This window comes from Micromonospora sp. NPDC049175, from assembly GCF_043197345.1.
Taxonomy (GTDB): Bacteria; Actinomycetota; Actinomycetes; order Mycobacteriales; family Micromonosporaceae; genus Micromonospora.
Map to the genome: position 1 here is coordinate 836099 of NZ_JBICSY010000002.1, position 55834 is coordinate 891932.

Below are 55834 nucleotides of genomic sequence, written 5' to 3' on the forward strand. Positions count from 1 at the left end.
AGCTGGCCCGCCTGGGCCTGCGGCACCCGGAGCTGGCCCGCCTGGGCCTGCGGCACCCGAAGTCGGCCCGCCTGGGCCCGCGGCACCCGAAGTCGGCCACGCCCGGCCCGCCTGGGCCGGCCGAACCCGAAACCGGCCCCGCCGGCCCCGCCGGCCCTGGTCGATCGGGGTCACCACCGAACCGCAGCGCGCCCGGATCGCGCCCGCTCCAGCCCGAGACTCTGACCTCGCTGGATCAGGCCGAACCGCCCGGTCCTCAGCCGTCAGCCGCGCCGGATCAAACCCGGGCCGGCGGCGATGTCGATGTCGCCGTCCGTCATCTCGTGGCCCGCCGCGCAGCGGAGCACCGCGCGGACCGGTTGGCCGCAGTCGTGGTGGGTGGCGACGATGGACGGGCCGGCGTCGTCGGCGGCCCAGGTGTCGCCCCAGTTGCGGAGGGCGGTGATGACGGGCAGGAGTTCGCGGCCCTTGCGGGTGAGTTGGTACTCGTGGCGGGTGCGCTGCCCTGGCTCCCGGTAGGGGATCCGTTCGAGCAGGCCGGCGGCGACCATTTCCTTGAGTCGGGCGGCCATGGCGGGTTCGCCGACGCCGACCCGGCGGACGAAGTCGTCGAAGCGGCGGGTGCCGAGCAGGGCCTCGCGCATGATCAGGACCGTTGACCTGCTGCCCACGATGTCCATCGCCCGGGCCACCGAGCAGTTCTCACTCGACCAGGAGTCGCGGTCGTCCCGTAGGTCCTCCATGCCGTCAAGCCTACCTGACTTGCATGGTGGTTAGTCAGGTGCTTCACTGGGATGCGCTGACTTCAGCATATGCAAGCCAGCCCACTCGGCCCCTGAGGTAAACCCCGTGACCAGCAACACCACAGCCCCACCCGCGCCCGGACCGGCCGCGGCCGGCCGTTCCGCGCTGCGCGGCTCCCGCCCGGTGACCCTGATCGCCATGTGTCTGGGCGCGATGATCACGTTTCTCCAGATCACCGCTACCGTCTCCGCGCTGACCACGATCCAGCGGGACCTGCGGGTCGACCCGACCACCCTGATCTGGGTTCCGAGCGCCTACACGCTGATGGTGGCGAGCGTCGTGCTGTCCGCCGCCACCCTCGGCAACCGCTACGGGCGCAAGCGCGTGTTCGGCGCCGGAGTCATCGCGATGATCGTTGGTGCCGCCGTCGTGGCCGGCGCCCCGACCGTGGCCTGGGTGATCGTCGGGCAGTTGGTAGCCGGCCTGGGCGGGGCCCTGATCCTGCCGAACAGCCTGGCGATCCTCGGCGCGACCTTCACCGACCCGCACCGACGTACCGAGGTCATCACCGCGTGGTCGGCGGCCTCCGGCATCGGGCTCGCGATCGGCCCACTCATCGCCGGCGCGCTGCTTCAGCACCACCGGTGGCACAGCGTCTACCTGTCCACGATCGTGCTCGGCGTGATCACCCTCGTCGTGGCCGCCGTCGGGGTGGCCGAGTCTCGGCCGAGCGCCGCCCGACTCGACGTACGGGGCCTGCTGCTGGGCACCGTCGCCATCGCCGCTGCCGTCTACGCGATGATCCAGGGCGGGAAGGACGGCTACACCAGCCCGGTGGTGCTGGTGGCCTGGATCGCCGCGCTTGTCTCACTTGTCGGGTTCGTCCTTGTCGAGTTGCGGGCCAGCGCGCCGATGCTCGACGTACGGCTGTTCCGGTCCGCGTCGTTCAGCGCCGTCATGGTCGTTGCCGCCGTGTCGCTGTTCGGCTTCACCGGCGTGGCGATCCTGCTGGTCCTCTTCCACGAACGTGCCCAGGCGCTCAGCCCGCTGGACACCGGCTGGCGGATGCTCGTGCTCTTCGGCGCCTACGTGCTCGCCGCCTTCGGCGCCGGGCGGGCGATCCGTCGTACCGGCTTCAAGGCGCCGATCGCCCTCGGCCTGGTCCTGGGTTCGGTGGCCAGCTTCGCTCTGGCGACCCAGGGGCCCACCGCGTCGTTCGGCGGTCGCTGGGCGCTGTTCGCGTTGTTCGGCGCCGCCAGCGGTCTGGTGGTGGCCCCGGCGACGGCGGCGGCCCTGGCCAGCGTCGTACCCGCGCAGGCCGGCATGGCCGCCGGGGCCGTGAACGCCGCCCGCCAGGTCGGCTCCGTACTCGGCTCGTCGCTGTTGGGCACGCTGCTGACCACCACGATGCTTGCTGACCTGCCCGACCGGCTGGCCGCGCACCAGGTCGGCGAACCCACCGCGGCCGCCGTGCGGACGGCGGTGGCCGCCGGCGTCACCGGCGACCAACCGCTGCCCGATCCGGTACGGGCGGCGCTGGCCGAGGCGCTGACCTCAGGCGTCCAGGCCGGGTTGCGGGTCAACGGCATCGTCTTCCTCGTCACCGCGGTGTTGACGCTCGCCCTCGTCCGCAACCGCCCGCACCAGCACTAGGGCGGGTGTCAAAGACCCTGGCCGGACCGCCGCCCGGACTCCGCCTCGGGAGGGCCTTGACTCACGTCCTAGGCACCGATGGCGTCCAACTCCTCGATCGCGTCGGCCGGCAGCTTCAGGTCGGCCGCCGCGAGGTTCTCCCGTAGGTGCGCCAGCGTCGAGGTGCCCGGGATCAACACGGTGGTGGGGGAGCGCTGGAGCAGCCAGGCGAGGGCGACCTGCTGCGGCGAGGCGCCCACCCGCGCGGCCACGTCGTTGAGCGTGTCGGACTGCAGCGGCGTGAACCCGCCGAGTGGGAAGAACGCGGCGAACGCGATGTTCTCCGCCGCGCACCTGTCCACCAGGGCGTCGTCCTGGCGGTTGGCGACGTTGTAGAGGTTCTGGACGGTGACCACCGGGGCGATGGCCTGGGCCTCGGTGAGCTGGGCGAGCGTGACGTTGCTGAGCCCGAGGTGCCGGATCAGCCCCTCCTGCCGCAGGTCGGCGAGGGCGCCGAACTGCTCGGAGAGGGGATCGTCGCCGGTGCCCTCCGCCACGCCGACCCGCAGGTTGACCACGTCGAGGACGTCCAGGCCGAGGTGCTGGAGGTTGTCCCGGACCTGGGCCTTCAGCTCGTCCGGCGACAGCGCCGGGATCCAGGAGCGGTCGGCGCCGCGTCGCGCGCCGACCTTGGTGACCAGGTGCAGATCCTCGGGGTACGGGTGCAGCGCCTCGCGGATCAGTTCGTTCACCACCACGGGCCCGTAGAAGTCGCTCGTGTCGATGTGCCGGACCCCGAGGTCGACGGCCTCGCGGAGCACGGCGAGCGCCTGCTCGTGGTCGCGGGGCGGGCCGAAGACACCCGGGCCGGCCAGCTGCATCGCGCCGTAGCCCATCCGGCTCAGGGTGAGGCCGTCAGCCGGGGTCAGGGACCCGCCGGGAAGGTTCTCGCTCATGTCGTCATCTCTATCCGTAATCGAAGTGGATATGCGTCGACTGTGCGCCGGCGGCCGACCGGGCGGCAGGGCGAGCTGTTCCTGGTAGTGACACAGCCAGTCACCGGGCGGCCGGGCGATCTACCGTCGGTGGCATGGACGCGACGAACCCGCTCGGCGACTTTCTGCGTGCCCGTCGGGAGCAGACCCGGCCCGAGGACGTCGGGCTCGGTCCGGGCGTGGGCCTGCGCCGGGTGCCGGGACTGCGGCGCGAGGAGGTGGCGATGCTGGCCGGCATCAGCGCCGACTACTACCTGCGGTTGGAGCAGGGTCGCGAACGGCATCCCTCGGTGCAGGTCCTCGATGCCCTCGCCGGGGTGCTGCGGTTGGATCCGGAGGCGACCGCGTACCTGATCGGGCTGAGCCGCGCGCGGTCGCGACGGGCGGTCCGACCGGCCGCCGAGCGGGTGCCGGCCAGCATCCTGCACCTGCTGCGGCAGCTCGACATGCCGGCCTTCGTGCAGAACCGATACCTCGACATCCTGGCCTCGAACCCGATGGCGAGGGCACTGTCGCCGAATCTCGCCCCTGGGGCGAACCGGCTCCGGGCGGTGTTCCTCGACCCGGCCGAGCGGGAGCTGTTCCGCGACTGGCGGCAGGCGATGCAGAGTGTGGTGGGGCAGATGCGCGCCGACTCGGGCGGGGCCACCGACGATCCCCGGTTGACGGCGCTGGTGGGGGAGCTGTCGCTCAAGAGCGACTGTTTCCGCCAGTTGTGGGCGCGCCACGAGGTGCGTCGGCGGGAGGGCGTGGTCAGTCGGCTGCGTCACCCGGAGGTGGGTGACCTCGACCTGTACTGCGACAAGCTCGCGGTCGCGGGCGCCGACGGGCAACTGCTGGTGATCTACCACGCCGAGCCGGGTACGGAGTCCGCGCGCTCCCTGGCGCTGCTCGGCTCGATCGCCGCCAGCACCTCAGACGACATCCCGGACAGCCTCCGACCCGGTGACCCGGCCCGGCTCTACCCGCTGGAGTGAGGGAGGGCGGGCCGGGACTCGTCCCGGCCGGCGGCGATGGCCACCTGCGACACCGCGGTGGCGAACGCGGCGGCGTCGACGGTAGACGGCGACCGGCTTGACGTTCCTTGTTTGTGAGTGCACACTTACAAGCATGCGATCGACTGCCGAAGCCCGCCGGGTCACCGTGCTGAACGCCGCGGTGTCGGCGTTCGCGCGCACCGGCTTCCACGCCACCCCGGTCACCGCCGTCGCCGCCGCCGCCGGCATCTCCGAGGCGTACGTCTTCCGGCTCTTCACCGGCAAGCTCGGGTTGTTCGTGGCGGCGGCCGACACGTGCTTCGAGCGGATCGCCGTGGCGATCGAGGCGGGAGCCGAGCAGGCCACGGGCGGCGGTCCCGAGGAGATCCTGGACGCCATGGGCGGCGCGTACGCGGAGCTGATCGCCGACCGTGACCTGCTCCTCTTCCAGGTGCAGGCGCAGGCCGTCACGGACATCCCGGAGATCGCCGAGGCGGTGCGGGCCGGCTACCGGCGGATCGCGACCTTCGTGCGGGACCGTTCCGGCGCCGACGACGCGCAGGTGCAGCGGTTCTTCGCGTACGGGCAGCTCTGCCACCTGATCGTCACCGCCGGCCTGGAGCAGGTTCCCGAGTCGTGGGCCCGCGCGCTGACCGCCGGCATCCGTCACCCCTGACCTGACCACCGACCCCTGGGCCGCGACAGCGGCCCACCTTTTCACCCGAACATGTGTGTGAGTGCACACTTACAAATCAGGAGGAGTCCCGATGACCACCGATGCGATGATCACCGAAGTCGTACTGCCCGGCGTGGTGGAGCCCGACGGACTGCAACTGCGCCGCCGCGCCATGCCCGTCCCCGCCCGAGGTCAGGCCCTCGTCCAGGTCGAGGCCACCGGCATCTCCTTCGCCGAGCAGCAGATGCGTCACGACCGCTACCCCGGCCAGCCGAAGTTCCCGTTCGTGCCCGGCTACGACCTCGTCGGCACGGTCCGGGCGGTCGGCCCCGACGCGGACGACTCGCTCGTCGGCACCCGGGTCGCGGCGGTCACCAAGACCGGCGGCTGGGCCTCGCACGCGCTCGTCGACATCGACGCCCTGACCCCCGTACCCGCCGAGGTGGACCCCGCCGCCGCCGAGACCGTCGTCGTCAACGGTGTGACCGCCTGGCAGATGCTGCGGAGCGCCGGCCTGCGGGCCGGGCAGACAATCCTCGTACACGGCGCGAACGGTGGCGTCGGCACCGTGCTCGTCCAACTCGGACGTCACCTCGGCCTGCGGGTCATCGGCACCGCCGCCGCACGGCATCACGCCGCGCTGCGCGACCTCGGCGTCGAACCGCTCGACTACCGTGACCCGGACGTGGCCACGCGCGTGCGCGAGCTGTCGCCGGGCGGTGTCGACGCCGTCTTCGACCCGGTGGGCGGCCCGGGCGTCCGCACCTCGTACGGCCTGCTCGCCCCCGGCGGCACGCTCGTCGTCTACGGCAACGCCGGCGCCGTGGACTCCGGCCAGTCGGTCGCGTGGGTCTTCGTGAAGCTGCTGTCCCGCCTCTACACCTGGCACGCGCTGCCGAACGGCCACCGGGCCGGCTTCTACAACTTCTGGGCCGGACACCTCACCCGCCGTGCCGCGTTCCGCCGTCGCCTGAATACCGACCTGGGCATCGTGCTCGACCTCCTGCGGCAAGGGGTGATCGTGCCGCAGATCGCCGCCCGCTACCCGCTCAGCGAAGTCTCCACCGCGCTGGTGTTCGCCGAGACGCGCAGCCGGGCGGGCAAGGTGGTGCTGGAGCCCTGACCGCATGGGTGATTCGAGCAGTCGAGACGGCGAGACGTGCAGCCCAGAAGGCCGGGTGCGACGGCCGGGGTTTGTCGCTCCGGCGGCGGTGCGTGTGCAGCCGCACGTCACGGGGCGTACGGTTGACACGTCGCCCGGGATCCCGGTGGCCGCCAGACGCCGTCGCCACCAGCCCGCCAGGGGCGTTATCGATCGTCATCCCCATCACCGCGACTCGCCGGTCGTGTCGGCCGATCGCCGACCAAGGCCCGAGGCTTCGGGTTTCGCCCGTTCTCGCGGTCGGAACAGTTGGTGGTCCGGATCCGACGCACGCATGCACACGACTGTCCGTGCGAATGATCGTTTTGAACACCTCAACCAGGGGAGCACCAGATGAGGATCGCCAGGGACAGGATCGTCACCGCACTTCGCGACCGGGGCCAGCAGGCTCGGGCCGACTGGGTCGAGCGTGAGCTGCCGGAGCGCGTGGACCCGGCGAAGCACTCCGGGTTGCTCGCCACCCTGCACCTCAACGCGGCTGACCTCGTCGACGCGTCCTCCCCTTGAGGGTTGCTCTGCTCGGACCGGTCGCCTGGCGTACGCCTCCGCACCACTACGGCCCGTGGGAGCAGGTGACCGGCCTGCTCGCCGAGGGTCTGGTTAGCCGCGGCGTGGACGTGACGCTCTTCGCGACACTGGACTCCGTCACGTCCGCCCAGCTCGACGGAGTCTGCCCACGGGGGTACGCCGACGACCCGGACATGGACGGTCGGGTGTGGGAGGCGATGCACGTCTCCCACGCGCTGGCCCGCTCGGCTCAGTTCGACGTGGTGCACAGCCACCTGGACTGGCTCCCGTTGGCGTTCGCGGAGCACTGCCGCGCTCCGCTGCTGACCACGGTGCACGGCTTCTCCGGCGCGGGCATCCTGCCCGCCTACGGCCGAGCCCGCTCGTCGTACGTGTCGATCTCCGACGCCGACCGGGCGCCGGAGCTCGACTACGTGGCCACGATCTACCACGGCGTCGACGTCGGCGGACTGCCGTTCACCAACGAGGCCGGTCCCGGGCTGGCCGCCTTCGGCCGGATCCACCCGGACAAGGGCACGCACACCGCGATCGAGATCGCCCGCCGCGCCGGCCGGCCCCTGACCATCTGCGGAATTGTGCAGGACGAGCGGTACTTCGCCGAAGAGGTGGCCCCGCACATCGACGGCGATCAGGTCGTCTTCCTCGGGTCGGTGGGCCCGCGGCGGCGTGCCGAGGTGCTGGGCGACAGCACCGCACTGCTGCACCCGATCGCCTTCGACGAGCCGTTCGGGCTGTCAGTCGTGGAATCGATGGTGTGTGGCACTCCGGTCGTCGCCTACAAGCGGGGGTCCATGCCCGAGGTTGTCGACGAAGGGGTGACAGGACTCCTCGTCCACACCGTCGACCAGGCCGTCGAGGCGGTCACCCAGGCTGCCGACCTCGATCGGGTCGAGTGTCGGGCGCAGGCGCTGAAGCGCTTCAGCGCGGACCGGATGGTCGCCGACTATCTCGCCGTCTACGACAAGCTCCTCCGCAACTGACTGAACTGCACCGCTCTCCGTTCCGCCGGTCACACACGCTGACCGGCGTGCGCCGTCCCCGCGTGAGGCTCACCCTCGTACTCCGGCGGTGGCCGACAACCGGAAGGCCCGACGTTCATGCTCAGCTACGGATTCCTCAGCACCCACCCACCGACCCGGTGCGGACTGGCCACGTTCAACGCCGCCCTTGCCGCCCAGTTGACCGCCGACGGCACCCGCGGCGGCATCGTCCGGGTCACCGACCACGGCGACGACCAGCGGCCCGTGCCCGGGGTGGTGCACACCTGGTCGGCGCGTAACCCGGCCGGCTGGCGGGAGGCGGCGGCCGCTCTGGACGCGTACGACGTGGCGATCGTCCAGCACGAGTACGGCATCTACCCCGGCACCGACGGCGAGGAGGTCCTGCCGTTGCTGCGGCGGCTCAGCGTGCCAAGCATCGTGGTGCTGCACACCGTGCTCCGCCAGCCCTCGGCCCGACAGAAATCCCTGTTGGAGCAGATCGTGGCGACGGCCGGGGCGGTGGTCACGATGACCGACACGGCCCGCGACCGGCTGCTCGTCGGGTACGCCGTGCCAGCGGGCAAGGTGACGGTGATCCCGCACGGCGCGGCCGAGCTTGCCGGTGTACCCGCCGACCGGCGTACCCGCCCGCACCTGCTGACGTGGGGGCTGCTCGGGCCTGGCAAGGGCATCGAGTGGTCGTTGCGGGCCCTCGCGCGGTTGCAGGATCTGGAACCGACTCCGACCTACACGGTGGCGGGGCGGACCCACCCGAAGGTGATCGAGCACCACGGTGAGGCGTACCGGGCGGGACTGCACCAGCTCGGTGCCCAGCTGGGCGTCGGGCACGCCGTCGACTATCAGGACGTCTACCACGACCAGGAGGCGCTGGGCCGGTTGATCCGCTCCGCCGACGTGGTGGTCCTGCCCTACGACTCGCGCGAACAGGTCACCTCCGGCGTACTCATCGAGGCGGTGGCCGCCGGAGTACCCGTCGTCGCCACGGCGTTCCCCCACGCCGTGGAGCTGCTGACCGGTGGGCCGGGTCTGGTCGTACCCCATCAGAACCCGGCGGCGCTGGCCAAGGCGATCCGGCGGATCCTGACCGAGCCGGGCCTGACCGCGCGGCTCGCCGGCCGGGTCCGGCCGCTGGCCGCGCACCTGCGCTGGCCGGCGGTGGCGGCCCGCTACGAAACGCTCGCGGAGCAGCTCAGCGAGGCCCGCCCACCGGCGGTCAGCGCGGTACCGGCATGACCACGACCACCGGTCGGCCCCGGACCTCCCCCCGGGGACGCTGGGCGACGGCGCCCGCGCCGAGCTTCGCGCACCTGATCCGGATGAGCGACGACACCGGTCTCTTCGAGCACGCCCGGCACGCCATCGTCCGTCGCGAACACGGCTACTGCACCGATGACGTGGCCCGTGGGCTGGTCGTCGTCTGTCGCGAGCCGGACCCGAGCGAGGAGGTGCTGCGGCTCGCGGAGCGTTACCTGGCGTTCCTGACGCACGCGCAGGGCGCCGACGGCGCCTTCCACAACCGGCTCGGGCACGATCGGCGCTGGGCCGACGAACCGGGGCTCGGCGACTGGTGGGGTCGGGCGCTGTGGGGTCTGGGCACGGCCGTCGCCCGCAGCCCCGCACCCTGGGTACGGGAGGAGGCGCTCGTCGCCTTCAGCCGGGGTGCCCATCTGCGCACCAAGTTCCCACACGCGATGGCGTTCGCCGGGCTGGGCGCGGCCGAGGTGCTCCGCCGCCACCCGGGCCACGTCGCCGCCGCATCCCTGCTGGCGGACGCGGCCAGCACTGTCGGCCCGGCGGGCACCGACCCGCGCTGGCCGTGGCCACGGCCAGCGTTGACCTACGCCAACGCGGCCCTCGCCGAGGTGGTCATCACCGCGAGCCAACTGCGCGAGGGTGGTCCACAGCTGGACGACGGCCTGCGGATGTTGGCCTGGTTGCGCGCCGTCCAGCTACGCGACGGACGGCTGTCGGTCGTGCCGGCCGGCGGCTGGCGGCACGGCGCCGTGCGGCTGCACCACGACCAGCAGCCGATCGAGGTCGCCGCGCTCGCCGACGCCTGTGCCACGGCGGCCACGGTCACCGGTGACCCCGAGTGGGACACCGGGGTACGACAGGCGATCGGGTGGTTCCTCGGCGACAACGACCTCGGCACGCCGATGTGGGATCCGGCGACCGGCGGCGGCTACGACGGGCTGACCGCGCACGGACCCAACCTCAACCAGGGCGCCGAATCGACTCTCGCGCTCCTCTCCACCCTGCAGCACGCCCGGCGGTGGTCGTGATCCGGAGTCTGGCCGTCCGACACGACGCCACTCTCGCTCCGGATCCACGGCGGGTCATCGTCAAGCTCTTCGTCCCCGGGGAGGACGCGGCGGTGGTGCGTACCCGCGCGCGGGCGCTCATCGACCGGGTCGCGCGCCTCGACGAGGCCGAGACCGGCCGGCTGTTGCGGGACACCTTCGATCGCTTCGGTGCCCGGCACCGCGACCTGGCCGGCACGTTCCACCACCACTACGACCTCGTCCGGCACCGCGCCGCCCGGGCCCGGGATCTCTCGCCGACCAGCCGGCTGCTCGTCGGCGCGTACTTCAGCCACGAGTACGCCGTGGAGGCCGCCGCCCTCTGCAACCCGTCGATGGTGGCCCACCCGGACCAGACCGGTCTGGGCGTCGGGCAGTTGCGTGTCGCGGTCAGCCTGCGGCAGATCGGCGAGGGTCATCTGTCGTCCATCGGATTCGCCACCGCGGTCCTCGGACCCGGGCGTCAGCTCACCGTCGCCGATCGGCCCGGCCCGCTGGCCGTCGGGCAGCGGATGGGCGTACGGCACCGCCGGGACCTGCTCGTCGCCGGCCTCGCCGAGGAGGACTGCGACAACGAGGTCACCGCCACGGTGCTGGACGCCCTGCCCGAGCGGTACGACGAGGCCACCTTCGAGCGGCTGCTCGCCAACCTGCCACCCGAGTTGCTCTCCCGCAGCACCGGGTTGGGCACCCTGGAACAACTGCGTCGCACAAACGCCGGAAGTTACGCCACGGCCTTCCCCGCCGACACGGCTCTGCACCAACGGGTGCTCTGGCCGGCCACCCCCGCCGAGAGCAACGGCATGGAGGACGCGCGGTTCGTCCGGTTCGTCGACAAGTCCGGGCCGGTGTACCGGGCCACCTACACCGCCTACGACGGCCGGAGCATCGCCACCCGTGCGCTGGTCAGCAGTGACCTGCGCCGCTTCGAGACGACCCCGATGCGCGGGCCGGGCGCGCGCAACAAGGGGGTCGCGCTGTTTCCGCGTACCGTCGGCGGCCGGCACCTGGCGCTGTGTCGCGCCGACGGCGAGACCATCGGCCTGACCGTCCTGGACGGCGAGAACCGTTGGCAGGCCCCGATCCCGCTGCACGGCCCGCGGGACAGCTGGGAGTTGATCCAGGTCGGCAACTGCGGATCCCCGATCGAGACCGACGGCGGTTGGCTCGTGCTCACCCACGGCGTCGGACCGATGCGCCGGTACGCGATCGGCGCGCTCCTGCTGGACCTGGACCGACCGGAGCGGGTCGTCGCGCACCTTCCCGGTGCGCTCCTGTCGCCGGAGGAGGACGACCGGGACGGGTACGTACCCAACGTCGTCTACTCCTGCGGGGCGCTCATCCACGACGGTGAGGTGTGGCTGCCGTACGGGGCGAGTGACTCCCGGGTGGGTTTCGCCACCGTGTCGTTGGCCGCCCTGCGCGCCGCGATGGTGGAGTCTCCGCCAGCGGGTGAGCGGGACGGGTGACAGTCGGTGGTGCCGCCCCGGCGGCCGGTTGGTTACCGGCCGCCGGGGCGCCTCAGTCAGGAGTTGGTCGTCCGACGTCGGTAGAGGAGTAGCAGGGCCGCGCCGCTGGCGACGGCGACACCGCCGATCCCGCTCAGCACGGGCACCAGAGCACTGCCGCCGCTGCCGCCCGTGACGGGCAGCCTCGTGCGGGTGGGCACGGCCGTGGGCTGCCCGGTGGGCGTACCCGTGGGCTGACCGGTCGGGGTTCCGGTCGGTGTCCCGGTCGGTGTCCCGGTCGGGGTTCCCGTCGGCGTGCTCGTCGGTGTACCCGTGGGCGTGCCGGTGGGCTGGGTGGGCGTGCCCGTCGGCTGGAGGCAGACGGGGGCGTTGATGGTGTTGGTGTCCAGGGTGACCGCGGCGGTCCGGGCCATTGCGCGGCCCTGGAGGGTGGCGCCGGTGGTCATGGTGACCGATTCCTGGGCCAGGATGTTGCCCACGAACTGGCTGCCCGTGCCGATGGTGGCCGAGCTGCCCACCTGCCAGTAGACGTTGCAGGGCGAGGAGCCGTTGATGAAGACGACGCTGCTGCCCGACGCGGTGACGAGGGTGGAGTCGATCTGGAAGATGAACACGGCACCCGGGTCGGCCTGACTGTTGAGGGTCAGGGCGCCGGTCAGTTGGGCGGCGCCGATCCGGTACACCCCGGGGACCAGCGTGGTGCCACCCAGTTCCGCGGGCAGGACGGTGAACGGGGTCCGGCCGGCCGCGTCGTTGTAGGCGGTGGTCAGGTCGTTCTTGGCTTGCAGTGCGACGGCGTCTGCGAGGTGCGTCTCGCCGCCCACGAGGCCGGGCGGGAAGCCGGTCGCGGCGCTGCCGGGGCTGACGCCGAGGTCCTGGGCGAGGAAGGTCGGCCCGGTGTTGGTGACCATGGAGCCGGCCAGCACGGAGAAGTTCGCCGCCGTACCGAGGTCGACGGGCGCCTCGGCGGCGCTCGCGCCGGTGCCGCTGAAGATCAGCACGGCGACGGCTGTGCCGCTGGCGGCAACGGCCGCCAGTGCGGACAGTGTCGCGCGGCGCGGATGGCTGAATAGTTTGGTTGTCACGACGTGCCCTTTCGCGAAGGCATCTCACCAGACGCCGGTTGTGCAGCGGTCGGAACCACACCGCACCAGGATTGCTCAAACGGACTTTTGCACATCTAATACGCAATAGTTGCGAAACGACTGAGATGCTTGTGACGGTTGGGACGAAAGGGCAACCGACCGGCCGGGAGGGGGTGATCGGCGAGCGAGGAACGCGGCCGGGCAAGGTAGCGTCACCGCACGTCCTGCCGTGGCCGTACGGTTCGGAGTGGACCGGGGGAGGTGCAGCGTGGGCGACGTCGGCGAGATGGTGCGGTGGCTCCAGCTCAACGCACCCCGAAGTGGCCCGGACGAGCTGGCTCAGCTCGTCGCCGGGGCGGCGCCCGGCATCGACGCCACCGAGATCGTGATCTACCTGGCCGACTACACGCAGTCCCTGCTCGTGCCGCTGCTCGGCGCGGGTCTGGTGCGGGACGAGTTGTCGATCGAGACGACCCTCGCCGGCCGGGCCTTCACCAACCTCGACATCCAGCGCGCGCCCGACAACCCGGATCGGGTCTGGGTGCCACTGCTGCTCGGGTGCGAGCGGATGGGCGTGCTGGAGATCGTCTCGCCGGCGGCCGCCGACGCGGCCATGGACGGGCCAGCCTGGGAGGTGGCGGTCAACATCGCCCAGATCCTGGTCAACAGGCGGCTCTACGGTGACGTGGTCGAACGGATGCGACGGCGTCTGCCGATGCAGGTCGCGGCCGAGATCGTGTGGGGGCTGCTGCCGCCGCTGACCTTCGCCACCGACGACCTGGTGATCACCGCCATCCTCGAACCCTGTTACGACGTCGGCGGCGACATCTTCGACTACGCGCTCAACGGCGACGTGCTCAGTGTCGGGCTCTTCGACACCTGCGGGCACGGCATCAAGGCGAGCACGCTTGCCTCACTCGTGGTCAGCGCGTACCGCAACGCGCGCCGATGCGGCCTCGACCTGGTCGACACGGCGATCAGCATCGACAGGTGGGTGCGCTCCGAGCACCCGAACTTCTTCGCGACCGGGCTGCTCATCGAGTTGGACCATCGGACCGGCCGACTCAGCGTGATCAACGCGGGTCACCCGGGCGCCATGTTGCTGCGCGACGGCAAGGCCATTCGGGAGCTGCCGGGGCCGACCGCGTTGCCGCTCGGGCTGGGCCACCTGTCGGCGCACCGCCCGAGGGTGCACGTGGAGGAGTTGCACCCGGGCGACCGCATCCTCGCCTACACCGACGGCATCACCGACGCGCGCAGCGCGGACGGGGAACAGTTCGGGTTGGACCGGCTCGTCGACTTCGTCAACCGCGCCCTCAACGACGGGTTGCCCAGCCCGGAGACGATGCGTCGCCTGGTGCGCGCCGTCGTCGGCTACCAGGACGACCGGCTGGAGGACGACGCCACGGCCCTCTTCCTGGAGTGGCGACCGCCGCACCTGCCGCTCGCGCACCTCCGCGATCTCGCCGCGTCCCGATCCTGACCCGAGAGTGGGATTTTGCACTCCCAGTGCACTTGTCTGGGTCCGGAGGGGTGTCTAGCGTCACCTCATGGCCGACTCATGGACCTTCGCCGTGGCACGTGACGACCTCGGGCAGACCACGCTCGTCGATGGCGACCCGCCCGCGGTGGCCGACGGCGAGGCGCTGCTGCGGGTGGACCGGGTCGGTCTCACCGCCAACAACGTGACCTACGCGGTCCTCGGCGACGCGATGCGATACTGGCAGTTCTTCCCGCCGCGCGGGCTCGGGCCGCAGTGGGGCCTGCCGCCGCTCTGGGGCTTCGCCGAGGTGGTCACGTCGACCGTCGCGGGCGTCGAGACGGGGCAGCGGATCTACGGCTACCTCCCGCCAGCGGGTCACCTGCTGGTGCGGCCGGACCGGGTGGACGCGTCCGGGTTCCGGGACGCGAGCCCGCACCGGGCCGAGTTGCCGTCACCGTACAACGCGTACCGGTTGACCACCGGTGACCCGGCGTACCGGCCCGACCAGGAGGATCTGCTGATCCTGTTCCGGCCGCTGTTCTTCACCTCGTTCATGCTGGCCGACCAGGTCGCCGACAACGACTTCTACGGTGCCGAGACGCTGCTGCTGTCGTCGGCGTCGAGCAAGACCGCGTACGCCGCCGCGTTCGAGCTGCACGGTCGCGGGCCGCGCCTGGTCGGGCTCACCTCGCCCGGCAACCTGGCCTTCACCCGCTCGCTCGGCTGCTACGACGAGGTCGTCTCGTACGACGACATCGACGATCTGGACGTCGTCGCGTCCGTCTACCTCGACCTGTCCGGCGCACCCTCGACCCGGGCCGCCCTTCGTCGGCGACTCGGCGACCGGCTGGTCCGGGACATCGCGGTCGGCCTCACCAACCAGACGCCCAACGCCGACGCCGCCGAAGAGGTGTTCTTCGCGCCGGTCCAGATGCGCAAGCGCGGCCAGGACTGGGGGCGTGCGGGGCTCGACGAGCGGTTCACCGAGGCCTGGCAGCGCTTCACCGCCATCGTGGGCGGGTGGCTCGACGTCCAGGTCGGCACCGGGCCGGAGGCCCTCCAAAGCGCCTGGCTCGACGTTCTCGCCGGTCGTACGCCGCCACGGGTGGGTCACGTCGTCCAGTTGTGAGCGGACATCGGTGCCGGCCGCAGACTTACGGTGCCGGCCTCAGAACGCGCTGTGGTCGAGGTCGACGAGGCGGTGGCGCAGCGCCGTCAAGGACTGGGTGATCAGTCGGGAGACGTGCATCTGCGAGACGCCGACCCGGTCGGCGATCTGCGCCTGGGTCAGGTTGCCGTAGAAGCGCAGGCTCAGGATCTGGCGTTCGCGCTCCGGCAGCGTGGCGAGGGCCGGGTCCAGGGCGACGCGGATCTCGACGAGGTCGAATTCGTGGTCGTCGCCGCCGAGGGTGTCGCCGAGTTCCCGGCTGCCGTCCGCCCCGACCGGGGTGGACAGCGACGTGGCCCGGTAAGCGCGTGCGCCCTCCAGCCCTTCCAGGACGGTCTCCTCGGACAGGCCGAGGTAGGACGCGATGTCGGCCACTGTCGGCGAGCGACCGAGGTTCTGGGTCAGCACGCTGTTCGCCGCGCTTATCGACATGCGCATCTCCTGGAGGCGGCGGGGCACGCGCACCGCCCAGGTGCGATCCCGGAAATAGCGCTTGATCTCGCCGATGATTGTGGGAATGGCGTACCCGCTGAAGTCGACACCCCGGGTGTGGTCGAAGTTGTCCACGGCCTTGATGAGCCCGACCGAGGCGGTCTGGGTCAGGTCCTCGTCGGGTGCGCCGCGTCCCGAGTAGCGGCGCGCCAGGTGCCGGGCCAGCGGCAGCCATGCCTCGATGGTGCGATCCCGCAGTGCCCGGCGGCGCGGGTCGTGCGCCTCGGTCGCCGCCAGGGCGGTCAGGAGCTCATCGGGGCTGTGGTCGCTGCCCTTTTGGCCGACGCGGGTGCTGGTGGCCGATCTGACGATGCTGGTCATGGGGGTGGCCCTTCCCATACATGCCCGTCGATCGGATCGACCGGAAGATCTCCGAACCGGCTGCCGCCGAAGCGCACGTACGGGCGAACACGCGCTGTCGCGAGGCCACGATCACGGGCCTCACCACCGCGTCATGTCGTCCACTTGATGACCCACACCTTACCTGAAAGTCTTACCCATTAGTAGCTGAAAGTATGAGTGTGCGTGGTGGACGGGATCGCCGGATCAGCCGCGCCGATCTCCGTCGTCGCCGGCGGTCGGGCTCTGCGGGGCAGGCTGCACCGCGAACGGGTGGCGCAGCCGGCGCATGGCCTCCGCGCTGCCGTCGACGGGCACCGCCGACCCGTCCGGCCCGTCGGCGTTCGCCGTGGCGAGAAACAGGGCCGGTCGGCCGTTGTCGTTCGATGTCATGCAGGATCCTGTCTTCGGTGAGGGAGTGCGGCCGGGCCACGGGACGTCTCGCCCGATGAGTGCCGGGTCGGCGCCGCACGGCGGCGCCCGATCAGGGTGTCGTGCACGGGCGAACGCCCGGCGACACCGACACCTCGCACCATACCCGGCGCTGTCGATCCGCACGCGCCGCCGACGGACCCCGGTCCGACCGGACCGCCGACGACGGAGAATTCTGTAATCCCACCTGCCGGTGCCAGTCTCCGATCATGAGGGCGGTCAGCGCACACAGCGCGGGTCCGCGCGGATGAGCACCTGAGGAGTGACAGCCATGCCGTCAGCCGGTCGAGCACTACCCGATGTCGGGTTGGTCGTCGCGGCCCGACAGGGCGACCAGCGCGCCCTCGACGACGTCGTCGCGGCCTCGCTCCCGTTGGTCTACAACATCGTCGGGCGTGCGCTGCGGGGGCACGCCGACGTCGACGACGTCGTCCAGGAGACGTTGGTACGGGTGATCCGGCACCTGCCCGCGCTCAACGACCCGGCGGCGTACCGGTCCTGGCTGGTGGCGATCACCATCCGGCAGGTGCGCGACTGGGAACAGCGCCGACGTGTCGCGCTCAACCGCGACGCCGGGCTCGACGTCATCCACAACGTGCCCGACCCCGCCTCCGACTTCGCCGGCATGACGATCCTCCGGCTCGGTCTCACCGACCAGCGACGCGAGGTCGCCGAGGCGACCCGCTGGCTCGACCCGGATGACCAGGAGTTGCTCTCGCTGTGGTGGCTGGAGGAGACCGGCGAGATCACCCGCAACGAGGTCGCCGACGCGCTCAGCCTGTCGCCCGGACACGTCGCGGTGCGGATCCACCGGATGAAGGAGCAGATCCAGAGCGCCCGCGGCGTGGTCCGCGCGCTGCGCGCCCACCCTGGTTGCCCGGACCTGGCGACCGCGACCGCCGACTGGGATGGCACTCCCAGCCCGCTGTGGCGCAAGCGACTGGCCCGACACGTCCGCGACTGCGCGTTCTGTGGGCGGCTGGGCACCACCCTGCTGCCGATCGACCGGCTGCTCGCCGGACTGCCGATGCTGCCGTTGCCGGCGGATCTCAGCGCCCACTTCCCGGGCGCGGCGGTGTCTCCGGCAGGCGCGCAGGCCGTCGGGCATGAGCCCGCGACGGCCGGACACGCCGCCGGGCAGAGCCCAGCCGCCGGGCAGAGCCCAGCCGGTGGTGTGCCCACCGATGGGGGCGGCGGCCCGAGCGCTCTCGACCTCGCGGTGAACCGGCCCCGTGGCCTGCTCCCCTCTCTCGCCGCCGGGGTGGCCGCGGCCGTTCTCGCCATCACCGCGGCGGTGGTGATCCTGCCGGAGGATCCACCAGCACCCTCGTGGGCCGCCCCGCCGTCCGCGGCGCCCACCGCCGTCGCCCCGCCGAGCAGCCCGCCGTCGCCGAGCGCCCGACCCTCGTCGAAGGCCCCGGTCGCCCCGGCCGTCAGCTCCGCCCGCAAGGGCGTCGGGGTGTGGAACTTCGCCGGCGCCAGTCAGGCGCTGGCGAACTCGAAGGCCGGCTGGTACTACACGTGGGGCACCCAGCACCCGGGAATCAGCACGCCGCGGGGCGTGACGTTCGTGCCCATGATCCGTGGCGCGGAGAACGTCACCGCCGCCGAGTTGGCCCGGGCCAAGGCGGCGGGGCCGGACCTGCTCACCTTCAACGAACCGGACCTGCCCGAGCAGGCGAACATGACCGTCGAGCAGGCGTTGGACCTGTGGCCGCAGCTGATGGCGACGGGCAGCAGGCTGGGCAGCCCGGCGGTGGCCTGGGGCGGGCCGGATCCGCAGGGGTGGCTGGACCGGTTCATGACCGGTGCCCAGGCCCGGGGCCACCGGGTGGACTTCATCACGCTGCACTGGTTCGGCGCCGACTTCACGAGCGCCACCGCCGTCGATCAACTCCGGCAGTACCTGCAGGCTGTCTACCAGCGCTACCGGAAACCGATCTGGCTCACCGAGTTCGCCCTGATCCGCTTCGACTCCGGCCGTCAACAGTTCCCGAGCCAGGAGCAGCAGGCGGCCTTCCTCACCGCGGCCACCGCCATGCTCGGTCGACTGCCCTACGTGCAGCGTTACGCCTGGTTCGGCCTGCCCGCCACCGACCAGGACCGATCCGGGTTGTTCACGGACGGCACCGAGGCGACGGTCGTCGGCCGCGCCTTCCAAGCCGCCCGGTGAGCGGGGGCGGACGAATGGACGAGCACCGGACCGGCGACGCGCGCCACGGGTTCACCGCGCGCGCCTGGCGGATCGTCGGCGTCGCCGTGACCCTTGTCGCGACGGCGCTGGCCGTCGGTCTCACCCGAGGCTGGGGCAGCGCCGACCAGCCGCCCACCGCCCCGCCGGCCGCTCCGGTGACGACCGCGCCCGTGCTGCTCAACGGCACCGACGACGCCTTCATTCAACTGCTGATCCCGATGAACGAGGGTGTGCTCGCGTTGATCGAGCACCTCGACACCCGGCCGGCGGACGCGGATCCGTCGCTGCGGGCCCTTCTCGGCGAGGTCCGGGAGGCCCATCAGACGGAGTTGCGGGACCTCCGTGGGCTGCTGGCCGCGGGCAACGTCGCGGAGCTGGACATCCACGAGGGGCACCAGATGCCCGGCATGGTCACCGACGCCAGCCTCGCCGAGTTGCGCGGCGCGCCGGACGCCGAGGTGCCGGCCCGGGCGGCTGCCCTGCTCCGAGCGCACCTCGCGCAGACGGTGGTGCTGTGCAGGGGTGAGCAGACCGCCGGTGGGAGCCCGGAGCTGAAGGCGCTCGCCGGAAGGATCCAGCAGACGCGGACCACCGAGCTGAGCACCCTGGACAGTCGGCCCGGCGCGCCCGAGGCAGCGCCGGTCAACTGAGCATGCCGCCCAAAGGACCGGCCGATGCGGGCAGCTGACCTGCGGGCCGACATTCCCTCGTCGCGGGCGTTACGTCCCGCTCACCGTGCCGGCACGTCGGACGCCGCCGGCCCCGCTCGGCGTGCGACGCGGCGTACGCGGAGAACGTCGCCGCCCGACTCGACACCGACGGCGGGGTGGCGCGGTGGTCATCGTCGCGCGGCCGGGCGCGCCGCCGTCACCGCCTCGATCCTGACGGTGAGCGTCGGATGGCTGCTCGCGATCCTCGCCGCGCCACACGTCACCCTCTCGCCGGGTTGGCGGATGGTTGCCCTCTTCTGCCACCTGACCTGCCTCGTGGTGGGCTTCGGCGCGGTGCTGACGGTGGACTGGTTCAGCCTCCGTTGGCTGCTGCGCCGGGAACCGCTCGGCACCGTGCTGACCGCCGCGCGCGGTGCGCACCTGCTCATCTGGCTGGGCCTGGTGGGTCTGCTCGCCAGCGGCGCCGCCCTGCGCCCGGACACGTCGTCCGGGTTGGTCTGGGTCAAGCTGCTCGCGGTGCTGCTGGTCGGGGTCAACGGGCTGTTCCTCGGCCGGGTCCGGGAACGACTCGTCGCGGTGCGGGGCCGTCCACCCTGGTCCGCCCTGCTCCCCGGCGTCGCCGCCGCCACCCTCTCCCAGCTCGGCTGGTGGACCGCCACCCTCGTCGGTTTCTGGAACGCCAACAGCTGACGCCCACCGTCCGCAGTGCTGATCGAACTGCTGCGCTGACCGAGCTGCCGTGCTGATCGAGATCACCCAATAAGGGTAGGCTACCCTAATCGCGACATCGGGTAGTCGACGGAGGCGGTATGAGGATCTATCTGACCGCGCTCAACCCCACCGACGCTGTCCTGGAAGGGTTCCTCCCGGCGGCGGAGTCGCTGGGGCTGTCGGCCACGGTGCTGACCGACCGGCCCACCGAATGGCCGGCGGACGCACCGGTGACGCGCTGCGCGGTCCGGGACGCGGGCGCGGTGGTCGCGGCGACGGCGTCGAACCGGCCGGTGGCGCTACTGTCCAACAGCGACCATCTCCAGGAGGCCACCGCGATCGCCGCCCGAAAGCTCGGCCTGCCCGGCAAGGACCCGGACGCCGCCCGTCTCTGCAAGGACAAGGCCGCCGCCCGGCGGACCATCGCGACTGCCGGCCTCGATCTGGTCCGCACCGTCACCGTCGACCCCGGCACCGCGCCTGAGGTTTCGGCCGGGATGTTTCCGGCGGTGGTCAAACCCCGCGAGGGGGTGGCCAGCGAGGACGCGTACCTGGTGGCCGACCGACCCGAACTGGTCGCCCGGGTCGCCGAGATCCGCGGCCGGCGGCCGGACGCGGCCCTCGTGGTGGAGGAGTATCTCGCCGGGGAGGTGCGGACCTTCGAAACCCTCGGCGACGGCACGGATCTCGCCTCCCTCGGCGGGTGGCGCACCGCCCTCGGCCCGCCACCGACCTTCACCGAGGAGAGCCTTGCCTGGTCACCTCCGACCGAGCCGGCGAGCACCCAGCTGCGGGCGTGCCTCGACGCGCTCGGCGTCGGCCTCGGCGCCTGCCACACCGAGTACGTCGTCTCCGACGACGGCCGGGTCCGGCTCATCGAGGTGAACTACCGCCTCATCGGCGACCGGATGGACCTGATCCTCGCCGAACTGCTCGGCGTGCCGCTGTTCGAACACGTCATCCGGGTGCACCTCGGCGAACCGGTGGCCGCCCTCGGCCTACCCACCACCGTGGACAGGTACGCCCAGGTCGAGTACGTCTGCGCGGACCGGTCGGGCCGGCTCACCGCCGCGCCCGGCCCGCTGGACACCGGGCACGGCGAGGTCCGGCTGGGCTGCCGCCCGCTGCGCGCGGTGGGCCGCTTCGCCGAGCACACCGGCACGAACCGCGACTACCTGGCCGTGCTGCACGCGATCGGGCCGGACCGGGACAGCGTCCGGGCGTCGTTGGCAGCCTTCCGCGCCGACCTGAAATGGACCATCGTCGAGTGAGCGACGACTGCGAGCGGGAGGTGTTCACCCGGGTGCTCGACGCCCTGCTGCGCGAGGACCACCTCGGTCTGCTCAGCACCGGCCGCCCGGACGGGCCGGGCTGGTGGCAGGTGCCGCACCCCACCGGCCTGCTACGCATTCCGGTGCGGGTGGACGGCTTCCAGCAGGCCCTGCGCAGCGCCGTGCCGACGGTGCTGGTGCTGGCCGACGGCGCCACCCATCGGACGGACACCCTGGCCGGGCTGTTGACGCTGCTCGCCCCACGGGACAACGCCGAGGCGGCGGCCGGCTGGCGCGATTTCGACGCCGAGTGTCGCGCCGACCTCCGGGCCCGGCGGCTCGCCGCCCGGCACCGACCACGGGTCTTCGCCGAGGTGGCCGCCGCGCGCGCGAGCACCCCGACCGGGCTGCCGGCGGCGCTCCTGGACGACGTGCTCGCCGCCCACCACGGCCACCCCGTCTACCCCACCGACAGGTGCCGGCACGGTCTCACCGACGAAGAACTGCTCCGGTACGCCCCGGAGCACGCCCCGCGTCTCGCCCTGCGCTGGTACGCGGCCCCCGCCCGGGACGTCCGGCTCGCGGGCGAGCTGCCGTCCTGGTGGCCGCGCGCACCGCGACCGGATCAGCTGCTGCTGCCCGCGCATCCGATCACCGTGGCCCGCGACGCGCTCCCGGTGACCGACCTGCCGGTGACCCCGGTGCGGCCCACCCTCTCCATGCGGACGGTGGCGCTCGACGAGGACCCGTACCTGCATCTCAAGCTGCCGCTACCCACCGCGAGCCTCGGCGCCCGCAACCGACGCACCCTGCAGCCGGGCTCGCTCGCCGACGGCGCGACAGTCGCGGCGCTGCTCGACCGGACCGCGAACGCCGAACCCGCCTTCGCCGGGCGGATCCGGCACGCCGACGAGAGCACCTGGGCGCACGTCGACGGCGACGAGCGGCGCGGCTTCCTGCTGCGCCGGTTTCCGCGTGACCTGGCCGGGGTCCAGGTGGTGCCGGTCGCGGCCCTCGCCGCGACCGATCCGGTGGCGGGCACGGTCCTGGCCCGGATCAGCCCCGAACGGCCGGAGAGACTGCTGGAGTCCTACCTGGACCTGCTGCTCGACTGGCACGTCCACCTGTGGTTACGCCACGGCATCGCCCTGGAGGCGCACCCGCAGAACATCCACCTGCTGGTGTACCCCGACGCCACGGTCGGCCTGCTCTACAAGGACAACGACGGCGCTCGACTCGACACGCGGTACGGTGGCCCGCGCGGGCTCACCCTGCACGACGACCGGATGTGGGCGCGCGATCCGCAGGAGCTGGCCGACGTGTTCATCACCATCACCCTGCACCTGGCCGCCGCCGCGCCCCTGCTCGCCCTGGCCGCCCGGGGGCTGCCGGTGCCGTCCCCCGCCGAGGCGCTGGCGCCCCGGCTCGCCGCCGCCCGGGACCGGTGGGGCGACGGGCCGGCGGCACGGAGCCTCACCGACCAGGTCCTGCGCGCCGCCCAGTTGCCCATCAAGGCGATGCTCACCGCCGGCACCCTGCTGCCCAAGCAGCGGCTGGGCTGCGCCGACATCAACAAGTACTACCTGCGTACCGGCCCGAACTACCTCCGGGAGACACGATGACGAGCGTGCGGTTGTGCCCCCGGCCGGTCACCGCCACCGGCCAGCTCGCCGACCTGGCCGCCGCCCACGCCGTCTTCGGCTGCCTGATCCGCGAGCTCGCCCCGTCGGACGGTGCGCCGCTCGTCGTCGACGGTGCCGCCCGGGTGCTGCTGCGCCACCCGCACGTCACGCTGCGTTGCGCCGTCGCGCGGGTCGCGCCGCTCGGCGCACACCGCTACGCCGGCCCGGTGCAGCGGATGACCGACGACGGGCGCTGGGATGACCTGGACGCCGACGGGCTGGCCGCTCTGGTCGCGGCGGAACTCACCACCCGTACCGGCCTGGCGAACGACGAGTTCGTCGAGCAGGTCCGGGCCAGCCGGGACACCGTGGCCCGGCTGCTCGCCGAACGCCCGGCCGAGGATCCCGCCCCCACCGGCGAGCCCGCCATCGACGCGTACGTCGACTCGGAGCAGTCGCTTGTCTTCGGCCACCCGCACCACCCCACCCCGAAGTGGCGCAGCGGCGACCCGGACCACTGGCGGGCGTACGCGCCGGAGTTGCGCACCTCGTTCCGGCTGCGCTGGCTCGCCGTACCGGAGGACCTGGTCGCCGGCGTCGGGCCGTTCGATGCGCTGGTGGCCGCTCTCGACCCGCCCCGGCCCCCGCGCGGGCACCGCGTCCTGCCGGTGCATCCGTGGCAGCTGTCACTGCTCCCGCCCACCCACCCCGGGCTGCGTGACCTGGGGGAGGCCGGCGTGCCGGTGCGGCCGACGGCAAGCGTCCGCACCCTCTACGCCCCGGCGGCCGACCTGTTCGTCAAGACCAGCCTGCACGTGCGGATCACCAACTGCCTGCGCAAGAACGCCAGGTACGAACTGACCGGCGCGGTCGCCCTGACGGACCTGCTGGCCCGGGTGCCGCTGCCGGACGGGGTCGGGCTGCTCGCCGAGCCCGCCTACCGCACTGTCGACGTCCCCGGTCCGGACGAGGCGTACGGGACGATCCTGCGCACCGGCCTGCGCCCGCACCTGCGACCCGGGGACACCCCGATCCTGGCGGCGGCGCTGGCCGCCGAGCCGCTGGCGACACCGGACCCGGTGGCCTGGTGGCGGGCGTACGTGGAGTTGCTGGTGCCGGCGGTGCTGCGTTGCTGGCTCAGCCACGGCGTGGTGCACGAGGCGCACCTGCAGAACGTGGTCGTCGTGCTCGACCGCGACCGCCGCCCGGCACGCATGCTGCTGCGCGACCTGGAGGGGGTGAAGCTCGCCGCCGACAGGTGGGCCACCTGGCCGGACGGCGTTCCGGCGCAGGTCCGCTACGGCCCCTCGGACGCCCGCCACCGGATCGTCTACTGCCTGTTCGTCAACCACCTCGGTGGCATCAGCGGAGCTCTCGCCGACGCGCGGCCGGGCATCGAACGGCGGCTGTGGCAGGAGCTGCGGGCCGTCGTCGAGGCGGTCGCCGCCGACCTCGACGACCCGCCCGAGCTGCGCGCGCTGCTCGACGGCGAGCCGCTTGTGGCGAAGGCCAACCTCCTGGTGCGCTGGCGACGCGACGCGGACCGGGCCGCGCCGTTCGTGCCGGTGCCCAACCCGATGGGCCGGGCCCGGTGACCCGCCCGGTCTACGTCCACGACCTCGACGCGCTGGCGGCACACGCCGCAACCATTCGGGCGGCGCTGCCCCGGCCGGTCGAGCTGCTCTACGCGGTGAAGGCCAACCCGGACCCCGGCGTACTGCGGACCCTCGCCCCGGTCGTGGACGGGTTCGAGGCCGCGAGCCGGGGCGAGCTGCGGAGACTGGCCGAGGTGCTGCCGGGCCGCGCCGCCGCCGCGTACGCCGGGCCGGGCAAGACCGACGCGGACCTCGCCGCCGCGCTGGCCGCCGGAGTCCGCCGCGTCCACGTCGAGTCTCCCGCCGAGCTGCGGCGACTCGGCGCGCTGGCCGCCGCCTCGGGCCGGTCCGCCCAGGTGCTGCTCCGGGTGAACCTGCCGGTCGACGCGCCCGGCGCGAGCCTGCTCATGGGTGGCGGGCCCAGCCCGTTCGGCATGGACCCGGCCGACGCGGTGGAGTGTGCCCGCCGCCCGCCCGCCGGCATCGACGTACGCGGAGTCCACGCGCATCTGGCCAGCGGGTTGGACGCCCCGCTCGCCGGCGCGGTCGCCGCCGCCGTGGTCGAGTGGGCGGTCACCGAGGTCGGTGCCGCCGAGGTCGACGTCGGCGGGGGGATGGCCGTCGACTACGCCGACCCGGCCGCACGATTCGACTGGGTCGGCTACGGCCGGGCGCTGGCCGACGTCCTCGACGCGCACCCCGGGGTGCGGCTGCGTATCGAGCCGGGCCGGTCGGTCACCGTCTACTGCGGGGCGTACCTCACCGAGGTCATCGACGTGAAGCGCTCCCACGGCGAGTGGTTCGCGGTGGTGGCCGGCGGCACCCACCACCTGCGCACGCCTGCGGCGAAGGGACACCCGCAGCCGTTCACCGTGCACCGGCGGCGCGGGTCCGACGCGGCGCGCACCGACGGCGGGCCGGTCACCGTGGTCGGGCAGCTCTGCACCCCGAAGGACGTCCTGTCCTCCTCGGCCACCGCCGGGCCGATCGGCGTGGGTGACGTGCTGGCCTTCGCCATGGCCGGCGCGTACGCCTGGAACATCAGCCACCGGGACTTCCTGCTGCACGAACCGCCGCTCTTCCGCACCGGTGACCCGCTCCGGGTGGCCGCCGAATGGGCTGCCCGAGACGACGCGGTCGTGCTGCGAAGTTCGTAGCGCCCGCCGCTGGGGGGACGCGTCAACGAGCGATCGCGGCTGGTTTCTGGCACCGTGGGTACGGCGCGACGTGTTGCCGAGTTGCCGGTGACGGCCGTATCGAGGGGGTTACGTGGACTTCACGCTGTCGACGCGGCAGGGGCGGATCGGCACCGTGGTGGAGGTCGCCGGCGACCTCGACATGAGCACCACGCCCGAGCTGCGGGACCAACTACGTCAGCTGGTGGAGAGCGGCGTGCAGGTGGTGGTGGTCGACCTGAGCGGCGTCGGTTTCCTGGACTCCAGTGGCCTGGGCACGCTCGTGGTCGCCTACAAGGACCTGCGGGAGCGGGGCGGCTCGCTCTCCCTGGCCGGGGTCGGTCGCTCGGTGCGCACGGTGTTGTCGATCACCTCGGTGGACCGCGTCATCGACGTCTTCGACACCGTGGACGACGCCGAGGAGGCGGCGCGGGTGGTGTCGTGACCGCAGTCACTAGGGGAGGGCGCTGGCGCGGGCGGTGTCCGCGCCGGCGGTGCTCGAACGTGATCCGTCACCCCCGTACCAGTCGATGATGAGCAGGGTCGCGTCGTCGGCCAGGACCGGTCCGGCGATTGCCAGCACCGCGTCGGACAGCGCCCGGACCGCCTCGCGGGGATGCAGGTGGGAGATGCCGAGCAGGGCGGCGGGCAGGTCCAGGTCGGCGGCGTTGCGTTCGCGCATCCCGTCGGTGACGATGACCAGCCGGTCGCCGGGCCGCAGGGGCACCAGCCCGCTGCGGTAGCCCTCGTCGGGAAACATGCCGAGCGGGAAGTTGGCGGGCAACTCCAGCGGCGTGGCCCGGCCGTCCCGGACCAGCATCGGCGGGACGTGCCCGGCGTTGAGCAACTCGCACCGCCCGGTGGTCAGGTCGATGCGGCCCAGCACGGCTGTCACGTAGGCCCCGCGTACGTTCGCGTGCTCGGCGACGGCCCGGTTCGCTCCCTCGGCCTGTGCGATCAGGCTGTCGCCGCGGCGGCGGGTGTTGCGCAGGCTACCCACGCCGAGGGTGGCGGTCAGCGCGCTGGCCACGCCGTGGCCCATCGCGTCGGTGACGCTGACGTGCAGCACGTCGCGGGCCACGCTGTAGTCGAAGGTGTCCCCGCCGACGCTGGCGGCGGGCTCCAGCCAGCCGGAGAGCGCGAACGAGCCGGCCTCGCAGGTGAACGAGGCGGGCAGCAGGCGGCGTTGGATCTCGGCGGAGAGCGTGAACGGGGTGCTGCGTTGCCCCCATTCGAACAGGTCGGTGTGCCGGCGGTTGGCGATGACCACGAACGCCAGCGCGTGTGCGGTGCGGGCGATCTCCGCGATCGCGGCGGTGTCCGGCTCGTCGGGCAGGCCTATTTCCAGCAGGCCGATGGCCTCGCCGCGCTCGGTGACGGGTGCGAGCACCGTCCAGTGGCCGTCTCCGGGGAGCACGAGCGTGGTCTGCTGGCGCAGCGCCTGCTCGTAGGGCCCGCCGTCGAACGGAAAGACCTCGGCGGCCTCCGTGCCCTGACGCCGACCGGGGCGGCCGCTGATCGGCTGGTGGGTCAGCCGGACCAGTGCCCGGCCGCTGAGGTCGGCGATGAGCAGCGAGACGTCGAGCGCGTCCAGCGCCGTGGCGATGGTGCCGGTGACGGCCTCGACGGCCTCGACCGGAGCGGCCTCCTCGGCTGACTGGAGCATCCCGGCCAGCACGGCCTGATCGTTGTCCTCCACCCGTCGAGCATAGGCAACCAACGGAGGCGCCGACATGGTCTGCCAGCGGCGCGGCTCGGCGGCGAAACCGGGTGGTTCCGCCGCCGAGCCGGATCTACCGTTGCTGTCCCGCGACGTTCGCCGGGTTCAGCTGCGGCTCCATCGTTGGTTGGCCGCGCCGTTGCAGTCCCAGATCTGGACGCGCGTGCCGTTGGCCGTGCCGCTGCTGACCACGTCCAGGCACCGGCCCGAACCAACGCCGGTGATCGAGCCGTTGGCGTTTACCGTCCACCGCTGGTTGGACTGGCCGTTGCAGTCCCAAATGATCACCGAGCTGCCGTTCGCGGTGCCGGCGCCGTTGACGTCGAGACACTTTCCGCCGAAGACGCGCAGCTCCCCGGCGGCGGTCGCGGTCCAGCTCTGGTTGCTCTGGCCGTGGCAATCCCAGATGATCGCCGCCGCGCCGTTGGTCTGCGAGGCCCCGTTGACGTCCAGGCACCGCCCGGAGGACGCGTTACGCAGGGCCGACGTGCCGCCCGGTGGCGGAGTGGTCGGGCTGGAGGTGGGTGACGTGGTGGGTGACGTGGTCGGGGTCGGCGTCGGGTCGGTGCTGCCGAACTGGGTGAAGAACCTCCACACCTCGCCCTTGGTCCAGGTCCGGGCGCCGCTCTCGCCGCCGCCGTCCACCGGGCCGGGGCCGTGCCCACCGTCGAAGGCGGCCCACACCACCGGGTAGCCGGCTCGGCAGCCGGAGTAGGTGGTGATGACGTGGGTCTGGCTGCCCGCTCGTGGCTCGGGCGGGTTCTGCGCGGTGCACCCGTTGTTCCGGACGAACCTGTCCCGCAGGGACCGTCCGGCGGAGATGTTCAGCACCGGGTCCCCGATGCCGTGGATCCCCATGTACGCGATCGGCTGGGTGCCGCCGCTGCAGCCGCTGAGCTGCCCGCCCGAGTAGACCGCGACGGCCCGGAAGACTGTCGCCCGGGAACAGGCGAGCGAGTAGCTCATGCCGCCGCCGTAACTGAAGCCGAGCGCGAAGAGCTGCGTGGTGTCGACGCACAGGTCCGCCTCGATCAGGCTGATCATGTTGTCGACGAACGTGACGTCCTGGCCGTTGGGGTTGGCCCAGCCGTTGCCGTTGCCCTGGGGGGCGACGAAAATGGTGCTGTTGTTCGCCTGCTGCCGCAGCCCGTAGTAGGACCAGGCCGCCCCATCCGACCCGCCACCGTCGACGTCGCCTGCGGTGCCGCCGTTCCAGTGGAATCCGAAGATCAACCGGTACGGGTGGTTCCGGTCGTAGTTGTCCGGGATCCGCAGGATGAAGCTACGGTTCTGGCCGCTGCTCTGGATGGTCCGCTGACCGCTTGTCAACGTGGGTGCCTTGCCGCACCCGGCGGTCGCCGCGGCCGGGGCGATGTCCGCGGCCGACGCGGTGGTGCCCAGGCCGCCGGCCAGTGCCCCCGCGCTCACGGTCACGACGACAGCCGCGGCCGTTGCCAACAGGCCAAGGATGGGTCTACGTCTTGTCACGATGGGGCTCCTGCCACTCGACACGAACTGACTGAGACGCACGGTTGGCCTCGCCGCCCACGCGGGACCAGGTGGTCGTCGAATCGTCGGCGGCCGACACCGTGGATGCCCGACACCTTCGACCGGTCGCCCCCGGTTGGTGCCGGGGCCCCGACTCGGCCTCGAATCGATTCGACCCGACGCTAGATCGGACAGTGAAGTATGTCAATGCTGTGTCCGGCAGGTTGCGAGCACGGAGGGGAATTCTGGGGGTAGGGCCTACCCCACCGACAGCCCTCCCGCTCACTGGCTGTCATCCGGGCGGGCCACTTCATAGCGTTACGGGAGAGTCATTAAACACAACTCCTGATGCTCCGGAGGTGGCCAATGAACCCTTCCATCGAAGACCCGATTGCCAGGAATCGGGCACCGTCCAACAAGCCCACTCGGATCGTCGACGTCGACGCGTTGCGCGCCGCGGCGCTGCTCCTCATCCTGATCGTCAACATCGCCTTCTTCGCCTCCGGCTACGCCTTCCAGTTGGTTCCGGATCCCGCGCACGACTCGTGGGGTGACCAGGCGGTCGTGTGGCTGGTCGAGGCGCTCTTCGCGATGAAGGCGTATCTGCTCTTCTCCTTTCTGTTCGGCTACAGCTTCACGCTCCAGCTCGATTCCGCCGCACGGCGAAACGTCGACTTCGCACCACGATTCCGGCGACGACTGGCCGGGCTCTTCGTGATCGGCATCCTGCACGCGGTGCTGCTGTTCCACGGCGACATCCTGACCACGTACGCATTGCTCGGTCTGGTCCTTTTCGCCATGCGCCGAGTCAGCGTCGGGACCGCGGTGCGTATCGCCGTACTGGTGACCGGCGGGATCGGCTTCGTCCTCGCGCTCGCCGCCACCGGCGGGGTGGAGCTGGTCACCGATCCGGCGACGGCACTCGCGGCCGGGCAGAGGTCGACCGAGGCACTGCAGGGTGGGCTCGGCTCGGTGATCGCCGAGCACGTACGCCAGCTGCCGGCGATGGTCGGCGCGCTCCTCGTGCAGGGGCCGCTCGCCTTCTCGGCCTTCCTCTTCGGTTACGCGGCCGGGCGACGCCGGCTACTCGCCACCGTCGGCGAGAACCGGCAGCTCCTGCGCCGGGTGCAACAGGTGGGCTATCCGGTCGGCCTGGCCGGTGGCGTGATCTTCGCTTCGGGCGGGGGCACCGCCAACCTGACCGGTCTGACGGCGGGCGTGCTCACCGCGCCTCTGCTCGCGGCGGCGTACGCGGCCAGCCTGCTCCAGTTCTTCAGGAGCGACCGGGGGCGGCGGGTCGTCGCCGTACTCGCGCCGGCCGGCCGGATGTCCCTGTCGAACTACCTGGGTCAGTCGCTGCTCTGCGTGCTGGTGTTCACAGGCGTTGGTCTGGGCCTCGCCGGCACCGTCGCACCCGCTGTCGTCATCCTCATCGCGGTCGCGATCTACGGCGTGCAGCTCGCCGTCAGCGCGGCGTGGATGGCGCGGTTCCAGTACGGGCCGATGGAGTGGTTGTTGCGGGCCTGGACCGAGCGGCAGTGGCCACCGTTGCGCGCCGCCCACACCAGCCCGGCATTGCATCGATAGGTCTCCACGTCTTGGCAGCGAAGCGTGCCTCCGCTACCGTCCATGGGAACGCTCCCACCAACTTGGAAACGTCTATGTGACCAGGAGGCAACACGTCGTGGCTATCCTCTCCTCGCTCCGCCGCAGATCGGTAGCCACCAGCCTGGCGGCCGTCGCGGGCGCCACCGCCGTCGGCGTCTGCCTCACCGTCGGCACCGCCTCCGCCGGCACGCTGTCCGGATCGCTCTACCGCGACCCGAGTTCGGCAGTCGTCCGCTGGGTCGCCGCCAACCCCGGCGACTCGCGGGCGGCCGTCATCCGCGACAAGATCGCGAGTCAGCCCCAGGCCCGTTGGTTCGCCAACTTCAACCCCTCCACAGTGCAGTCCGAGGTGTCCGGGTTCATCGGTGCCGCCAACGCGGCACAACAGATCCCGGTGCTGGCGGTCTACGAGATCACCAACAGGGACTGCGGCGGGGCGAGCGCCGGTGGGGCGCCGGACCTCAACCAGTACCAGACGTGGGTGTCCAACTTCGCCAGGGGACTGGGCAACCAGACCGTCATCATCATCCTGGAAACCGACTCGCTCGCCCTGCTGACGTGCCTGAGCAGCGGCGAGATCAACGCGCGCAACCAGGCGATCTCGACGGCCACCCGGACCATCAAGTCGGGCAACCCCAACGCCAAGGTGTACCTCGACGCCGGTCACTCCACCTGGAACAGCGCGGGTGAGACGGCCAATCGGCTCCGGGCGGCCGGCGTGCAGTACGCCGACGGCTTCTTCAGCAACGTGTCGAACTACAACTCCACCTCCAGCGAGGCGAACTTCGGCCGGGCGGTCATCTCCGCCCTCAACGGCATGGGCCTCTCGGGCAAGCGCCAGGTCATCGACACCAGCCGTAACGGTGGCGCCAGTGGTGACTGGTGCGGTGACGACAACAGCGACAGGCGCATCGGGCAGTACCCGACGACGAACACCGGCGACAGCAACATCGACGCGTACCTCTGGGTGAAGCCGCCGGGTGAGGCGGACGGCTGCCGCTACACGGCCGGTTCGTTCCAGCCCGACCTGGCCTACAGCCTGGCCAACGGCGTGCCCAACCCGCCCACCACGGCACCCCCGACGACCGCCCCGCCGACCACGGCGCCCCCGACGACCGCCCCGCCGACCACGGCGCCCCCGACCACGGCCCCGCCGACGACCGCGCCGCCGACCACGGCGCCGCCGACCACCCCGCCGCCGACCGGTAACGGTTGCTCCGCGTCGGTGGTGGTCAACCAGTGGTCCGGCGGTTTCACCGCGAGCGTGACGGTCACCGCCGGCTCCGCGGACATCAACGGCTGGACCACGACCATCACGCTGCCCAGCGGCGCGGCGGTCACCGGCGTCTGGAGCGCCCAGGCCAGCGGCACCAGCGGGACCGTCAGCTTCACGAACGTGGGCTACAACGGACGCGTCGGCGCCGGGCAGTCGACGAACTTCGGCTTCCAGGGCACCGGCACCGGCCCGGGCGCGACGGCCATCTGCGCGGCCAGCTGACCCCACTCGACGTCACGGGCCCGGCGCGGAGCACCACGCTCCGCCCCGGGCCCGTCCGCGTCGGGGCCGGCGACGGATCAGCCGGGACGGCAGCCGGCGGATGCGTCGGCTCAGGCGCTCTCGTCCACGACTCACACCTGAGCCACGGATTGTCCGACCGATGGTAGGTCGGGACGACGACTGGCGCTCTCCCGGTGTCTTCTCCGGCGGGACATCTCGTGGCCGGCGAGCAACGCGAACGCCGCGGCCGTCAGCAGGCCACCGAACAACGGGATGACGCGCACCCCGATCGTCGCCAGCAGGCCCGCGCCAATGAGCGAGCCGGCGGCGAGGCCGACGTTGAACGCGACGCTGAGGCTGGCCGACGCCATGTCGGTGGTCGACGGGGCCACCTGCATGACGCGGTGCTGGATTCCCGCGATCAGCGAGCTGAAGGACATCCCCGCCACGGCGAGCAACGGGATCGTCAGTGCCCTGCTCCCGCCGACCGCGTAGAGGCCGAGCATCGCGGCGGTGATGAGCCCGAGGAGACCCAGCACGACACCGAGCGGGAACCGGTCCAGCACCCGGCCGACCGCCCAGGTGCCGGCGACGCCGAACGAGCCCTGGACGAAGAGCAGCAGGCCGAGAGATGCGGCGGCGAACCCGCTGACGTCGAGGAGGAAGACTGTCATGTAGGTGAACGCGCCCATGGCGCCGGTGACCGCGAGGACGGTGGCGACGAGGAGCACGACGAAGCGGTGTCGATCCGGCGGGGGCCCGACGTCGCCCGCACCCTGAAGTGGCGTGACGCTCGGCAGGAGCAGGGCGACAGCGAGGCAGGTGACGAAGCCGAGGACGGCCATCGCGACGAAGGCGGCCCGCCACCCGGCCTGCCCGCCCAACCAGGTGCTCAGTGGCACGCCGAGGACCGGGCCGAGAGCGTTGCCGATCGACAGTCGAGCCACGATCCGGCCTCGGATGTGCGGAGGGAACATCGAGATCGCGACGGGGAACACCACCGCCCAGAAGACCCCGTTGGTGGTGGCGGACACCAGTCGCGCGGCGAGCAGCACCTCGTAGGACGTCGCGACGGCCGACACCGTCGTCGCCGCGGCGAACACACCGAGTGCGCTGACGAGCAGCGGGCGTCGGGGCACTCCCCGAGTGACCCGGGTCAGCGGGAGCGCCACGATCATGACCACCACGGCGTACCCGGTCACCAGCAGGCCGGCCTCGGATCTGGTGCGTCCCAGGTCTGGCGCGATGAGGGTGAGCAACCCGATCGGAAGCACCTCGGTGGTGACGTAACAGAAGGTGGCGGCGGACAGTGCGGCGAGGGCATATGCCGCGCGTCGTTGGTGCGCCATCGGCCACCTCCCAGATCCTGAACGCGGTCCAAGCCGCTCCGGTGTGATTCCAGCTAAGCGGGTTTTGACGGTAGCATAGACCGGTGGGAATCTCGTTCCCCGATCGGTGCGTAACCTCCTTCGATGGATTAGGGGGTAGCCTTTTCGGCATGCCACTCGACGTGTCCCAGCTGCCGTTGGTCGGCGGGCACCCGGTGCTCGACCTGGTCAACACACTCGAACGAGGGGGCGGGTCGCCGCACGACTTCCTGTCCGACAGCTCCGCCCTGCTGCGCTGGTCGGTCCGGGTGGGCGTGCTCAGCGACGTGGAGGCCGACCAGGTCGACCGGGCGTGGTGCGACGAGCCCGCGGCGGCGCAGGCGGGACTGGCCGCCGTGCGGGACATCCGTGAGGGACTGCATCTCGTCCTGCTCGCGACGATCACGGACGCGGACGGCGCGACGGCGGGTGACCCGGTCGCGGCCGGCGCCGCGCTCGTCGCCCTCCACCAGCGCTGGTCCGGCGCGGCCGCCCGAGCACGATTCGTGCTCGACTCGTCGCGGGTGCTGCTGACCTACGGCACGGTGCCGACCATGCTGGTGCCCGACCGGATCGCCGGGGCCGCCCTCGACGTCATGCTGACGGCCGACCTGACCCGGGTGCGCCGCTGCCCGGTGCGCGAAGGTGGTTGTGGCTGGCTGTTCCTCGACCAGAGCCGCAGCGGGTCCCGTCGCTGGTGCCGCATGGCCGACTGCGGCAACGTGGTGAAGGCGCGGCGGCTCACCGAGCGTCGCCGTGCCGCCCGGACGGCACGCTCGTAGGCAGCAGGCGAGAGCGCCCCAGCACCTCGGTGACCCGGGTGAACCCGTCGGTGCCGTGGCCCAGCCCGATCACGCGGCGGGCCATGCCCTCGGCCGCGCGCATCACGCCCGCGTCGATGCCGTGAGCCTCGGAGGTGTGGACGATGTGGGCCATCGACGACACCGCCGAGGTGATGGGGTTGTCCTCGCCGGAGAAGCTGCCGCTGTCCACCTCCTCCGCGGCCTGCTCGAAGATCGGCGGAAGGATCGCGCCGATGCCGGCGGCGAACGGCGCCAGCTCCCGCGCGGTGACACCCTCCGCCCGCGCCACCGCCAGCGCGTGCGCATAGCCCGCCATCGCGGTCCAGAAGATGTCGAGCAACGCGATGTCGTACGCCGCGGCCCGGCCGATCTCCTCGCCCAGGTGGGTGTGGGTGCCGCCCAGCGCGTCCAGCACCTGACGGTGCGCCCGATAGAGATCTGACGGGCCACTGTGGAGGAACACCCCGGCCGGCGTCCCGATGGAGGTGGTCGGCGTCATGATCGCCCCGTCCAGGTACCCGATGCCGTGCCCGACCGCCCACTGCGCGGTGTCCCGGGCCCGGCCCGGAGTGTCCGCGGTCAGGTTCGCCACCGTGCGCCCCCTGAGCGCGTCGATGACCGCGTCGCGTCTCAGGATGGCGTCCGAGGCGTCGTAGTTCACCACGCAGACCACCGTCAGCCCGCTCGCGGCGACCGCCTCCTCGGCCGACCGGGCGGCGACGGCACCCCGCTCGACCAGGTCCCGTCCCCGGCCCGGGGTCCGGTTCCAGACCGTGGTCGGCAGGCCGGCGTCCACGAACGCGCCGGCCAGGGCCCGCCCCATCGGCCCCAGGCCCAGCACCGTGACAGACTTTTCGGAGTACGAGGACATGCTTCAGCTCCCAGAAAGTATAGGAAAAAGAGCGAATAGGACGAACATGACGCGCAGTCGTGCACAGGACCTGAACGTCTGCGGGGTGACCGCCGCGATCGCCGTGATCGACGGCAAATGGAAGACGGCGCTGCTCTGGCTGCTGGAATCCGGTCCCCGCCGTCCCGGCGAGCTGCGCCGGCAACTGCCGGGTCTCACCGAGAAGGTGTTGACTCAGGCGCTCCGCGAGATGGAGACCGACGGACTGGTGCACCGGGAGGTGCACGAGGTGCTGCCCCTGAAGACCGTCTACTCCCTGACCGCGTTCGGCCGGGACCTCTCCGAGGCGTTGGCTCCCGTCGCCGACTGGGGCCACCGTCGCCTGGAGAAGCTCACCGAGGCCGACGGGCCTCCCGCGCCATCACCCACCTCCCCGTGATCCCGGCCCCGCGACCCGCCACAACCAGATTCACCCGGCGCCCGATGCGCCGACAAGTACCCACAAAAAAGTGGCTACGGTGCGGGTCGGCGCATCAGGAATCCAGCGGAGGGAGGCGCCATGCCCGAGAAGGTGAGCACCAGCCGACTTCAGCTGCGAGGAGGTGGGCATCCAGGTGCCGGGCGGCAGCGTCCGCCCAGGTGAGGATCCGGCGGACGCCGCGCTGCGCGAGGCCCGCGAAGAGACCGGGCTGACGGGGCTCACCGTCGTGCGCAAGCTGGGGGAGATCGAGTACGACATCAGCCCGCTCCGCTTCGAGATCCAGCGTCGTCACGTCGTCGACTGACCAGATCCCCACGGCTTGTCGAGGTTGGTCTCGCGCCGCGCACTCGACGGGCACGGTGCCGGCCCACGCCGCAGGGCGGACGCCGGCCGGCACCACAAGTCGATCGCGGCACGCCCGTAGCTACAGGCCAGCGCTGGTCTTACCCAGGATGTCGGCGAGTGCGTCGAAGTCGACGTCCTGCCCTTCGGTGATGTCGACGGTCTTGCGCTCGCCGTTGCCCATCGCCCGGAGGAACCCCTTGACCGCGGGGACGTCCGTCGCGTTGAACACCATGAACGAGACCTTGGCCTTGGCCACCGCGATGACGGCCGCGTAGTGGCCGTTCTTGAGGTAGTGCGGCTTGCCGTACTGGAGTCGTTCCTCCACGCCTGGAACCGTCTTGTCGATCATCGCGCGCAGCTTCTCGCAGACCTCGACCTGCCACGGCTGCGTCTTGTTGATGTACTGGGTGACCTCGTCGTTCACAGTTTCTCCCTGATCGGTGCTCACTGGTCTTCCGGACGTGTCGTAGCCGAGGGTCGGTGACCGCCTCGCTCTTACTCTGCACTGCCACCCGCCTCGGGCGAATCCGCCGGCCGTACCCCCGGCCCGGCGGCCCCGGTGCGCCGGGGGTTGACGATGCCGAAAACGACTGGTGCGTCGCCGCCCCGGCGGGCCAGAGTGAGTCGTGATCACCGTCCAGCGGATACGTGTGCGGTGGGGCGCGGCTGCCCGCGGCGCGCCGCAGGCGAATGCGCGACGCGGGCTGTGTCGTCCGGTGCTGCTTCCTCCGTCACTGCCGGCCGGTGACGTGGTCGTCCACGACGTACTCGCCGATGAGGCAAACGGATACACGCGTCAGGACGAGGTAGTCGGTGGCGGTGTGGGGCGTGCTCACGACCTCGGCCTGTGGCTGTCGACGGAAACCACGAGGTTGGTGGTCGACCGGCTACCCGGTCGGGCCGCCTACCCTCGCCAGAGTGGTCCAGGCCGTCTCTTCACGCTGCTTCCCGGGCAGGTCGGCCGGTACCGGGCAAACTTCCGGTTCACCGTCACCAGCTGCGCGTGCAATCCGAGCTGGTACTACGAGGATTGGCTGATTCTCGTGGCCAACGACCAGGTGCGACGCGACGAGTTCATCTCCCGCAGGCCCGACCATGACGTCGACCACCGCGTTCACCTCTACGGCGGGTGATGCCGCCGTACGGCTGATCAGCGTTCGTCCGCGGTGGCTGGCGCGATCTGGTCGAGGTGCGCAGCGACGGTGGCCTTGGCGGTTGCGTTCGACGTCCGGCCGGGGCGCAGGAGGGCGTGCAGGATCACGCCGTCGACGAGGGCATAGAGACGCTCCGCCTCGACCAACTGATCGAGCCCGGGCCGGAGCGCACCGGCGTCGGCCAGTCGCCGGATCATTGTGATGAAGGCATCGGTGAGGATTTTGTCGATGTCCCTGCGCAGGCCGGCCATTGTCGGTTCGACGACGGCGCGTGCCGTGAACGCGAGCCACACCTCGCACTCGCCGCGCCGTGGCCGGTCCAGCGGCAGCATCTCGTCGATCATCGACCGGACCACCGCACGCTGGTCGCCCGTGGTGTCCACGGCTCGGATCCGCCCCTCGATCCGTTCTCCCACCAGCCGTAGGGCGAATCCGAGAAGCTCGGACTGGCTGGTGAAGAAGTGGCGCAGCGAACCCATCGACAAGCCGGCCTCGCGTGCCACGTTTCGCACGGATGCCTGCTCGAGGCCGTCGCGCATCACGATCCGCCAGACCGCCTCGGCGAGCTCGGTCCGTCGGGCCTGCGCATCCACCAACTTCGGCACCACTTTTTATAACACACTCGTGCTACCTTCTTGTGCTAACACAACTGTGCTAGATAAACGGGGGCATCTGTGTCACGTCGAGAACATCCCTGGTTCATGGCAGCGGTGGTCGGTTGGATCGCACTCAACGGCGCGGTACTGCTCCTCGCGCCCGGCGACGCACCCTTCGACTGGCCGGCGCAGCACGACCCGCCATCCGGGATCGGCCAGGTGATCGCCGCTCAGGCCACCCTCGTCGAGTTGGTGCTGCTCGCCGCCGTCACATTCGCGCTCACCCGCGGTCGACCCGCACCGATGATCGCCGAGCGCGCACCGACGCTCCCGACCGCTCGCCGGGAAACAGGACTCGTCCTGGCGTACGGCGTCCTCGCCCAACTCGGTGGCCTGCTCATCGCCCGAGCGCTCGGCTGGCACCCGATCGGCTTCCACCTGGCCGGTACGCTCGTCGGCACCACCGATCCGGTCGGGCCCGCCGAGGCGCTCGGCTGGGCCACGTACAACGTCGTGGTCTACGCGCTGTTGCCACTCCTGTGGTTCCGGCGGCGTTACACCGCCCGCCAGTTGTGTCTGCGCTCGGCGGATCGGCGCGGCGACGTCATCCTCATCCTCGCCGTGCTGGTCCTCGAATCGCTCGCGCAATGGGTGGTGCTCGGTCACGCGTTCGCCGGCCTGGCCCCGGGCCAACTCGCCGTCGGAGTGCCACTGACATTCCTGCTGTACTTCGCCGGCACGGTGCTGCCCACAGTCATCTTCGTGCAGGGCATCCTCGTCCCCCGATACGCCCGTCTGACCGGCTCCACCACCGCGACCCTCGTTCTCGGCGGCCTGACGTACGCGGCACTGCACGTGTTCGAGGGCTGGGGCAGGTTCGGGTCGCCGCGCGAGGCCACGCTGACGATCCTGTTCGTGCTCCTCATCTACACGGTGCCCGGTGCATTCAAGACCTGGCTCACCGTACGGACCGGAAACGCCTGGGTGCACGCCTGGGCGTACCACGCCTTCGCGCCACACACGATGCACGACGCCGGGTTGATAGTTCGGATCTTCCGCCTCTGACATCTGCGGCTCTGCCACCGGCCCGCCGCAGCACCGTCGAACCCCCGGGCCAATCCGTGCCACTCCAGGTCGACGCGGAGGTCACCATGCTTGTCACGACGAGGTACGTTCACAGCGATCGAGCGCGCCAGTCGCTCAGTCCAGGCAACGAAGGACGAGTCCATGTCCACTCTGTACGAGTTTGCCGGCGGCGACGAGGCGCTGCATCGTCTCGAGGAACTGTTCTATACGAAGGTGCTGGACGACCCCGTGCTGCGCGGCGTGTTCCCCGCTCGCCAGCCGAGCCATGTCGAACACCTCACGTGGTTCACGGCCGAGTCCTTCGGCGGCCCGGACAGGTTCACCGGCGGATTGGGATTTCAGCACATCATCGATGTCCACCGCCATCTGAAGATCACCGACGAGCAGCGGGAGCGGTTCATCGCCCTCTACCTCGAAGCGATCGATGAAGCCGGCCTACCGGACGATGACGCTTTCCGCGCGGCCGTGCGCGAACACCTCGAGTTCGGCGCCCGCGTGGCCCAGCAGAACTCGCATGCCGAGAGCGACGACCAGCTGCATCCGATCCGTGAAGTTCCCGCGTGGACGTGGTCGCGGCAGTCTGATTCGGCATGAAGATGGCCGGCATGAGACTTGTCTACTCGGGCGCGGGAACCCCCGCGCCCGAGTAGACATCACAACGTTCGTCAGACGGTCACCGGCGGTCGGACTTGTCCACCACCTCTGGCGCTGGTCAGACGCGTACGAACTGCCACTGTTGGTTGGTCCCGCTGGTGGCGGTCCACTGCACGACCTGCGCGCCGTCACTTGTCGAGGCGGCGTAGACGTCGGCGGCGAGTCCGCTGGCCTGGCTGACGATGGTGTAGTAGCCGTCGCCGGTGGGCCGCAGGTACCACGACTGGTTGGTGCCGCCGTTCGCCGACCACTGCTGTAGTTGCAGGCCCTGGGTGGTGCTGCCGGCGTTGACGTCGAGCATCTTTCCGGAGGCGGTGTAGCGCAGGGTGTACGCGTCCTGGGTGGTGCTGATCGTCCACGTGGGGGAGCCGCTCTGCTGGACCGCCTTGGCGCCGTCGGCGGTGGAGTTGCCGGCGATGGCGAGGGGCTTACCGCTGTTGCGGTTGACGATGCGGTAGGTGCCTGCTGCCGGCCCGGTTCCGCCGCCTCCGCCGAGGTTCAGGTATTCGGCCGAGTCGGTGAAGACGGTGCTGCCGGACTTGGCGGTCGACAGCTGCAGGTACACGCGGCTGCCGGTGGCGGGTGCGGTGAAGGACACCGGCTGGGTCACCCGTGAGCCGAGTGGGATGGTCAGGTTGCTGCTGCCGGACGCGACGACCGTACCGGTCGGGCTGTCGAGCCGGGCGGTCCAGGCCAGGTTCACCGAGGTGTCGGTGAGGTCGTCGTTGAACACGGTGATGGTGCGGGTCACCGTGGCGTTGCGGGCGTAGCTGGGCACGGCCTGCGCCAGCGGGAAGGTGCCGTTCGAGTCCGAGACGCCGGAGGCGGACCAGTAGGGAAGGTCGATCGCGGCCACCGGGTTGAACGCCGCCTGCACCCGCTGGATCTGTGCATTGCTCCACGGGTCGGGCAGATTGTCCGCGCCGTAGACCGGGCGAGTGTTCTCCTCCGTGGTGAAGTCGGTGGTTCGCACGCCCGGCACCACGCTGGCCCAGGCGGACAGCAGCGTGTACGGGCGCAGGTCGCTGGCGTCCTTGCCGCGCTTGGCAGCAGTCGCGGTGGCGAACCACGTAAAGCCCTGCTTGGTGCTGCAGGCAGGCCAGATGTACTCGCCTTCGCCGTCCGGGCGCCCGGAATGGCGGTTCAGGGCCTCGCCGTAGCGGCCGACGCCGTCCAGGTAGTGCCCGAAGATGGCGAAGTTGGAGTAGTTCATGGCCGGGTACCGGCTGGGCGAGTCCGCGCCCGGGCCGGCGTCGATGCTGATGGGCCGGGTGCCGTCGTTGCCGTTCATCGCCGCGTACAGGTCCTGTTGGAACTGCTGCGAGTCGTTGTTGTTGGAGCTGGGCTCGTTGATCTGGCTCCATCGGATGATCGCCGGATGGTTGCGGTCGCGCAGGGTCAGCGCACGAGCGTGGGCCACCATGTTGTTGCGTCCGGACACGAAGTCCTGGGAACCGCTGCGGATGGCGGTCTCGTCGATGACCATCAGGCCCATCTCGTCGGCCACGTCGAGCATGTACGGGCTGGCCGGTTCCATGTGCATGCGTACCACGTTGTAGTTGAGACGCTGGTAGTTGTTCACCGCCGCGGGCCAGCCGCCGTTGCCGGACGACGGCGGCAGGAAGCCGGGCAGGGTGTCGTACGCGTCGCCCTTTCCGCCGTAGTTGACCCGGTCGTAGTCGGCGCCCTGCAGGCTGTCGCCACGGAAGTTCACCCGCACGCCGTTGAGGTAGTAGTACTCGCCGTTCTGCGTGCTCTCCCGGAACCCGAAGCGGTACGTGGCGTCACTGGTGCGGCCGTCGTCAGCGGTGGCGTGGATCGCCAGGCGGTGCAGTTGGGCCCGGTATCCGGACCGGTACGGCACATTGGGCCACCAGTACGAGGTGGCGCCGAGGTCCCACGCCACGGGGCCCACCGTGACCTTCGCCGTCGAACGGGCCGCCACCGTCACGGTCTGCTGCGGCAACTGCGGGTAGCTGAACGAGCCCGCGCCGTCGGACGTGATCGACCCGCCCAGGGTGACCGTTCTGGTCGAGGACGAGGAGTTGGTCACCGACACGTCGTAGCTGAGGGTGCGGTTCGCCACCGAGGTACGGACGAACGCGTCGCTGACGTACACCGCCGGGTACACCCGCAGGGACGCGGACCGGTAGATGCCCTGCGGTACCGCCTCGGACCAGTCGGCCGCGATGGGGACCAGGTACTTGCCGTCGGACGACCGAAACGCACCGCGGCCCTTCACCTGCACACTGATCGTGTGGGTGGTGCCCGGTGCGGCGTAGCTACTGATATCGAAGTTCGACGGGGTGAACGCCGTCGTCTGGGTCGCCACCACCCGGCCGTCGACGGAGAGCGTCGCCTGGTGGTTCACGGCGCCGAACTCGATCCAGGTCGACTGCGGCTGTCCCGAGTCCGGCACGGTGATGCTGCGCGAGTACACCGCCTCGGTCACGTCGGTGAAGCCCTGCTTGTACCAGCCGCCACCGGGCACCGCGATCGAGGTCGTTCCCCGACCCGAGGGCGTGAAGCTCCACGTCCCGCTCAGATCGACCGAGGCGATCGCGGCGTTACCGGCCGCCACACCGTCAACACCGGCGGCCGCGACGCTCTGCGTCGCGACAGGCGTGGCCAGGGCCGGCTCGGGGGTCGCCATGGTCAGACCGCCCAGCGTCAGAGGCAGGCTGAGGGCCACGGTCGCGGCCAGGCCTCTGGCCGACGCCGACAACCGGCCGCCCCAGCGGACGTTCGTACGATGCACGGTTACCTCCTGTGACTCACCCGATAGCTCTCATGACTTCGAGTCAAGGCGTGTGCGCCGACCGTAGTCGAATCGATTCGACGATCCACCGACGTCCTCGACCACCCGGGCGGGTGAACACAGCCGACATGTAGATGTGATTAACCGGCAACACGAGCACCGAGTCAAGGATTTCCAACCATCTATCTTGTGCCGAAGCTCGAAATACCACCAAGCCTGTACGAAAGCCGCAGTAAAGGTAGGATGAAAGCCCCCTCGGCGCCACCGTCGACGCGCCGGCCGCCAACTCGCCGCGTGGCCGTCGGTCGGGGCCGTCCGCCGGGTCGACGCGGGTCGACACGGGCCACTCCCTGCCAACGCAGGTCAGCCCGCAGGTCGTTACACTGACCACTCGCGCCCCCGTAGCTCAGGGGATAGAGCATCGGTTTCCTAAACCGTGTGTCGCAGGTTCGAATCCTGCCGGGGGCACCAGTGCGAGGTCTTGACCAGCGAAAAGCCAGCCAGGGTCTTCTGTCGGCGGATGCGCGGCTCGGGCCATCCGGGCACCCTCGATGCTCGTGGCAACCGTGCCCGACGGCGAGGCGAGGCCGGCGACGCGGGCTGGCGCCGTGCGACAACTGCTGAAGATCCGCGGCGTTCAATCTAGAGATGTCGATCCCTCGTCGAGGGTGCCTGTACCGTCATCGACAAGAGGCGGCCGGTGACCGGGCCGTAGCGGCGGGCCGCGTCAGGTACGACGCGGTTGCGCTCCCGTCCCGCGCGGCTGAAGCAGCGCCCGACGTTGTGGGAGGAACCGTTGCCCGACAAGTTGGCGTACGAAGCCACCACCCTGGACTGGGCCCGCATCCGGGCCTATGCCAAGCGCGTCGCCAGGGAGACCCGCAAGCCGACGGAAAGCGCCATCTCCTACACCACGACCGAATACGAGACGCAGACAAAGCGGGTGGAGGTCAAACATGGCCTCTTCGACATGTTCACCAGGGTCGAGACCAGGTCGGAGCGGGTCGCGGTGGCCCGACGGGTGGACGTCGTCGGACCCCACTGGCTGCTCGACAGACGTCACAATCACATCCAGCGCAACACCAGGAACCGGAACGCCACCCAACAAGAAACCACCCACGAGCAGCACCACGTGGTCCTGCTGCCGGACGGGAGCTTGAAGAGGGTAGTGGTGTGGGAAGAGGAGTTCCTCGGCACCGAGAACGGCAAATCGACATTCTTTACCACGCACAAGCACCTGGTGGCCGACCTCGACGATCGCGACGTGCGAGCGATGGATTTCGAGAAACGCCACAGTTCGCACAGCGCCGACCGTATCCAGGTCTGGGGCGACCAAGAACCCGGCAAGCGGTTACTCACCCACGCCAAGGGCGTCGGACTCACCCAGGCCTTGAAGCGCCTGCTCTGATGCGCGCCCGCGCCCGTGCGGCAGGGCCCGCTCTTCTGCCCACGGACGAATGTCTTGAATCCGGGTCGACTGTTGGCCAGGCTCGGGGCATGCCTGAGTTGATGGACGTCGCGGTCGGAGATCTGCACCTCTCCCTGCGGGAGTGGTCCGCAGTTGACAGCAGCGGGACGCCTGCCGTGCTGCTTCACGCCCTTGGCAGGAGTGCGCGTGACTGGGACGTGATCGCCTCCGGTCTGCGCGCCGAGCGCACGGTGTACGCCGTCGACCTGCGGGGTCACGGTGCCAGCGACTGGCCCGGCAGCTACAGCCTGGAACTGTTGACGCACGACGTCGTCGGTGTCCTGAAGCAGTTGGATCTCGGAACGGTGGACCTGGTCGGCCATTCCCTCGGCGGCCTGGTGGCCTGCCGGGTGGCCGCCGAACGGCGGGACAGCGTCCGCAGACTCGTGCTCGAGGACATCGGATATCTGCACCCGCGCCCGCCCGGACTCCCCGAGCGTCCCGCGGGGGACCTGCCCTTCGACTGGCACTTGGTGGAGCAGATCCGACCGGAGATCGACGATCCGGATCCGGGCTGGGCCGAGATCGTCGCCCAGATCACGGCGCCCACGCTGATCATCGGTGGCGGCCCGGCGAGTTCCATCCCCCAGGAGCACCTCGTCGAACTCGCCGAACGCCTGGCCGACGCGCGGCTGACGACGATCACGGCCGGTCACATGGTCCACGAGGCCGTCCCCGACGAGTTTCTCCGGATCCTGACGGCCTTTCTCGCCGAGTAACGACGCCGTCCGCTGGTGCCGCCGGTCGTCGCTCGACAGCGGTGTGCAACATCCTCCGCCAGGGGTCGGGTCGCAGGTCGAGGGCGCCCGTCCAGTGCGAAGGCTTTCGACGACGCGGCCTCACCCCGGTTGATGCCGGTTGATCGGCAGACCGAACAGGGGGAACAGATCGGCCCGGTGGAACGCCAGCACCGCAGAGACGCCGGCCTCGGTCAGGGTCAGCACCTGCAGGGTGTGCGCGTGGAAGGAATTGTCCCGTCCACGGACATAGCAGGCGAATGCGGGCTGCCCGTTCGCGGACGTCTCTACCATGATCCGTCGGCCCTCCTCCGGCAGCAGCTTGGTCCTCAACAGACGCAGTACGTCCTCGCGACCGTCGAACCAGGTGGGAATCGGCGGCATCTCCCACCGCGTGTCCTGGGTCAGCAGGCCTTTCAAGGCGACCAGATCGGTTTTCTCGAAGGCTTTGGCGTACTGGTCGAGCAGCGCACGGCGGGCTGGTTCGTCTGGTTCGCTGAACTGGTCCTCGACCGGCGCGAGCTTGGCGAGTACCGCGCGCGCCCGCTGGAGCGAACTGTTCACCGCCGCTGTCGTCGTTTCGAGCAGGTCCGCTACCTCAGACGCCTGCCACGCCAGGACCTCCCGCAGAATCAGCACCGCGCGCTGTCGCGGCGGCAAGTGCTGCAGCGCGGCAATCATCGCCAGTCTGAGGCTCTGCCGAGCCCCCACGACCAGAGCCGGGTCAGCGTTCGCCATGAGATCCGGGAACGGCTCCAGCCAGGTCGCCTCCAGAGTTCGCGCCTCCAGGGAGTCAGGATCGGTGCCAGGAGCACCCAATGCCGATGGCACCAGCCGGCGGCTGCTGTGCCGCAACGCGTTCAGGCAGACCCGAGTAGCGATCCGGTACAGCCAGGTCCGCACCGACGAGCGCTGCTCGAACTCCGTGAACCCCCGCCAGGCACGCAGGTACGTCTCCTGAACCGCGTCCTCCGCGTCGTGCAGTGAGCCGAGCATCCGATAGCAGTGCGCGACCAGCTCACCCCGGTACTGCGCGAACTCGTCCTCCAGGTTCACCGCAACTCCTCCGCCGGCTCCTGACGAGCAGCCACCGCCTTCGGACTCGGACTGGGCCGTGAGACTATCCCGAGTCCGGAAAGTGCTCCGAGCAATGACAGCACGCCGCACACGGCCACCGCCCGGGTGAATCCCGGCGTGAAGGAGTCGTAGCCGCCGGCGGCGGCGAACACCGCGGCCGTGACGGCGACTCCGGCGACCCCGCCGAGCTGCCGCATCATGGTGTAGATGCCGGAGGCGATTCCGACGGCCTCGCGCGGCAACGCGCCGACACTGGCGCTCTGCGTCGCGGGCATCGCCATGGAAACGCCGCAACCGGCCACGATCAAGGGCAGCACCAGCCCGGAGTAGCGGACCGAGTCGTCGGCGACCTGGCTGATCCAGAACATGCCGACGGCCTGTAGAGCCAGTCCCGTCACGACGAGCGGGCGTTCTCCGACCCGGTCCGCCAAGCGCCCGGCGATCGGCGCTACCAGGAAGAGTGTCGCGGTCCAGGGGAGAAGCTGCAGCCCGGCCTTCAGCGGGCCGGAGCCGAAGGCGACCTGCATGTACTGGGCCGAGAAGAACACCGCGCCGTAGAGGGCGGCGGTGAGGAAGAAGCCGGCCGCGTTGCCGGCCGAGAACGCTTTCGAACGGAAGTAGGACAGCGGCACCATCGGCTGCGGCGCGCGACGTTCCCAGGCCAGGAATGCCAGCAACAGCAGGGTTCCGAAAGCGAACGAGCCGATCACCCGGTGGCTGGTCCAGCCCGACATCTCGCCGCGGACGACGCCCCAAACGATGCCGAGAACGGCGAGGGTGATCAGGACTCCCCCGCGGAGGTCCACCTGGCGAGCCACTCCCCAGCTCTCGGGGATCTTGCGTAGTACGAGTGGGATGGCAAGCGCTCCTACCGGCACGTTGATCCAGAAGATCCACTGCCAGGCCAGGCCCTCCGTCACAGCACCGCCGAGCATCGGGCCGCCCAGCACGGCGAGGCCGGTCAGACCGCTGAAGATGCCGATCGCCCAGCCGCGGCGTTCGGGCGGGAAGGCGGCGCCGAGCAGGCCGATCGCGAGCGGCAGCACGGCGGCCGCGCCGACACCCTGGACGGTGCGGGCGGCGATCAGCCATGGCACCGAGGTCGCCATCGCGCAGGCGGCCGACGCGATGGTGAAGAAGGCGAGGCCGGCGGCAAACGTCCGGCGCCGGCCCCACCGGTCACCCATCGCCGCCGCGGTTATCAACAGCACCGCGAAGCTGAGACTGTACGCGTTCACCGTCCATTCCAGCTGTTCGATCGAGGCACCGAGGTCCTGCCTGATGGTGGTCAGCGCCGCCGCCACCACCAGGACGTCGAGCGCCACCATCAACGAGCCGATCGAGGTCAGGCCCAGCACCCAGCGCTGCTCGACGGTCGTCCGCCCCATGTTGCTCACGAAGGTCCTCCAGAAGGTCGCTGTCACTGGTACTGACCGTGGTGGAGGGCCGGACTAATCGCGGCGATGAGTTTCCGGGTATCGCGTGGTCAGTAGTAGTGACAGCGACATCCAGCGAGGAGAGCCCGATGAGTGCAGCAGTGATCCGCTACCAGACCAAGCCCGGAGCGGCGGACGAGAACCAGCGCCTGATCGAGGACGTCTTCGCCGAACTGGCGGCCACGGCACCACCCGGCCTGCGGTACAGCTCCTTCCGGCTGGCGGACGGGGTCACCTTCGTGCACGTGGTCGACGGCGACGGCCTCACCGAACTGGCCGCCTTTCAGGAGTTCCAGCGCACCTTCGGCGAGCGTCTGGCCGTCAGCCCCACCCGCGACGACGCCACTCTGGTCGGCTCGTACGACGCGGCGGTGCTGACCGTCGGCAGTTGACCGCCGGGCCCGATCGGCAGCCGACGACGAGGCAACCACGAGAAGGTCCGCCGGCACGGTTCACCAGTGGTAGGCCAGGTTCACCGCCAGCGTGGCAACGGTGGTGGTGAAGAAGACGGCCCACCCGACCAGGTGGCGGGAACCCACCCGCAGGTGCGCGATGAGCGCGCCGACGAAGTACAGCACGAGGCCAGCGGCGGCGAGGGTGCCCACCAGCGGTACGGCGAAACCGGCCAGCAGCCCCAGGGAGCCGGCCGCCAGCGTCAGGCCCAACCGGGGCATCCACGAATGTGGCAGGCGCTTCATGTCGATCTGGGCCTTCGGGTAGTCGTGGCCGATCAGGTAGGTGACGGCGGCGATGCCGGTGAAGACCGAGGCGAGGATCGTGAGCGTGACGTAAGCGGCGAACATGTGCCCTCCCTTGTGGTTGTCTGCCTCAAGGACGGGTCGGTGCCGTGAATTGTTACCCGAGGTGCTGTGACCTGGGGCACAGCGCGTGCCACGCCGGGTCGTGTGGTGTGTCAGGCGCAACGTGGGCTGCGGGAGACCCGCAGCCCACGCCTGTGCCGCCGACGATGTGTCGGTCGGTCAGAGGAACGCGTACATCTCGTCGGCGGCAGCCTCGGTCTCGCCGGCGGGTGGCGCTTCCACCGTGACCGGCTTGCCGAAGTCGCTCATCTTCATCTCGGTGACGAGGTCACCCAGCGACTTCGTGGCGATGGTGTAGGAGAGCGCGGTGAGGCGTCCGTCGGCGTCGAGGGTCGCCTCGAACGGAACCGCTGTCGGGTCCTTCGCCAACTTGGCGGTCGACTGGAGGCCCTCCCGCATTCCGGCCTCGGTGCTGGCGGCCTCGGCGGCCTTGTTGAGATCGGCGATGCCTGTGTAACGGCCGCCGCCCACCTCCTGGGCGGACACGGTGCCACCGACGAGGCCGGTCTGCGACTTGAGGTCGAACGACTGACGCAGCGTGCTCGTCGGCTTGAGCTTGCCGAGGTCGATCTTCATCCAGGGCTTCTCGCCCTCCATCGACTCCGACTTGATGTAGGCGGTGTTGCCGATCAGCCGGACCTCGATCGGTTCCGGGGCCTTGCCACTGATCTGGATCGCCTTGGCGACGGGGTCCATCTTTCCGCCGAGGGTGATCGACTGGTTGCCGGCCTTGACGGAGGCTTGCATGCTGAGCGTGCCCGCGAGGCTGCGGTCCATGCCCTGCTTGACGGCCGCGACCGGTTCGACTGTGGACGGTGCCGGGGCGGCCGAGGCGCCGGGCGCCGCGGAGTCGTCGGACTTGGTGCCGCAGCCGCCGACGAGGGCGACGGCGAGGGCTATCGATAGGGTGGGAATCAGTCGGCGCATAGACGTGACCCTAATAGGCGGCCGCTACCCGATTTTCGCCAGTGGTGGCGGCGCCAGCAGGCCGGGGCGGATCAGACCGGCGTCGGCAGTTGCTGGGCTCGGGTGATCACTTGATCGATGAGGCCGTAGTCCCGGGCCTGTTCGGCGGTGAACCACCGGTCCCGGTCCCAGTCCTGCTGGATCTCGTCGAGGGTCCGTCCACTGTGCTCGGCGGTCAACTCCTGCATCGTCCGCTTCACGTGCAGCATGTTCTCGGCCTGAATGGTGATGTCCGAGGCGGTGCCGCCGATTCCGCCGGAGGGCTGGTGCATCATGATCCGCGAGTGCGGCAGCGCGTACCGCTTGCCGGCGGCGCCCGCACAGAGCAGGAACTGCCCCATCGAGCCGGCGAGCCCGAGCGCCAGCGTGGCCACGTCGTTGCGGACGTAGCGCATCGTGTCGTAGACCGCCATCCCCGCGCTCACCGACCCGCCCGGCGAGTTGATGTAGAGGAAGATGTCCCGATCGGCGTCCTCGGCGGCGAGCAGCAGGATCTGCGCAGAGAGCTGGTTGGCCGACTCCTCGGTCACCTCGGTGCCGAGGAAGACGATCCGTTCCCGCAGCAGCCGCTCGAACACCTGGTCGCCGAAGGACGGCTGCGCGCCGTCCAGCATCCGTACCCCGTGGGAGATCATGCCGCCGCCTTCCACCACGCCGGCGAGCGGTGGGACCGCCCGGTGGACCGGCCCCTTCAGCGTGCGGGCGACGGCAGTCGCTGGCCCAGTGATTCTGCGGGTGGCAGATTCGCCGACGGCAGAACCGGCGCGGCCTACGCGGCGGTCAGCCGCCGCGCGCCCGCCCGGACCCACGCGCAACCCCGCAGAGCGGCGGTACGCGGACCGGGGCGCGAGCCGCCAGCGGAGGCCATCGCCCCGACGCAGAGGGTCGGGCCGCTCGCCCCGGGCGCCCGGTGCAGGACCGGCCTGCTCGTCCGTAGGGTGTGCTGACCCGCGTCGTGTCGGGCGACCTCGGCCCGTTCGGTCCGGGTGAGTTGCGCCCGGGGTGCGGCCGGGATGCGGGGCTCGACCCGGCGCAGGTCGTCGCGGGCCTCCTCCAACAGGTCGGACAGGCGGATGCCGAGCGCCCGGCAGATCGCCGCGAGCACCTCGGAGGAGGCTTCCTTGCGGCCCCGCTCCACCTCGGACAGGTAGGGCACGGAGACTCCGGCGGTGGCGGCCACCTCGCGCAGCGTGCGGCCCTGGCTCTGGCGCAGTCGGCGGAGCACTCCGCCGATGACTCGTCGCAGCAACGACATGCCGGCCTCACTTTCGCGGTCGTCGTCGGGAACACCCTCATCATGCCCGTCCCCGGCCTTCCGGGCCGACCCATCCTCTCCCGGTCGCGCGCCCAGGAGCGGTACGGCTCCGCGGGACACCTGTGTCCGCTGCGCAACCCGGACGTGCCGGGGCCGGCGTACCCGCTATGTTGTGCTCGTGCAGGCGACGGTGGCGGGGCAGGTTCGACGGTGATCCATTTTCCCGCGCAGCGCCGGGGCCCACTGAGCGCGCTGAGCCTTCGGCTCGCCGCTGCGCTGGGCCTGGTCTTCGCCGTGGTCGCCGCCGTCTATCTGGGCCGCGAGGGCTACCGCGACGTCAACGAGGACGGCCTCACCCTGCTCGACTGCTTCTACTACGCGGTCGTGTCGCTCTCGACCACCGGTTACGGGGACATCACCCCGGCCGCGCCGTCGGCCCGACTGGTAAACGTCCTCTTCATCACCCCGGCCCGAGTGATCTTCCTTATCATCCTGGTCGGCACCACCCTGGAAGTTCTGACCGAGCAGTACCGGACCGGCCGTCGCCTGTCGCGGTGGAGGAGAGCCGTGAAGGACCACGTCATCATCTGCGGCTACGGCACCAAGGGGCGCAGCGCGGTCTCCGCCCTGCTGGAGAACGGTCTGGACCGGTCGCGGATCGTGGTGGTGGAGCGCAGCGCCGCCGCCCTGCGGCAGGCCACCTCCGCCGGTCTGGTGGCGATCGAGGGCTCGGCGACCCGCTCGTCGGTGCTGAACGAGGCACACGTCAAGAACGCCAAGGCCGTGATCATCGCGACCGACAGTGACGACGCGTCGGTCCTTGTCGCGCTGACCGTACGGCAGCTCACCGCCGGACAGGTCCGCATCATCGCCGCGGCGCGGGAGGCGGAGAACGCCCCGCTGCTCAAGCAGAGTGGCGCGCACCATGTGATCGTCTCGTCGGCCACCGCGGGTCGGCTGCTCGGCCTGTCGACCTCGGCCCCGCCGCTCATCGACGTGGTGGAGGATCTGCTCACTCCGGGTCAGGGCATGGCGCTGGCGATGCGCTCGGCGGAGCGGGACGAGGTGGGTCGCTCGCCGCGCGAGCTGGAGTCCTTGGTGATCGCCCTGGTGCGGCGGGGCAAGGTGGTCACCCTGGCCGACCGGGCCGGTGCGGTGATCGAGACCGGCGACATGCTCGTGCACGTCCGCGACGATCGTCCGCAGTCGGCGACGACCGCCTGACCGTCCCGTCGTGAGCGGGCGGTAGAGGCGTGGCTCAGAAGGTCTCGTCGCCGGTGCAGATCGCCTCGGTGCAGCTGACCGGCGTCGTGGCGGAGGCCCGCCGGAGCAGCTCGTAGAGCGTCTCCCGCTCGCTGGGCGCCAGCGCTCCCAGCACCTCGTCCTCGGCTCCGGCGAGGGCGCATTCGGCCTCGCTGAGGCGTTTCGCACCGTCTTCGGTGAGGTCGACGACGTGCCGGCGGCGGTCCTCGGGGGAGCGGCGGCGCTCGACGAGTTGCTCCGCTTCCAGGTCGTTCAGCAGTCCGACGATGTTCGTGCTGTCCATTTCCAGGATGGCGGCGAGCGCCTGCTGGCTGGTGCCACCGCCGGCTCGCAGCACGGTGAGCGCGACCAGATGCCGCGGCCGCAGGCCCAGCGGCGCCAGCACCGACTCCGACCGCAGCCGCATCCGCCGCGCCAGATGGTCCAGGAGGGCACCCGAGCGGTGCTCCGAGGGGGCGGGCGGCAGGGCGGACATGTGACCCAGTCTACCGACCGGACGGAACATCGGCCTGCTATAAATAGTTGGTGCTGCACAGACGATCCTTGGAGGAGGAATAATGCATCTGCTGCATATCGACTCAAGCATTCGGGGCGACTGGTCGATCAGCCGTCGGCTCACCGCCCGCGCGGTCGCCACGTGGCGTGCGGCCCACCCGGACGGCACGGTGACCTACCGGGACCTCGGCGCGGAACCGCTGCCGCACCTCGACGCGGCGGGCGGCCTGGCCCGGATGACACCGCCGGACCAGCACACCCCGGCCCAGCGCGAATCCTGGGAGCTCAGCGAGCGGCTCGTCGACGAGGTGAAGCAGGCCGACGTGGTGCTGCTCGGCCTGCCGCTCTACAACTACGGCGCGCCCAGCAGCGTCAAGTCCTGGGTCGACCACCTGATCGTCGCCGGCCTCGCCTACGACCCGACGACGCAGGAGGGCCTGCTCGGCGGCCGCGAGTTCGTGGTGCTGGCCACCCGGGGCGGCGGCTACGGGGAGGGCACCCCGCGCCACGGCTGGGACCACGCGGAGCAGTGGCTCCCGCACGGCCTGTCGATGACCGGCCTGGAGCCGCGCTTCATCAGCACCGAGTTGACCCTGGCACCCTCGGTGCCGGCGATGGCCGAGCTGATCCCGCTGCACGAGGCGAGCCTGACGGCGACCGAGAAGGAGATCGACAACCTCTGGACGCCGGCCTCCGCCCAGCGCTGAGGCACCGCCGGTACGACGAGAGCGGCCGCCCCCGGATCGGGGACGGCCGCTCTCGTCAACACTGTCGGATCAGAGGATCGTCCAGGTGTCGCCGCTGGCCAGCAGGCCGGCGAGCTGCTGCTCGGGAGACTCGGTGACCGTCGCCTGGGCGGCCGCGAGCTGACCCTGCACCACACTGTCGTAGGACGGTCGGTCCACCGAGCGGAACACCCCGATCGGAGTGTTGCGCAGGTCCAGCCCGGGCAGCCGGGACAGCGCGAAGGCGTACGCCGGATCGGCCACCGTGGCGTCGTGCACGACGATCTCCTCCGGGCGGACCGAGCTGGTCTCCCGCACCTCCAGACCGAAGGCGCCCGGCGGGTGCACCACGCAGAACTGCCCGTCGGCACCGAAGGTGATCGGCTGGCCGTGCTCCAGGCGGATCAGGTAGTCGTCCCGGGTGGACGGGTCCTTGAGCTGCTCGAACGCCCCGTCGTTGAAGATGTTGCAGTTCTGGTAGATCTCCACGAACGCCGAACCCTCGTGCTCGGCGGCGGCCCGCAGCACCGACTGGAGGTGCTTGCGGTCGGAGTCGATGGTCCGGCCGACGAAGCTGGCCTCCGCTCCGAGCGCGAGCGAGAGCGGGTTGAACGGGGCGTCCGCCGAGCCGGCCGGGGTCGACTTGGTGACCTTGCCGACCTCGGACGTCGGCGAGTACTGGCCCTTGGTCAGACCGTAGATCCGGTTGTTGAACAGCAGGATCTTGAGGTTGACGTTGCGCCGCAACGCGTGGATCAGGTGGTTGCCACCGATGGAGAGCGCGTCGCCGTCGCCGGTGACCACCCAGACCGACAGGTCCGGCCGGGACACCGACAGGCCGGTCGCGATCGCCGGGGCGCGCCCGTGGATCGAGTGCATCCCGTAGGTGTTCATGTAGTACGGGAAGCGCGACGAGCAGCCGATCCCGGAGACGAAGACGGTCCGCTCGCGGGGGATGTTCAGCTCCGGCATGAACTGCTGGATGGCGGCGAGGATCGCGTAGTCACCGCAGCCGGGGCACCAGCGCACCTCCTGGTCGGACTTGAAGTCCTTCGCGGTGAGCTTGAGGGCGACGGGCTCAGACATTCTTCAGGACCTCTTCCAGCGTCGTCTCCAGCTCGGCGGCCGTGAACGGCAGGCCGCGGACCTGGTTGTAGCTGATCGCGTCGACCAGGTAGCGGGCCCGGATGACGTGGGCGAGCTGGCCCAGATTCATCTCTGGGATGACCACCTTGTCGTACGCGCGCAGCACCGCACCGAGATTGGCCGGCATCGGGGCCAGGTGCCGCAGGTGCGCCTGGGCGATGGACAGCCCGCGCTGGCGAACCCCCCGGCACGCCGCGCCGATCGGCCCGTACGTCGAGCCCCAGCCGAGGACCAGCACCCGGGCGTCGCCGTCCGGGTCCTCCACCTCGATGTCCGGCACCGGTATCGCCTCGATCCGGGCGGCGCGGGTACGCACCATGAAATCGTGGTTGGCCGGGTCGTAGGAGATGTCTCCGGTCTTGTCGGCCTTCTCCAGGCCGCCGATCCGGTGCTCCAGTCCGGCCGTGCCGGGGATCGCCCACGGCCGGGCCAGGGTCTCCGGATCACGCAGGTAGGGCAGGAAGGTGGTGCCGTCCTCGCCGTTGGGCTCGGTGGCGAACTCGACCCGCAGGTCGGGCAGCGACTCGACGTCGGGCAGCAGCCACGGCTCGGAGCCGTTGGCGACGTAGTTGTCGGACAGCAGGATCACCGGGGTGCGGTAGGTGAGCGCGATCCGGGCCGCCTCCAGCGCCGCGAAGAAGCAGTCCGACGGTGACCGGGGCGCGATCACCGCGACGGGCGCCTCGCCGTGCCGGCCGTAGAGCGCCATGTTGAGGTCGGCCTGCTCGGTCTTGGTCGGCATGCCCGTCGACGGGCCGGCGCGCTGCACGTCCACGATCACCAGGGGCAGCTCCAGCGCCACCGCGAGGGAGATCGTCTCGCTCTTGAGCGCCACGCCGGGGCCGCTTGTGGTGGTCACACCGAGCGCCCCGCCGTACGACGCGCCGAGCGCCGCGCCGACCGCGGCGATCTCGTCCTCGGCCTGCACCGTGGTGACGCCGAAGCGCTTGTGCTTGCTCAGCTCGTGCAGGATGTCCGACGCGGGCGTGATCGGGTACGCGCCGAGGAACACCGGCAGCCCGGAGCGGACCCCGGCGGCGACCAGACCCAACGAGAGCGCCGCGTTGCCGGTGATGTTGCGGTAGGTGCCCGGCTTCATCTTCGCCGGCTTGACCTCGTAGCGGACCGCGAAGTCCTCGGTCGTCTCGCCGAAGTTCCAGCCGGCCCGGAAGGCGGCGACGTTCGCGGCGACCAGCTCCGGACGGGATGCGAACTTGCGCTCCAGGAAGCGCAGCGTCGACTCGTAGGGCCGCGAGTACATCCAGGAGAGCAGGCCGAGGGCGAACATGTTCTTCGACCGCTCCGCGTCCTTCTTGGACACCTGGTAGTCGGTGAGCGCGCCGACGGTCATCGAGGTCAGCGCCACCGGGTGCACGACGTAGCCGGCCAGCGAGTCGTCGTCCAACGGGCTGGCCTGGTAGCCGACCTTGGCGAGGTTGCGCTTGGTGAACTCGTCGGTGTTGACGATGATGTCCGCGCCGCGCGGCAGGTCGGCCAGGTTGGCCTTGAGGGCCGCCGGGTTCATCGCCACCAGCACGTTCGGCGCGTCGCCCGGGGTGAGGATGTCGTAGTCGGCGAAGTGCACCTGGAAGCTCGACACGCCGGGCAGGGTGCCGGCGGGAGCGCGGATCTCGGCGGGGAAGTTTGGCAGCGTGGAGATGTCGTTGCCGAGCTGCGCCGTCTCCGAGGTGAACCGGTCGCCGGTCAGCTGCATGCCGTCGCCGGAGTCACCGGCGAACCGGATGACCACCCGGTCGAGTTGACGGATCTGCTTGGTCACTCTGCCACCTTCGTTCGCGACTGCGGGGCTCGCAAAACCTCGCCTTGCCCGGCCACGGAACCTCCTCGACGCAACGTTTCACCGCACCGCCCCAGGCTGGTCCGGCCGCTGTCGTACCTCATCTGAGAGCCTACGTCTAAGGGAGCCCTAACCAGCGCCGGAGGTCCGCCGACTGGGACCGAACTGGGCACGGAATTGCCCGTTTTTGCGCGCTTATGCCCCGGCCGCCGTAATTCAGATCACCACAGATCCGCTCCGCCGACCCCGGACAGACGCGGTCCGGGGTCGCTCGTCGGTCAGTCGGCGGGGTGGGACGCCGGTTCGGGCGCCGGGCCGGAGAACCGACGCCGCAGCGAGATGGTGGCAAGCGTGAGAGCCAACACCACGAGCAGCGCGGAGACCACGATCAGGATGATCGCCGTACGCCGCACCGAGGTCATCCCCTCGTCGTCGGCGGCGGCACCCCCGGGCAGCACGCCCTGGGAGCCGGTCGGCGCGGGCGGTGAGACCACGGGCGTGGCCAGCGCGGCCGCCG

The 55834-nt window shown here is 70.9% G+C and carries 54 protein-coding genes and 1 tRNA gene (1 of these 55 only partly in view); 33 read left to right on the top strand and 22 right to left on the bottom strand.

Going from position 1 to position 55834, the window contains the following annotated elements; all coding sequences use genetic code 11:
• Positions 1–263 precede the first annotated feature (263 nt).
• Positions 264–743 (bottom strand): winged helix-turn-helix transcriptional regulator, encoded by a 480-nt coding sequence (locus ACGFH8_RS10830; RefSeq protein WP_393365969.1) that lies wholly within the window; start codon positions 741–743, stop codon positions 264–266.
• A gap of 106 nt (positions 744–849) precedes the next feature.
• On the opposite strand from ACGFH8_RS10830, the gene ACGFH8_RS10835 reads away from it, so the two are divergent.
• Positions 850–2397: an MFS transporter gene (locus tag ACGFH8_RS10835; RefSeq protein ID WP_393365971.1), complete on the top strand. Its 1548-nt coding sequence runs from the start codon at positions 850–852 to the stop codon at positions 2395–2397.
• 68 nt (positions 2398–2465) lie between these two features.
• On the opposite strand, the gene ACGFH8_RS10840 is transcribed toward ACGFH8_RS10835, so the two are convergent.
• Complete coding sequence (locus ACGFH8_RS10840) at positions 2466–3332, bottom strand: oxidoreductase (RefSeq protein ID WP_393365973.1); 867 nt, start codon at positions 3330–3332, stop codon at positions 2466–2468.
• 134 nt (positions 3333–3466) lie between these two features.
• Between ACGFH8_RS10840 and ACGFH8_RS10845 the strand changes: the two genes are divergently transcribed.
• The 8 genes from ACGFH8_RS10845 to ACGFH8_RS10880 all read left to right on the top strand — a co-directional run bounded on the left by ACGFH8_RS10845 (position 3467) and on the right by ACGFH8_RS10880 (position 11484).
• On the top strand, positions 3467–4348 hold the full coding sequence (locus ACGFH8_RS10845; RefSeq protein WP_393365974.1) for a helix-turn-helix transcriptional regulator: 882 nt from the start codon (positions 3467–3469) through the stop codon (positions 4346–4348).
• A 133-nt stretch (positions 4349–4481) separates the two neighbouring features.
• Positions 4482–5024 (top strand): TetR/AcrR family transcriptional regulator, encoded by a 543-nt coding sequence (locus ACGFH8_RS10850; RefSeq protein WP_393365976.1) that lies wholly within the window; start codon positions 4482–4484, stop codon positions 5022–5024.
• A gap of 91 nt (positions 5025–5115) precedes the next feature.
• Positions 5116–6147, top strand: a complete 1032-nt coding sequence (locus tag ACGFH8_RS10855) for a medium chain dehydrogenase/reductase family protein (protein WP_393365978.1) — start codon at positions 5116–5118, stop codon at positions 6145–6147.
• A 372-nt stretch (positions 6148–6519) separates the two neighbouring features.
• Complete coding sequence (locus tag ACGFH8_RS10860; protein ID WP_357521035.1) at positions 6520–6693, top strand: hypothetical protein; 174 nt, start codon at positions 6520–6522, stop codon at positions 6691–6693.
• On the top strand, positions 6690–7694 hold the full coding sequence (locus ACGFH8_RS10865; RefSeq protein ID WP_393365980.1) for a glycosyltransferase family 4 protein: 1005 nt from the start codon (positions 6690–6692) through the stop codon (positions 7692–7694). The genes ACGFH8_RS10860 and ACGFH8_RS10865 overlap by 4 nt, the downstream gene beginning before the upstream one ends.
• A 117-nt stretch (positions 7695–7811) precedes the next feature.
• A complete protein-coding gene (locus ACGFH8_RS10870) occupies positions 7812–8948 on the top strand; it encodes a glycosyltransferase (protein ID WP_393365981.1) in 1137 nt (378 codons plus the stop codon).
• The gene (locus ACGFH8_RS10875) at positions 8945–9997 is read left to right on the top strand and encodes a glycosyltransferase (protein WP_393365983.1); all 1053 of its coding nucleotides are present in this window, start codon (positions 8945–8947) and stop codon (positions 9995–9997) included. Before ACGFH8_RS10870 ends, ACGFH8_RS10875 begins: the two co-directional genes overlap by 4 nt.
• Positions 9994–11484: a glycoside hydrolase family 130 protein gene (locus ACGFH8_RS10880; RefSeq protein ID WP_393365985.1), complete on the top strand. Its 1491-nt coding sequence runs from the start codon at positions 9994–9996 to the stop codon at positions 11482–11484. The genes ACGFH8_RS10875 and ACGFH8_RS10880 overlap by 4 nt, the downstream gene beginning before the upstream one ends.
• Positions 11485–11540: 56 nt before the next feature.
• On the opposite strand, the gene ACGFH8_RS10885 is transcribed toward ACGFH8_RS10880, so the two are convergent.
• Positions 11541–12569 carry an ice-binding family protein gene (locus tag ACGFH8_RS10885; RefSeq protein ID WP_393365987.1) on the bottom strand — a complete coding sequence of 343 codons (1029 nt, stop codon included), beginning with the start codon at positions 12567–12569 and terminating at the stop codon, positions 11541–11543.
• 268 nt (positions 12570–12837) lie between these two features.
• Between ACGFH8_RS10885 and ACGFH8_RS10890 the strand changes: the two genes are divergently transcribed.
• Entirely contained in the window at positions 12838–14052 is a 1215-nt protein-coding gene (locus ACGFH8_RS10890) for a PP2C family protein-serine/threonine phosphatase (RefSeq protein ID WP_393365988.1), read from the top strand.
• Positions 14053–14119: 67 nt separating this feature from the next.
• On the top strand, positions 14120–15181 hold the full coding sequence (locus ACGFH8_RS10895) for a DUF2855 family protein (protein ID WP_393365990.1): 1062 nt from the start codon (positions 14120–14122) through the stop codon (positions 15179–15181).
• Between the two features lie 39 nt (positions 15182–15220).
• On the opposite strand, the gene ACGFH8_RS10900 is transcribed toward ACGFH8_RS10895, so the two are convergent.
• Together ACGFH8_RS10900 and ACGFH8_RS10905 are read right to left on the bottom strand one after the other, a co-directional pair.
• Positions 15221–16033, bottom strand: coding sequence for an RNA polymerase sigma factor SigF (locus ACGFH8_RS10900; protein ID WP_393365992.1), 813 nt, complete (start codon positions 16031–16033; stop codon positions 15221–15223).
• 225 nt (positions 16034–16258) lie between these two features.
• Complete coding sequence (locus ACGFH8_RS10905) at positions 16259–16444, bottom strand: hypothetical protein (protein WP_393365993.1); 186 nt, start codon at positions 16442–16444, stop codon at positions 16259–16261.
• Between the two features lie 310 nt (positions 16445–16754).
• Between ACGFH8_RS10905 and ACGFH8_RS10910 the strand changes: the two genes are divergently transcribed.
• The 8 genes from ACGFH8_RS10910 (at position 16755) to ACGFH8_RS10945 (ending at position 26167) form a co-directional block, all read left to right on the top strand.
• Positions 16755–18656, top strand: a complete 1902-nt coding sequence (locus tag ACGFH8_RS10910; protein WP_393365995.1) for a sigma-70 family RNA polymerase sigma factor — start codon at positions 16755–16757, stop codon at positions 18654–18656.
• Positions 18657–18670: 14 nt separating this feature from the next.
• Entirely contained in the window at positions 18671–19327 is a 657-nt protein-coding gene (locus tag ACGFH8_RS10915) for a DUF305 domain-containing protein (protein ID WP_393365997.1), read from the top strand.
• Between the two features lie 24 nt (positions 19328–19351).
• Complete coding sequence (locus tag ACGFH8_RS10920) at positions 19352–20038, top strand: hypothetical protein (RefSeq protein WP_393365999.1); 687 nt, start codon at positions 19352–19354, stop codon at positions 20036–20038.
• 119 nt (positions 20039–20157) lie between these two features.
• Positions 20158–21330, top strand: coding sequence for an acetyl-CoA carboxylase biotin carboxylase subunit family protein (locus tag ACGFH8_RS10925; RefSeq protein ID WP_393366001.1), 1173 nt, complete (start codon positions 20158–20160; stop codon positions 21328–21330).
• Entirely contained in the window at positions 21327–22952 is a 1626-nt protein-coding gene (locus ACGFH8_RS10930; RefSeq protein ID WP_393366003.1) for an IucA/IucC family protein, read from the top strand. Before ACGFH8_RS10925 ends, ACGFH8_RS10930 begins: the two co-directional genes overlap by 4 nt.
• A complete protein-coding gene (locus ACGFH8_RS10935; RefSeq protein WP_393366005.1) occupies positions 22949–24547 on the top strand; it encodes an IucA/IucC family protein in 1599 nt (532 codons plus the stop codon). The genes ACGFH8_RS10930 and ACGFH8_RS10935 overlap by 4 nt, the downstream gene beginning before the upstream one ends.
• Positions 24544–25704, top strand: a complete 1161-nt coding sequence (locus ACGFH8_RS10940; protein ID WP_393366007.1) for an alanine racemase — start codon at positions 24544–24546, stop codon at positions 25702–25704. Before ACGFH8_RS10935 ends, ACGFH8_RS10940 begins: the two co-directional genes overlap by 4 nt.
• Positions 25705–25816: 112 nt before the next feature.
• The gene (locus ACGFH8_RS10945; protein WP_393366008.1) at positions 25817–26167 is read left to right on the top strand and encodes an STAS domain-containing protein; all 351 of its coding nucleotides are present in this window, start codon (positions 25817–25819) and stop codon (positions 26165–26167) included.
• A 9-nt stretch (positions 26168–26176) separates the two neighbouring features.
• On the opposite strand, the gene ACGFH8_RS10950 is transcribed toward ACGFH8_RS10945, so the two are convergent.
• Entirely contained in the window at positions 26177–27421 is a 1245-nt protein-coding gene (locus ACGFH8_RS10950) for a PP2C family protein-serine/threonine phosphatase (RefSeq protein ID WP_393366009.1), read from the bottom strand.
• Between the two features lie 126 nt (positions 27422–27547).
• Entirely contained in the window at positions 27548–28930 is a 1383-nt protein-coding gene (locus ACGFH8_RS10955; RefSeq protein WP_393366011.1) for a lectin, read from the bottom strand.
• A 366-nt stretch (positions 28931–29296) separates the two neighbouring features.
• Between ACGFH8_RS10955 and ACGFH8_RS10960 the strand changes: the two genes are divergently transcribed.
• The gene (locus tag ACGFH8_RS10960; RefSeq protein WP_393366013.1) at positions 29297–30517 is read left to right on the top strand and encodes a DUF418 domain-containing protein; all 1221 of its coding nucleotides are present in this window, start codon (positions 29297–29299) and stop codon (positions 30515–30517) included.
• Positions 30518–30614: 97 nt separating this feature from the next.
• A complete protein-coding gene (locus ACGFH8_RS10965) occupies positions 30615–32036 on the top strand; it encodes a glycoside hydrolase family 6 protein (RefSeq protein WP_393366015.1) in 1422 nt (473 codons plus the stop codon).
• A 131-nt stretch (positions 32037–32167) separates the two neighbouring features.
• Here the strand turns inward: ACGFH8_RS10965 and ACGFH8_RS10970 are convergent, their stop codons facing one another.
• Entirely contained in the window at positions 32168–33385 is a 1218-nt protein-coding gene (locus ACGFH8_RS10970) for an MFS transporter (RefSeq protein WP_393366017.1), read from the bottom strand.
• A 149-nt stretch (positions 33386–33534) separates the two neighbouring features.
• Here ACGFH8_RS10970 and ACGFH8_RS10975 point away from each other — a divergent pair, with 149 nt between their 5' ends.
• Positions 33535–34185 carry a CGNR zinc finger domain-containing protein gene (locus ACGFH8_RS10975; protein WP_393366018.1) on the top strand — a complete coding sequence of 217 codons (651 nt, stop codon included), beginning with the start codon at positions 33535–33537 and terminating at the stop codon, positions 34183–34185.
• Here the strand turns inward: ACGFH8_RS10975 and ACGFH8_RS10980 are convergent.
• Complete coding sequence (locus tag ACGFH8_RS10980; protein WP_393366020.1) at positions 34145–35077, bottom strand: NAD(P)-dependent oxidoreductase; 933 nt, start codon at positions 35075–35077, stop codon at positions 34145–34147. The genes ACGFH8_RS10975 and ACGFH8_RS10980 overlap by 41 nt on opposite strands.
• A 46-nt stretch (positions 35078–35123) precedes the next feature.
• Between ACGFH8_RS10980 and ACGFH8_RS10985 the strand changes: the two genes are divergently transcribed.
• On the top strand, positions 35124–35495 hold the full coding sequence (locus tag ACGFH8_RS10985; protein ID WP_393366022.1) for a winged helix-turn-helix transcriptional regulator: 372 nt from the start codon (positions 35124–35126) through the stop codon (positions 35493–35495).
• Positions 35496–35658: 163 nt separating this feature from the next.
• Complete coding sequence (locus tag ACGFH8_RS10990; protein WP_393366024.1) at positions 35659–35841, top strand: NUDIX domain-containing protein; 183 nt, start codon at positions 35659–35661, stop codon at positions 35839–35841.
• A gap of 120 nt (positions 35842–35961) precedes the next feature.
• Here the strand turns inward: ACGFH8_RS10990 and ACGFH8_RS10995 are convergent, their stop codons facing one another.
• On the bottom strand, positions 35962–36306 hold the full coding sequence (locus ACGFH8_RS10995; protein ID WP_393366026.1) for a DUF1801 domain-containing protein: 345 nt from the start codon (positions 36304–36306) through the stop codon (positions 35962–35964).
• A 292-nt stretch (positions 36307–36598) separates the two neighbouring features.
• On the opposite strand from ACGFH8_RS10995, the gene ACGFH8_RS11000 reads away from it, so the two are divergent.
• Complete coding sequence (locus tag ACGFH8_RS11000) at positions 36599–37015, top strand: hypothetical protein (protein WP_393366028.1); 417 nt, start codon at positions 36599–36601, stop codon at positions 37013–37015.
• 17 nt (positions 37016–37032) lie between these two features.
• On the opposite strand, the gene ACGFH8_RS11005 is transcribed toward ACGFH8_RS11000, so the two are convergent.
• On the bottom strand, positions 37033–37575 hold the full coding sequence (locus ACGFH8_RS11005) for a TetR family transcriptional regulator C-terminal domain-containing protein (protein WP_393367070.1): 543 nt from the start codon (positions 37573–37575) through the stop codon (positions 37033–37035).
• Between the two features lie 162 nt (positions 37576–37737).
• Here ACGFH8_RS11005 and ACGFH8_RS11010 point away from each other — a divergent pair, with 162 nt between their 5' ends.
• Both ACGFH8_RS11010 and ACGFH8_RS11015 read left to right on the top strand, forming a co-directional pair.
• The gene (locus ACGFH8_RS11010; RefSeq protein ID WP_393366030.1) at positions 37738–38697 is read left to right on the top strand and encodes a hypothetical protein; all 960 of its coding nucleotides are present in this window, start codon (positions 37738–37740) and stop codon (positions 38695–38697) included.
• Positions 38698–38859: 162 nt separating this feature from the next.
• Positions 38860–39312, top strand: a complete 453-nt coding sequence (locus ACGFH8_RS11015; protein WP_393366032.1) for a group II truncated hemoglobin — start codon at positions 38860–38862, stop codon at positions 39310–39312.
• Between the two features lie 118 nt (positions 39313–39430).
• Here the strand turns inward: ACGFH8_RS11015 and ACGFH8_RS11020 are convergent, their stop codons facing one another.
• Complete coding sequence (locus ACGFH8_RS11020) at positions 39431–42130, bottom strand: RICIN domain-containing protein (RefSeq protein ID WP_393366033.1); 2700 nt, start codon at positions 42128–42130, stop codon at positions 39431–39433.
• Positions 42131–42525: 395 nt separating this feature from the next.
• On the opposite strand from ACGFH8_RS11020, the gene ACGFH8_RS11025 reads away from it, so the two are divergent.
• The 3 genes from ACGFH8_RS11025 (at position 42526) to ACGFH8_RS11035 (ending at position 44317) form a co-directional block, all read left to right on the top strand.
• Positions 42526–42601: transfer RNA gene (locus ACGFH8_RS11025), tRNA-Arg, on the top strand.
• A gap of 325 nt (positions 42602–42926) precedes the next feature.
• Positions 42927–43538: a hypothetical protein gene (locus tag ACGFH8_RS11030; RefSeq protein WP_393366035.1), complete on the top strand. Its 612-nt coding sequence runs from the start codon at positions 42927–42929 to the stop codon at positions 43536–43538.
• A gap of 89 nt (positions 43539–43627) precedes the next feature.
• Positions 43628–44317 (top strand): alpha/beta fold hydrolase, encoded by a 690-nt coding sequence (locus ACGFH8_RS11035; protein ID WP_393366037.1) that lies wholly within the window; start codon positions 43628–43630, stop codon positions 44315–44317.
• Between the two features lie 120 nt (positions 44318–44437).
• On the opposite strand, the gene ACGFH8_RS11040 is transcribed toward ACGFH8_RS11035, so the two are convergent.
• Together ACGFH8_RS11040 and ACGFH8_RS11045 are read right to left on the bottom strand one after the other, a co-directional pair.
• Entirely contained in the window at positions 44438–45391 is a 954-nt protein-coding gene (locus tag ACGFH8_RS11040; protein WP_393366039.1) for a sigma-70 family RNA polymerase sigma factor, read from the bottom strand.
• Positions 45388–46770 carry a DHA2 family efflux MFS transporter permease subunit gene (locus ACGFH8_RS11045; protein WP_393366041.1) on the bottom strand — a complete coding sequence of 461 codons (1383 nt, stop codon included), beginning with the start codon at positions 46768–46770 and terminating at the stop codon, positions 45388–45390. Before ACGFH8_RS11045 ends, ACGFH8_RS11040 begins: the two co-directional genes overlap by 4 nt.
• Positions 46771–46937: 167 nt before the next feature.
• On the opposite strand from ACGFH8_RS11045, the gene ACGFH8_RS11050 reads away from it, so the two are divergent.
• Positions 46938–47240: a hypothetical protein gene (locus tag ACGFH8_RS11050; protein WP_393366043.1), complete on the top strand. Its 303-nt coding sequence runs from the start codon at positions 46938–46940 to the stop codon at positions 47238–47240.
• A gap of 60 nt (positions 47241–47300) precedes the next feature.
• On the opposite strand, the gene ACGFH8_RS11055 is transcribed toward ACGFH8_RS11050, so the two are convergent.
• From ACGFH8_RS11055 to ACGFH8_RS11070, 4 genes are all read right to left on the bottom strand, one after another.
• Entirely contained in the window at positions 47301–47651 is a 351-nt protein-coding gene (locus tag ACGFH8_RS11055) for a DoxX family protein (RefSeq protein WP_393366045.1), read from the bottom strand.
• A gap of 177 nt (positions 47652–47828) precedes the next feature.
• Positions 47829–48596: a hypothetical protein gene (locus ACGFH8_RS11060; RefSeq protein WP_393366046.1), complete on the bottom strand. Its 768-nt coding sequence runs from the start codon at positions 48594–48596 to the stop codon at positions 47829–47831.
• Positions 48597–48667: 71 nt separating this feature from the next.
• Positions 48668–49270, bottom strand: a complete 603-nt coding sequence (locus ACGFH8_RS11065; protein WP_393366048.1) for an ATP-dependent Clp protease proteolytic subunit — start codon at positions 49268–49270, stop codon at positions 48668–48670.
• 134 nt (positions 49271–49404) lie between these two features.
• Positions 49405–49890: a helix-turn-helix domain-containing protein gene (locus ACGFH8_RS11070; RefSeq protein ID WP_393366050.1), complete on the bottom strand. Its 486-nt coding sequence runs from the start codon at positions 49888–49890 to the stop codon at positions 49405–49407.
• A gap of 210 nt (positions 49891–50100) precedes the next feature.
• Between ACGFH8_RS11070 and ACGFH8_RS11075 the strand changes: the two genes are divergently transcribed.
• A complete protein-coding gene (locus tag ACGFH8_RS11075; RefSeq protein WP_393366052.1) occupies positions 50101–51114 on the top strand; it encodes a potassium channel family protein in 1014 nt (337 codons plus the stop codon).
• A gap of 34 nt (positions 51115–51148) precedes the next feature.
• Here the strand turns inward: ACGFH8_RS11075 and ACGFH8_RS11080 are convergent, their stop codons facing one another.
• A complete protein-coding gene (locus ACGFH8_RS11080) occupies positions 51149–51628 on the bottom strand; it encodes a MarR family winged helix-turn-helix transcriptional regulator (RefSeq protein WP_393366053.1) in 480 nt (159 codons plus the stop codon).
• An 82-nt stretch (positions 51629–51710) separates the two neighbouring features.
• Between ACGFH8_RS11080 and ACGFH8_RS11085 the strand changes: the two genes are divergently transcribed.
• Positions 51711–52355, top strand: a complete 645-nt coding sequence (locus ACGFH8_RS11085) for an FMN-dependent NADH-azoreductase (RefSeq protein WP_393366055.1) — start codon at positions 51711–51713, stop codon at positions 52353–52355.
• Positions 52356–52424: 69 nt separating this feature from the next.
• Here the strand turns inward: ACGFH8_RS11085 and ACGFH8_RS11090 are convergent, their stop codons facing one another.
• The 3 genes from ACGFH8_RS11090 to ACGFH8_RS11100 form a co-directional block, all read right to left on the bottom strand.
• The gene (locus ACGFH8_RS11090; RefSeq protein WP_393366057.1) at positions 52425–53459 is read right to left on the bottom strand and encodes a 2-oxoacid:ferredoxin oxidoreductase subunit beta; all 1035 of its coding nucleotides are present in this window, start codon (positions 53457–53459) and stop codon (positions 52425–52427) included.
• Positions 53452–55299, bottom strand: coding sequence for a 2-oxoacid:acceptor oxidoreductase subunit alpha (locus ACGFH8_RS11095; protein ID WP_393366059.1), 1848 nt, complete (start codon positions 55297–55299; stop codon positions 53452–53454). The genes ACGFH8_RS11090 and ACGFH8_RS11095 overlap by 8 nt, the downstream gene beginning before the upstream one ends.
• 296 nt (positions 55300–55595) lie before the next feature.
• On the bottom strand, positions 55596–55834 hold the 3' portion of the coding sequence (locus tag ACGFH8_RS11100; protein WP_393366060.1) for a hypothetical protein. Its footprint extends 1225 nt past the window's final position; 239 of the gene's 1464 nt are visible here — the last part of the coding sequence; its start codon lies beyond the right edge, outside the window; its stop codon occupies positions 55596–55598.

Excerpts from the sequence above, each read along its gene's own strand:
- ACGFH8_RS11070 (WP_393366050.1), bottom strand. The coding sequence starts at position 49,890 with ATGTCGTTGCTGCGACGAGTCATCGGCGGAGTGCTCCGCCGACTGCGC.
- ACGFH8_RS10985 (WP_393366022.1), top strand. The coding sequence starts at position 35,124 with ATGACGCGCAGTCGTGCACAGGACCTGAACGTCTGCGGGGTGACCGCC.
- ACGFH8_RS10870 (WP_393365981.1), top strand. The coding sequence starts at position 7,812 with ATGCTCAGCTACGGATTCCTCAGCACCCACCCACCGACCCGGTGCGGA.
- ACGFH8_RS10900 (WP_393365992.1), bottom strand. The coding sequence starts at position 16,033 with ATGACCAGCATCGTCAGATCGGCCACCAGCACCCGCGTCGGCCAAAAG.
- ACGFH8_RS11005 (WP_393367070.1), bottom strand. The coding sequence starts at position 37,575 with ATGCGCGACGGCCTCGAGCAGGCATCCGTGCGAAACGTGGCACGCGAG.
- ACGFH8_RS10910 (WP_393365995.1), top strand. The coding sequence starts at position 16,755 with ATGCCGTCAGCCGGTCGAGCACTACCCGATGTCGGGTTGGTCGTCGCG.
- ACGFH8_RS10855 (WP_393365978.1), top strand. The coding sequence starts at position 5,116 with ATGACCACCGATGCGATGATCACCGAAGTCGTACTGCCCGGCGTGGTG.
- ACGFH8_RS11085 (WP_393366055.1), top strand. The coding sequence starts at position 51,711 with ATGCATCTGCTGCATATCGACTCAAGCATTCGGGGCGACTGGTCGATC.
- ACGFH8_RS10895 (WP_393365990.1), top strand. The coding sequence starts at position 14,120 with ATGGCCGACTCATGGACCTTCGCCGTGGCACGTGACGACCTCGGGCAG.
- ACGFH8_RS11065 (WP_393366048.1), bottom strand. The coding sequence starts at position 49,270 with ATGATCTCCCACGGGGTACGGATGCTGGACGGCGCGCAGCCGTCCTTC.
- ACGFH8_RS11035 (WP_393366037.1), top strand. The coding sequence starts at position 43,628 with ATGCCTGAGTTGATGGACGTCGCGGTCGGAGATCTGCACCTCTCCCTG.
- ACGFH8_RS10935 (WP_393366005.1), top strand. The coding sequence starts at position 22,949 with ATGACGAGCGTGCGGTTGTGCCCCCGGCCGGTCACCGCCACCGGCCAG.
- ACGFH8_RS10860 (WP_357521035.1), top strand. The coding sequence starts at position 6,520 with ATGAGGATCGCCAGGGACAGGATCGTCACCGCACTTCGCGACCGGGGC.
- ACGFH8_RS10980 (WP_393366020.1), bottom strand. The coding sequence starts at position 35,077 with ATGTCCTCGTACTCCGAAAAGTCTGTCACGGTGCTGGGCCTGGGGCCG.
- ACGFH8_RS10830 (WP_393365969.1), bottom strand. The coding sequence starts at position 743 with ATGGAGGACCTACGGGACGACCGCGACTCCTGGTCGAGTGAGAACTGC.
- ACGFH8_RS11015 (WP_393366032.1), top strand. The coding sequence starts at position 38,860 with ATGTCCACTCTGTACGAGTTTGCCGGCGGCGACGAGGCGCTGCATCGT.
- ACGFH8_RS10925 (WP_393366001.1), top strand. The coding sequence starts at position 20,158 with ATGAGGATCTATCTGACCGCGCTCAACCCCACCGACGCTGTCCTGGAA.
- ACGFH8_RS11080 (WP_393366053.1), bottom strand. The coding sequence starts at position 51,628 with ATGTCCGCCCTGCCGCCCGCCCCCTCGGAGCACCGCTCGGGTGCCCTC.
- ACGFH8_RS10875 (WP_393365983.1), top strand. The coding sequence starts at position 8,945 with ATGACCACGACCACCGGTCGGCCCCGGACCTCCCCCCGGGGACGCTGG.
- ACGFH8_RS11060 (WP_393366046.1), bottom strand. The coding sequence starts at position 48,596 with ATGCGCCGACTGATTCCCACCCTATCGATAGCCCTCGCCGTCGCCCTC.
- ACGFH8_RS10905 (WP_393365993.1), bottom strand. The coding sequence starts at position 16,444 with ATGACATCGAACGACAACGGCCGACCGGCCCTGTTTCTCGCCACGGCG.
- ACGFH8_RS11055 (WP_393366045.1), bottom strand. The coding sequence starts at position 47,651 with ATGTTCGCCGCTTACGTCACGCTCACGATCCTCGCCTCGGTCTTCACC.
- ACGFH8_RS10915 (WP_393365997.1), top strand. The coding sequence starts at position 18,671 with ATGGACGAGCACCGGACCGGCGACGCGCGCCACGGGTTCACCGCGCGC.
- ACGFH8_RS10920 (WP_393365999.1), top strand. The coding sequence starts at position 19,352 with ATGCGGGCAGCTGACCTGCGGGCCGACATTCCCTCGTCGCGGGCGTTA.
- ACGFH8_RS10845 (WP_393365974.1), top strand. The coding sequence starts at position 3,467 with ATGGACGCGACGAACCCGCTCGGCGACTTTCTGCGTGCCCGTCGGGAG.
- ACGFH8_RS11090 (WP_393366057.1), bottom strand. The coding sequence starts at position 53,459 with ATGTCTGAGCCCGTCGCCCTCAAGCTCACCGCGAAGGACTTCAAGTCC.
- ACGFH8_RS10975 (WP_393366018.1), top strand. The coding sequence starts at position 33,535 with ATGCCACTCGACGTGTCCCAGCTGCCGTTGGTCGGCGGGCACCCGGTG.
- ACGFH8_RS10970 (WP_393366017.1), bottom strand. The coding sequence starts at position 33,385 with ATGGCGCACCAACGACGCGCGGCATATGCCCTCGCCGCACTGTCCGCC.
- ACGFH8_RS10960 (WP_393366013.1), top strand. The coding sequence starts at position 29,297 with ATGAACCCTTCCATCGAAGACCCGATTGCCAGGAATCGGGCACCGTCC.
- ACGFH8_RS11010 (WP_393366030.1), top strand. The coding sequence starts at position 37,738 with ATGGCAGCGGTGGTCGGTTGGATCGCACTCAACGGCGCGGTACTGCTC.
- ACGFH8_RS10850 (WP_393365976.1), top strand. The coding sequence starts at position 4,482 with ATGCGATCGACTGCCGAAGCCCGCCGGGTCACCGTGCTGAACGCCGCG.
- ACGFH8_RS11050 (WP_393366043.1), top strand. The coding sequence starts at position 46,938 with ATGAGTGCAGCAGTGATCCGCTACCAGACCAAGCCCGGAGCGGCGGAC.
- ACGFH8_RS10840 (WP_393365973.1), bottom strand. The coding sequence starts at position 3,332 with ATGAGCGAGAACCTTCCCGGCGGGTCCCTGACCCCGGCTGACGGCCTC.